56 protein-coding genes and 1 tRNA gene (2 of these 57 only partly in view) are annotated in these 56488 nt (G+C 68.1%); 35 read left to right on the top strand and 22 right to left on the bottom strand.

What is annotated here, in order from left to right:
• A protein-coding gene (locus tag EV379_RS11160; protein ID WP_242616341.1) for an ABC transporter ATP-binding protein crosses the window boundary here: on the bottom strand, positions 1-403 show its start. Its footprint begins 491 nt before the window's first position; only the first 403 of its 894 coding nucleotides appear in the window; its start codon is at positions 401-403; its stop codon lies beyond the left edge, outside the window.
• Positions 404-543: 140 nt separating this feature from the next.
• On the opposite strand from EV379_RS11160, the gene EV379_RS11155 reads away from it, so the two are divergent.
• Positions 544-1077: a ferritin gene (locus tag EV379_RS11155; RefSeq protein ID WP_130506193.1), complete on the top strand. Its 534-nt coding sequence runs from the start codon at positions 544-546 to the stop codon at positions 1075-1077.
• 57 nt (positions 1078-1134) lie between these two features.
• Here the strand turns inward: EV379_RS11155 and EV379_RS17305 are convergent, their stop codons facing one another.
• Positions 1135-3231, bottom strand: coding sequence for a hypothetical protein (locus EV379_RS17305; protein WP_207226243.1), 2097 nt, complete (start codon positions 3229-3231; stop codon positions 1135-1137).
• 184 nt (positions 3232-3415) lie between these two features.
• On the opposite strand from EV379_RS17305, the gene hisS reads away from it, so the two are divergent.
• From hisS to wecB, 13 genes are all read left to right on the top strand, one after another.
• Positions 3416-4678: a histidine--tRNA ligase gene (gene hisS / locus EV379_RS11145; protein WP_130506192.1), complete on the top strand. Its 1263-nt coding sequence runs from the start codon at positions 3416-3418 to the stop codon at positions 4676-4678.
• Between the two features lie 92 nt (positions 4679-4770).
• Positions 4771-6051: a phosphopyruvate hydratase gene (eno, locus tag EV379_RS11140; RefSeq protein ID WP_130506191.1), complete on the top strand. Its 1281-nt coding sequence runs from the start codon at positions 4771-4773 to the stop codon at positions 6049-6051.
• Positions 6052-6178: 127 nt separating this feature from the next.
• Entirely contained in the window at positions 6179-6619 is a 441-nt protein-coding gene (locus tag EV379_RS11135) for an FtsB family cell division protein (protein WP_130507434.1), read from the top strand.
• Positions 6616-7158, top strand: a complete 543-nt coding sequence (locus tag EV379_RS11130; protein WP_130506190.1) for a DUF501 domain-containing protein — start codon at positions 6616-6618, stop codon at positions 7156-7158. Before EV379_RS11135 ends, EV379_RS11130 begins: the two co-directional genes overlap by 4 nt.
• 61 nt (positions 7159-7219) lie before the next feature.
• Positions 7220-8437, top strand: a complete 1218-nt coding sequence (locus tag EV379_RS11125) for a S8 family peptidase (RefSeq protein ID WP_242616340.1) — start codon at positions 7220-7222, stop codon at positions 8435-8437.
• A gap of 43 nt (positions 8438-8480) precedes the next feature.
• Positions 8481-9998, top strand: a complete 1518-nt coding sequence (locus EV379_RS11120; protein ID WP_130506188.1) for an NAD(P)/FAD-dependent oxidoreductase — start codon at positions 8481-8483, stop codon at positions 9996-9998.
• A gap of 85 nt (positions 9999-10083) precedes the next feature.
• Positions 10084-10160 (top strand) — tRNA-Leu (locus EV379_RS11115).
• Positions 10161-10437: 277 nt separating this feature from the next.
• On the top strand, positions 10438-11583 hold the full coding sequence (locus tag EV379_RS17235; RefSeq protein WP_341273534.1) for an Ig-like domain-containing protein: 1146 nt from the start codon (positions 10438-10440) through the stop codon (positions 11581-11583).
• A gap of 176 nt (positions 11584-11759) precedes the next feature.
• A complete protein-coding gene (locus EV379_RS17230; protein ID WP_165397350.1) occupies positions 11760-11936 on the top strand; it encodes a hypothetical protein in 177 nt (58 codons plus the stop codon).
• A 242-nt stretch (positions 11937-12178) separates the two neighbouring features.
• The gene (gene xrtR, locus EV379_RS11105; protein WP_207226241.1) at positions 12179-12790 is read left to right on the top strand and encodes an exosortase R; all 612 of its coding nucleotides are present in this window, start codon (positions 12179-12181) and stop codon (positions 12788-12790) included.
• Positions 12787-14091 carry a glycosyltransferase gene (locus EV379_RS11100; RefSeq protein ID WP_130506185.1) on the top strand — a complete coding sequence of 435 codons (1305 nt, stop codon included), beginning with the start codon at positions 12787-12789 and terminating at the stop codon, positions 14089-14091. The genes xrtR and EV379_RS11100 overlap by 4 nt, the downstream gene beginning before the upstream one ends.
• Complete coding sequence (locus EV379_RS11095; protein ID WP_130506184.1) at positions 14088-16025, top strand: acyltransferase family protein; 1938 nt, start codon at positions 14088-14090, stop codon at positions 16023-16025. Before EV379_RS11100 ends, EV379_RS11095 begins: the two co-directional genes overlap by 4 nt.
• A 191-nt stretch (positions 16026-16216) precedes the next feature.
• On the top strand, positions 16217-17308 hold the full coding sequence (wecB, locus tag EV379_RS11090; RefSeq protein ID WP_242616339.1) for a non-hydrolyzing UDP-N-acetylglucosamine 2-epimerase: 1092 nt from the start codon (positions 16217-16219) through the stop codon (positions 17306-17308).
• Here the strand turns inward: wecB and EV379_RS11085 are convergent.
• Positions 17301-18227: a Ppx/GppA phosphatase family protein gene (locus EV379_RS11085; RefSeq protein ID WP_130506182.1), complete on the bottom strand. Its 927-nt coding sequence runs from the start codon at positions 18225-18227 to the stop codon at positions 17301-17303. The genes wecB and EV379_RS11085 overlap by 8 nt on opposite strands.
• Positions 18228-18398: 171 nt before the next feature.
• Between EV379_RS11085 and EV379_RS11080 the strand changes: the two genes are divergently transcribed.
• From EV379_RS11080 to EV379_RS11065, 4 genes are read left to right on the top strand one after another with little or no spacing between them, the layout of a single operon-like run.
• Positions 18399-18995 (top strand): TetR/AcrR family transcriptional regulator, encoded by a 597-nt coding sequence (locus EV379_RS11080; protein ID WP_130506181.1) that lies wholly within the window; start codon positions 18399-18401, stop codon positions 18993-18995.
• Positions 18992-20275, top strand: a complete 1284-nt coding sequence (locus EV379_RS11075; RefSeq protein ID WP_242616338.1) for an MFS transporter — start codon at positions 18992-18994, stop codon at positions 20273-20275. Before EV379_RS11080 ends, EV379_RS11075 begins: the two co-directional genes overlap by 4 nt.
• Positions 20275-21546, top strand: a complete 1272-nt coding sequence (locus EV379_RS11070; protein WP_130506180.1) for an alanine racemase — start codon at positions 20275-20277, stop codon at positions 21544-21546. The genes EV379_RS11075 and EV379_RS11070 overlap by 1 nt, the downstream gene beginning before the upstream one ends.
• 20 nt (positions 21547-21566) lie before the next feature.
• Entirely contained in the window at positions 21567-22946 is a 1380-nt protein-coding gene (locus EV379_RS11065; RefSeq protein ID WP_130507432.1) for a D-arabinono-1,4-lactone oxidase, read from the top strand.
• A 10-nt stretch (positions 22947-22956) separates the two neighbouring features.
• Here the strand turns inward: EV379_RS11065 and EV379_RS11060 are convergent, their stop codons facing one another.
• Together EV379_RS11060 and EV379_RS11055 are read right to left on the bottom strand one after the other, a co-directional pair.
• Complete coding sequence (locus tag EV379_RS11060) at positions 22957-23691, bottom strand: ABC transporter permease (RefSeq protein WP_130506179.1); 735 nt, start codon at positions 23689-23691, stop codon at positions 22957-22959.
• Positions 23688-24434 carry an ABC transporter ATP-binding protein gene (locus EV379_RS11055; RefSeq protein WP_423203263.1) on the bottom strand — a complete coding sequence of 249 codons (747 nt, stop codon included), beginning with the start codon at positions 24432-24434 and terminating at the stop codon, positions 23688-23690. Before EV379_RS11055 ends, EV379_RS11060 begins: the two co-directional genes overlap by 4 nt.
• 213 nt (positions 24435-24647) lie before the next feature.
• Here EV379_RS11055 and EV379_RS11050 point away from each other — a divergent pair, with 213 nt between their 5' ends.
• Together EV379_RS11050 and EV379_RS11045 are read left to right on the top strand one after the other, a co-directional pair.
• A complete protein-coding gene (locus EV379_RS11050) occupies positions 24648-25214 on the top strand; it encodes a LemA family protein (protein WP_130506177.1) in 567 nt (188 codons plus the stop codon).
• 40 nt (positions 25215-25254) lie between these two features.
• Entirely contained in the window at positions 25255-26130 is an 876-nt protein-coding gene (locus EV379_RS11045; RefSeq protein ID WP_130506176.1) for a M48 family metalloprotease, read from the top strand.
• 138 nt (positions 26131-26268) lie between these two features.
• On the opposite strand, the gene EV379_RS11040 is transcribed toward EV379_RS11045, so the two are convergent.
• Positions 26269-27465: a winged helix-turn-helix domain-containing protein gene (locus EV379_RS11040; RefSeq protein ID WP_130506175.1), complete on the bottom strand. Its 1197-nt coding sequence runs from the start codon at positions 27463-27465 to the stop codon at positions 26269-26271.
• 258 nt (positions 27466-27723) lie between these two features.
• On the opposite strand from EV379_RS11040, the gene EV379_RS11035 reads away from it, so the two are divergent.
• The 6 genes from EV379_RS11035 to ilvA all read left to right on the top strand — a co-directional run bounded on the left by EV379_RS11035 (position 27724) and on the right by ilvA (position 34321).
• Entirely contained in the window at positions 27724-28794 is a 1071-nt protein-coding gene (locus EV379_RS11035) for an ABC transporter substrate-binding protein (RefSeq protein ID WP_130507431.1), read from the top strand.
• 14 nt (positions 28795-28808) lie between these two features.
• Complete coding sequence (locus tag EV379_RS11030; RefSeq protein WP_130506174.1) at positions 28809-29753, top strand: ABC transporter permease; 945 nt, start codon at positions 28809-28811, stop codon at positions 29751-29753.
• A 2-nt stretch (positions 29754-29755) separates the two neighbouring features.
• The gene (locus EV379_RS11025; protein WP_479724753.1) at positions 29756-30583 is read left to right on the top strand and encodes an ABC transporter permease; all 828 of its coding nucleotides are present in this window, start codon (positions 29756-29758) and stop codon (positions 30581-30583) included.
• Complete coding sequence (locus EV379_RS11020) at positions 30580-31641, top strand: ABC transporter ATP-binding protein (protein ID WP_130506173.1); 1062 nt, start codon at positions 30580-30582, stop codon at positions 31639-31641. Before EV379_RS11025 ends, EV379_RS11020 begins: the two co-directional genes overlap by 4 nt.
• 9 nt (positions 31642-31650) lie before the next feature.
• Complete coding sequence (locus EV379_RS11015) at positions 31651-32934, top strand: AI-2E family transporter (RefSeq protein ID WP_242616336.1); 1284 nt, start codon at positions 31651-31653, stop codon at positions 32932-32934.
• Between the two features lie 127 nt (positions 32935-33061).
• The gene (gene ilvA / locus EV379_RS11010; RefSeq protein ID WP_130506172.1) at positions 33062-34321 is read left to right on the top strand and encodes a threonine ammonia-lyase; all 1260 of its coding nucleotides are present in this window, start codon (positions 33062-33064) and stop codon (positions 34319-34321) included.
• A 112-nt stretch (positions 34322-34433) separates the two neighbouring features.
• Here the strand turns inward: ilvA and greA are convergent, their stop codons facing one another.
• Entirely contained in the window at positions 34434-34925 is a 492-nt protein-coding gene (greA, locus tag EV379_RS11005) for a transcription elongation factor GreA (RefSeq protein WP_130506171.1), read from the bottom strand.
• A 106-nt stretch (positions 34926-35031) separates the two neighbouring features.
• The gene (locus tag EV379_RS11000) at positions 35032-35445 is read right to left on the bottom strand and encodes a DUF4307 domain-containing protein (protein WP_130506170.1); all 414 of its coding nucleotides are present in this window, start codon (positions 35443-35445) and stop codon (positions 35032-35034) included.
• 135 nt (positions 35446-35580) lie between these two features.
• Here EV379_RS11000 and EV379_RS17225 point away from each other — a divergent pair, with 135 nt between their 5' ends.
• On the top strand, positions 35581-35913 hold the full coding sequence (locus EV379_RS17225; protein ID WP_165397348.1) for a hypothetical protein: 333 nt from the start codon (positions 35581-35583) through the stop codon (positions 35911-35913).
• Positions 35914-35931: 18 nt separating this feature from the next.
• Here the strand turns inward: EV379_RS17225 and trhA are convergent, their stop codons facing one another.
• A complete protein-coding gene (trhA, locus tag EV379_RS10995; RefSeq protein WP_130506169.1) occupies positions 35932-36612 on the bottom strand; it encodes a PAQR family membrane homeostasis protein TrhA in 681 nt (226 codons plus the stop codon).
• Between the two features lie 71 nt (positions 36613-36683).
• On the opposite strand from trhA, the gene EV379_RS10990 reads away from it, so the two are divergent.
• From EV379_RS10990 to EV379_RS10980, 3 genes are all read left to right on the top strand, one after another.
• Positions 36684-37469, top strand: a complete 786-nt coding sequence (locus EV379_RS10990) for an isoprenyl transferase (protein ID WP_130506168.1) — start codon at positions 36684-36686, stop codon at positions 37467-37469.
• A 45-nt stretch (positions 37470-37514) separates the two neighbouring features.
• Positions 37515-38642: an aminotransferase class V-fold PLP-dependent enzyme gene (locus EV379_RS10985; RefSeq protein WP_130506167.1), complete on the top strand. Its 1128-nt coding sequence runs from the start codon at positions 37515-37517 to the stop codon at positions 38640-38642.
• Positions 38643-38972: 330 nt separating this feature from the next.
• Positions 38973-40253 (top strand): RNA 5'-3' helicase PhoH2, encoded by a 1281-nt coding sequence (locus tag EV379_RS10980; protein ID WP_242616477.1) that lies wholly within the window; start codon positions 38973-38975, stop codon positions 40251-40253.
• Between the two features lie 177 nt (positions 40254-40430).
• On the opposite strand, the gene EV379_RS10975 is transcribed toward EV379_RS10980, so the two are convergent.
• The 5 genes from EV379_RS10975 to xseA form a co-directional block, all read right to left on the bottom strand.
• Positions 40431-41834: a class II fumarate hydratase gene (locus tag EV379_RS10975; RefSeq protein WP_130506165.1), complete on the bottom strand. Its 1404-nt coding sequence runs from the start codon at positions 41832-41834 to the stop codon at positions 40431-40433.
• Positions 41835-41921: 87 nt separating this feature from the next.
• Positions 41922-42590 (bottom strand): carbonic anhydrase, encoded by a 669-nt coding sequence (locus tag EV379_RS10970; RefSeq protein WP_207226239.1) that lies wholly within the window; start codon positions 42588-42590, stop codon positions 41922-41924.
• Positions 42587-43258, bottom strand: coding sequence for a DUF4245 domain-containing protein (locus EV379_RS10965; protein WP_130506164.1), 672 nt, complete (start codon positions 43256-43258; stop codon positions 42587-42589). Before EV379_RS10965 ends, EV379_RS10970 begins: the two co-directional genes overlap by 4 nt.
• The gene (locus EV379_RS10960; protein WP_130506163.1) at positions 43255-43482 is read right to left on the bottom strand and encodes an exodeoxyribonuclease VII small subunit; all 228 of its coding nucleotides are present in this window, start codon (positions 43480-43482) and stop codon (positions 43255-43257) included. Before EV379_RS10960 ends, EV379_RS10965 begins: the two co-directional genes overlap by 4 nt.
• 52 nt (positions 43483-43534) lie before the next feature.
• On the bottom strand, positions 43535-44755 hold the full coding sequence (xseA, locus tag EV379_RS10955; protein WP_341273533.1) for an exodeoxyribonuclease VII large subunit: 1221 nt from the start codon (positions 44753-44755) through the stop codon (positions 43535-43537).
• 123 nt (positions 44756-44878) lie between these two features.
• Here xseA and EV379_RS10950 point away from each other — a divergent pair, with 123 nt between their 5' ends.
• On the top strand, positions 44879-45916 hold the full coding sequence (locus tag EV379_RS10950) for a 4-hydroxy-3-methylbut-2-enyl diphosphate reductase (RefSeq protein WP_130507426.1): 1038 nt from the start codon (positions 44879-44881) through the stop codon (positions 45914-45916).
• Here the strand turns inward: EV379_RS10950 and EV379_RS10945 are convergent.
• From EV379_RS10945 to fbaA, 3 genes are all read right to left on the bottom strand, one after another.
• Positions 45903-46289, bottom strand: a complete 387-nt coding sequence (locus EV379_RS10945) for a YciI family protein (protein ID WP_130506162.1) — start codon at positions 46287-46289, stop codon at positions 45903-45905. The two genes, EV379_RS10950 and EV379_RS10945, sit on opposite strands and share 14 nt — an antisense overlap.
• A 153-nt stretch (positions 46290-46442) precedes the next feature.
• Positions 46443-47063 carry a DUF6264 family protein gene (locus tag EV379_RS10940; protein ID WP_130506161.1) on the bottom strand — a complete coding sequence of 207 codons (621 nt, stop codon included), beginning with the start codon at positions 47061-47063 and terminating at the stop codon, positions 46443-46445.
• 8 nt (positions 47064-47071) lie between these two features.
• Positions 47072-48097 carry a class II fructose-bisphosphate aldolase gene (gene fbaA, locus EV379_RS10935; protein WP_130506160.1) on the bottom strand — a complete coding sequence of 342 codons (1026 nt, stop codon included), beginning with the start codon at positions 48095-48097 and terminating at the stop codon, positions 47072-47074.
• Between the two features lie 274 nt (positions 48098-48371).
• Between fbaA and glpX the strand changes: the two genes are divergently transcribed.
• The gene (glpX, locus tag EV379_RS10930) at positions 48372-49361 is read left to right on the top strand and encodes a class II fructose-bisphosphatase (protein WP_207226238.1); all 990 of its coding nucleotides are present in this window, start codon (positions 48372-48374) and stop codon (positions 49359-49361) included.
• Between the two features lie 170 nt (positions 49362-49531).
• Here glpX and ald read toward each other — a convergent pair whose 3' ends face one another.
• A complete protein-coding gene (gene ald / locus EV379_RS10925; protein WP_130506158.1) occupies positions 49532-50632 on the bottom strand; it encodes an alanine dehydrogenase in 1101 nt (366 codons plus the stop codon).
• A gap of 145 nt (positions 50633-50777) precedes the next feature.
• Here ald and EV379_RS10920 point away from each other — a divergent pair, with 145 nt between their 5' ends.
• Positions 50778-51263, top strand: a complete 486-nt coding sequence (locus tag EV379_RS10920; protein WP_130506157.1) for an Lrp/AsnC family transcriptional regulator — start codon at positions 50778-50780, stop codon at positions 51261-51263.
• Positions 51264-51395: 132 nt separating this feature from the next.
• On the opposite strand, the gene EV379_RS10915 is transcribed toward EV379_RS10920, so the two are convergent.
• Positions 51396-52730, bottom strand: coding sequence for a DNA recombination protein RmuC (locus EV379_RS10915; RefSeq protein WP_207226237.1), 1335 nt, complete (start codon positions 52728-52730; stop codon positions 51396-51398).
• Between the two features lie 74 nt (positions 52731-52804).
• Complete coding sequence (locus tag EV379_RS10910) at positions 52805-53422, bottom strand: exonuclease domain-containing protein (protein WP_130506156.1); 618 nt, start codon at positions 53420-53422, stop codon at positions 52805-52807.
• A gap of 67 nt (positions 53423-53489) precedes the next feature.
• Between EV379_RS10910 and EV379_RS10905 the strand changes: the two genes are divergently transcribed.
• Positions 53490-54401, top strand: coding sequence for a DMT family transporter (locus tag EV379_RS10905; RefSeq protein ID WP_130506155.1), 912 nt, complete (start codon positions 53490-53492; stop codon positions 54399-54401).
• Here EV379_RS10905 and EV379_RS10900 read toward each other — a convergent pair.
• Positions 54398-54760, bottom strand: a complete 363-nt coding sequence (locus EV379_RS10900) for a DUF1801 domain-containing protein (protein WP_130506154.1) — start codon at positions 54758-54760, stop codon at positions 54398-54400. The two genes, EV379_RS10905 and EV379_RS10900, sit on opposite strands and share 4 nt — an antisense overlap.
• 114 nt (positions 54761-54874) lie before the next feature.
• Here EV379_RS10900 and ychF point away from each other — a divergent pair, with 114 nt between their 5' ends.
• Complete coding sequence (gene ychF / locus EV379_RS10895; RefSeq protein WP_130506153.1) at positions 54875-55948, top strand: redox-regulated ATPase YchF; 1074 nt, start codon at positions 54875-54877, stop codon at positions 55946-55948.
• 155 nt (positions 55949-56103) lie between these two features.
• Here the strand turns inward: ychF and EV379_RS10890 are convergent, their stop codons facing one another.
• Positions 56104-56488, bottom strand: partial view of an alkylmercury lyase family protein gene (locus EV379_RS10890; RefSeq protein WP_242616335.1) — the 3' portion only. The gene runs 323 nt beyond the window's last position; 385 of the gene's 708 nt are visible here — the last part of the coding sequence; the start codon falls outside the window, past its right edge; it ends in the stop codon at positions 56104-56106.

The following is a 56488-nucleotide window of genomic DNA, read 5'->3' as shown; positions in this document are numbered from 1 at the left end:
CGAGAGCGCGGGCCAGTGACAGCTTCTGCTTCTGCCCGCGAGAGAGCACCCGCGTCGGCTGCTCGGCCAGGGGCGTGAGGCCGGTGACGGCGAGCAGCTCGACCGTGCGCAGAGCTGCCCGCTCGCGCGGCATCCGGTAGAGCCTGCCCGTGGTCTCGATGGCCTGTCGCACGCTGAGGGTCGACCAGGCGCCGAGGACATCCGGCATCCACCCCATGCGGGCGCGCACGGCGGCGGCATCGGCGATGGGGTCGTATCCGGCGATGCGGATGCTGCCGGCATCCGGCGCCAGTAGGGTGGCGAGCATCAGCAGCAGGGTGGTCTTCCCCGCGCCGTTCGGACCGATCAACCCGGTGACCGACCCTGGGCGAACCTCGAGAGACGCGTTTCGCACCGCGTGCACGGCGCCGAAACTCCGGCCCACCCCCACCACGCTGATTCCTGTCGGCTCGTCCACAGTGCCCCCACTCGCTTCCCGAAAGTGATCTCAGGCTAGCCTGTCCTCCCTAGCCAGCGGGCGCTTGCGGCGCTAGCGTCACAGTTATGAGCGAGAAGACCTTCAACGAACTCCTGACCATCCAGATCGGCAACGAGTTTGCCGCGTCGCAGCAGTACATCGCGATCGCGGTGTGGTTCGACGCCCACGACCTCCCGCAGCTCGCCGCGCACTTCTACCGGCAGTCGGTGGAGGAGCGCAATCACGCTATGATGCTCGTGCAGTACAGCCTCGACCGTGGCCTGCCGATCACGATCCCCGGGATCCCCGCGGTGCAGAACGACTTCGCGAACGTCGTCGAGCCCGTCGCGCTCGCACTCGGCCAGGAGAAGCAGGTGACGACCCAGATCGAGGAGCTGTTCAGGGCCGCTCGCCGTGACGGTGACGCCCTCGGCGAGCAGGCCATGCTCTGGTTCCTCAAGGAGCAGGTCGAGGAGGTGGCGTCGATGAGCACGCTGCTGACCATCGCTGAGCGCGCCAAGGACAACCTCTTCGACCTCGAGAACTTCGTCGCGCGCGAGACCATCGGCGACGGCGGTGTCGACTCCGACGCCCCCGAGGCCGCTGGCGGCGCGCTCTAAGCCGTAGCGAGCACCCGAGCGGTGCCTCCCCGATTCGGGGAGGCACCGCTTCGTCGTTCAGCCGCGCTCGTCGTGTGAGCGCTCATCGGGTGTGTGTTCGTCGGCCGGCGGGGCGCCGTGCTCGGTGATGCGCTGTTCGGCGACCACGAACGGCAGTGCGCCGACATTGGGGGCGATGATGACGCTCAGGGTCACGATCACGAGAATGGCCGCGGCAATCGGCAGCGCGACCGGCACGGCGGCCGCGATCGCGAGTGCAACGGCCAGTGCCGCTGCCGCGGCGTAACTCGCCCGGACGAGCAGCTCCTGCCGGAACCAGCGCTGCGCCGCCAGCGGTGAGAGCCGCTCCCACACGGCCTGACGCTCGGCGCGGCTGGCGTAGAGCGCGTTCAGCCAGATCAGCAGCGCTGCGGCCAGGACGACGCCGAGAATGGCTGGCCAGACGGTGAGACGCTCGCCGGCGTCATCCGTGATCGTCGCGACGTCGAGCCGCAGCTCGAGCTGCAACCACGCCAAGACCGCGTTGGCCACCGCCGCGGCCCATGTGAGCGCGGCGATCACGGCGCTCTGCACCCCGGGGATGAACGGCAGCATCGCGGCGATCACGACGGAACTGATGAGGTTCGCACCGCGGCTGCGCCGGATGAGTACGCTCTGCGCCACGCTCGTGCGGGCGATGGCCTCGTTCTGCACGGGCAGGCCGTCGCCGAGCAGGACCCGTGCCACCGGGTCGATCACCTGGGCCGTGTTGCCGGAGTAGCTCTGGTGGTCGGTCAACGGCATGCTCGTGTTGTGCACGGCGTGCTCGCTGGGCCCCGGCACCTCGTCGCCGGCCCCGAGCACGTAACTGCCCTTCCATCTGGCGGCCCGCGCCGCGGCCGCATCGCCGAGCGGTCCGGCGGCGAAGGGGTCCCAGATCGCCCAGTAGTTGTGCCAGCGCACGAAGCCGTCACCCGGCAGCGCGGAGTTCGCCAGCCACTCGCGCACCCAGTGGCCTTCGCGACTCGAGCCGAAGCCGCCGCTCGACGTGCCGAGCAGTGTGTTCGCGGCACCGACGGTGTGCAGCTGGGTCACGTTGAAGCGCAACGGCGCCATGTCGACGAAGAGCGTCTCCGCGCTGATCGCTGCCCCCTCTGAGTGAGCCAGCACGACGATCTCGCCGCCGGGGGCGAGCATCCCGTTGGCCTCGACGATGCGGTCCTGCACCGCCATCCGCATCGCGGCGGCGCGCAGCGGGCGCTCTCGCCACGTGCCGACATCCCCGACGAACGCCACCAGGGCGTCGACCGCGTTCTGAACGTGCTTTTTGACGAAGGGAATGAGCATGAGGGGACTGAGCAGGGGCAGGATCAGGGTGAGGAGCACGCCAAGCACGGTGAGCAGCACCGCGAGGCCGGCGGAGAGCAGCACGCCGAAGAGCATGAGCAGCCCGGAGAACAGGCGGCGGGGCAGGCCACGCGGCGGATCCACGTGCGCGGCGGGAGACTGCCGGGTCGGCGGCCGCGTCGCCGCGCTGGCCGCCCGCGTGCCGAAGGACGGCACGCGCACCAGCGTGCGGGCGAACTGGCGGAACATGCGCCACAGCACCCGCCAGAGGAACCGTGCACCCCAGCGGAACACCTCGCTGCGCGTCATCGGCACGAACGACTCAGACCAGCGCGCCTCGAGAATCGCGATGCGCCTGCGGCGCGATCTCGGGTGATCCTCGTCGTCGCTCGAATCGAGCCTCCACACCGCGTCGGCGACGACGTGCGGTGTGCCAAGCCCCGACATCACCGATCCGACTACCGTCACTCCGGGTGGCCATCCGTCGTCGACGAGCCGATCGTGCAGGCCGGGCTCGGCGACGGTGGCGTACTTCGCGATCCAGTCCGCACGCCCGAGCAGCGGTTCGGCCCACTCGAGCAGGGTGCTGCCCTGGGTCGCCTGGCCCATGCCGTGCACGACGACGAGTGCGATGTCGGCGTTCACGGCGCGGGGCCCCGCCGGGGTTGTGTCCGGCCCCTGCCGCTCGACCAGCACGCCGTGGTCCTGAGCCGGGGGAACAGGCGCCGGGGGAGCAGGCGCGGGGAGAGCAGGCGCCGGGGGAGCGGCCGGTGGAGCGGCCGGGAGGGCGGGCGCTGCCGGCTCTGTGCTGCGGCGGGAAATTCGCATGGCTGCTCCTGCACTGCTCGGTTCGGGCACTGCGCGGTTCGGGCGCTGCGCGGTTCGGGCGCTGCGCGACCGGTGCATGATGCGTGCACCGGGGGATCCGTGAACGAAAGATATACCCCCGCGGTTGCGTCGGCCAGCGGTCGGCGGTGCTCGGGGAATCGACGGTGCTGGAAGAATAGGGGGCATGGCCCAGACTGTGACCCCGCCGAGAGGCATGCGCGACTTCCTTCCCGCCGACAAAGCCCGCCGCGAGCACGCGCTGGGGATCATCAGGGCGAGCTACGCCGCCCATGGTTTCGACGAGATCGAGACGCCCGTCATGGAGGACTCCGCGCGGCTGCACTCCGGGCTCGGCGGCGACAACGAGAAGCTGGCCTTCGCCGTGATGAAGCGCGGACTCGGCCCCGACGACCTCGCGGCCGCTGCGGCATCCGGCGACACCCTCGCCCTGGCCGACCTCGGCCTGCGTTTTGACCTCACCGTTCCCCTCGCCCGCTTCTACGCCACCCACAGGGCGGCGCTGCCCGGCGTGTTCCGTTCCATCCAGATCGCACCCGTCTGGCGTGCAGAGCGCCCGCAGAAGGGTCGCTACCGCCAGTTCATGCAGTGCGACATCGACATCATCGGCGAGGCCGGCCAACTGGCCGAGATCGAGCTGATCGGCGCGACGGCCGGAACGCTGGATGCCCTCGGCCTGAGCGGCTGCAGCATCCGCATCAACGACCGCCGCATCCTGTCGGCGCTGCTCGCCCACTGGGGCGTCGCCGAGACGCTGTTCGAGCGGGCGCTCATCACCATCGACAAGCTCGACAAGATCGGCGCGGCTGGAGTGGCCACCGAGTTGGCCGGCCTCGGTATCGCCGCCGACGGGATCGCCGACACACTCGACGGCATCGCGAACGCGGGGTGGGAGCTGCTGCACGGCGTCACCCCGCCGCCGGCCTGGCTCGACCAGCAGGCATACGCCGAGCTGCTCGCGCTGCGCGCGGCGCTGCCAGATGTCGAGCTCGTCTTCGACCCGACACTCGTGCGCGGCATGGGCTACTACACCGGCACCATCTTCGAGATCGCCCACCCCGACCTGGGTTACTCGCTCGGCGGCGGCGGCCGCTATGACGGCATGATCGGTCGTTTCCTCGGCAACGACGTGCCAGCTTGCGGCTTCTCGATCGGCTTCGAGCGCATCGTCGACCTGCTGCCTGAGGACGCGGCCAGCACGGCGGACGCCGTGGTGATCGTGCACGAGAAGGATGCCGCGCCGACCGAGTTGATGGCGCTCAAGAGCCAGCTGGTTGCCTCGGGCACCCGGGTGCGGCTCGAGAAGCGCAGCAAGAACCTCAAGGCGCTGCTGGAGCGGGCAGAGGCCGACGGCTTCACGCGCTTCGCCCTGCTCGGGCAGGGCGTGACGGATGCCGGCGCGCTCGAGTTCAAGGCTCTCGGAGGCTGATCAGCGACCGCTGCCACTGCGTGAGTAGACTGGCAGCGGATCACGACGGTGTTTTCCGCATCCCCAAACCCCCCTTACTCAAGGAGATAGTTGTGGCTCTGATCGAGGCTGTTGGCGCTCGCGAAATTTTGGACTCCCGTGGAAACCCGACCATTGAGGTCGAGGTTCTGCTGGAGGATGGCACGGTTGCCCGTGCCGGTGTGCCCTCCGGTGCATCGACCGGTGCCTTCGAGGCATACGAGCTGCGCGATGGCGACCCCGCCCGCTACGGCGGAAAGGGCGTGCTCAAGGCCGTCGACGCCGTGCTCGACGAGATCGGCGACGAGATCGACGGCATCGAGTCCACCGAGCAGCGCGTGCTCGACGCCGCACTGATCGAGCTCGACGGCACCGACAACAAGAGCCGCCTCGGCGCCAACGCGATGCTCGGCGTCAGCCTGGCCGTCGCCAAGGCATCGGCCGACTCGCTCGACCTGCCGCTGTTCCGCTACCTCGGCGGCCCGAACGCGCACACCCTGCCCGTTCCGCTGCTCAACATCATCAACGGTGGTTCGCACGCCGACAACGACGTCGACATCCAGGAATTCATGATTGTGCCTTTGGGCGCCGAGACCTTCAGCGAGGCACTGCGCTGGGGCGTCGAGACCTACCACGCCCTCAAGGGCCTGCTGAAGTCGAAGGGCCTCGCAACCGGCCTCGGCGACGAGGGTGGCTTCGCCCCCAACCTGCCCAGCAACCGTGCGGCCCTCGACCTCATCGTCGAAGCCATCCAGATCGCCGGCTACGTGCCGGGCAAGGACATCGCGCTGGCGCTCGACGTCGCGGCGACCGAGTTCTTCAAGGACGGCAGCTACCACTTCGAGGGCAAGCAGCTCTCGGCCGAGGAGCTCGTCGCCTACTACGCCGAGCTCGTCGAGGCGTACCCGCTGGTCTCGATCGAGGACCCGCTGGAGGAAGAGGACTGGGACGGCTACGTCCACCTCACCGCCCAGCTCGGCGACAAGGTGCAGATCGTCGGTGACGACCTGTTCGTGACCAACCCGAAGCGCCTGGCCAAGGGCCTGCAGCTCCGTGCTGGCAACTCGATCCTGGTGAAGGTCAACCAGATCGGCACCCTGACCGAGACCCTGGATGCCGTTGCCCTCGCGCAGCGTGCCGGCTACACCGCGATCCTCTCGCACCGTTCGGGTGAGACCGAGGACACGACGATCGCCGACCTCGCCGTCGCAACCGACTGCGGCCAGATCAAGACCGGTGCGCCTGCCCGCAGCGAGCGCGTCGCTAAGTACAATCAGCTGTTGAGGATCGAAGAAGAGCTCGGTGAGGCCGCCGTGTACGCCGGCCGCAGCGCGTTCCCGCGCTTCACCGCGTAACTCACCTCACGCGGTTTCTGCCGCGCAGCAAGCACCCGGCCCACCTCGGTGGGCGCGTCTCGAACGGAGGACAAGGGCAATGCCTGACACCTCGACGAAGACGGCGTCTCGGAAGGTTCCGGTGGCCATGGCCACCGGAGACTCCCCGAGCGGGGGCTGGCTGCGCGGCATCCGTTTTTCCGGCTTCTCGCTAATCATGATGGTGATCCTGGTGCTCGGAGTCGTCATTCTGGCTCCGGGGCTGCGCGTGCTCGTTGAGCAGCGCCAGGAGATCGCCGCTCTGAGTGCGGCCGTCGACGCCCAGCAGGATCAGCTCGCCACGCTGCGCGCCGAGCGTGAGCGCTGGAATGACAAGACCTATGTGATCACGCAGGCCCGCGACCGGCTCTACTACGTGATGCCGGGCGAGGTCAGCTTCCTCGTGATCAATGACCTCGCCGCACCGCTCGAGGAGAACGAGCAGGCGCCGATCAGCACCGAAATCCAAAACACCCAGCTTGATTGGTTACAGTCGATGTTCGCCTCCGTGATGACGGCGGGCCTTGCAGAAAGCACAGCAACACCATGACGACACCGCCATTTGACCCGGCATCCGAGCGCGACATCGCCATCGTTTCGGCACAGCTCGGCCGCCCGGCCCGCAACGTGATCGGCATCGCCGCGCGGTGCGTGTGCGGCGCTCCGACCGTGGTCTCCACCGCGCCGCGACTGGCCGACGGGACCCCGTTTCCCACGCTCTACTACCTGAGCCACCCGGCTGCGACGGCCGCGATGTCGTTCCTCGAGGCGACGCAGGTGATGAACGAGTTCACCGAGCTCCTCGCCGCCGATGAGGAGCTGCGCGCAGCGTACGGCCGCGCACACGAGGCGTACCTGGCTGACCGCGCCAGCATCCTCGTCGTGCCGGAGATCGAGAATTTCTCCGCCGGAGGCATGCCGGTGCGTGTGAAGTGCCTGCACGCCCTGGCCGGCCATGCGCTCGCAGCCGGCCCCGGCGTGAACCCCATTGGCGACCTCGCGCTCGAGCGCTCCACCTGGTCGCCGACCGTGTGCGAGTGCATCGCATACGAGGGCATCGACGCCGCAGAGCCCGGCACTGACGCGTGATGGCCTGGGTCTGATGCGGGCGTGGGGGCGCTGGGGCGGAGTGGTCGCCACGGCGGTGATTGTGGGAGTGACGCTCGGCTCGACCGTGCTCGACGCGCCACCGGCGCACGCCGACCAGATCCGCGACATGGAGTACTGGCTCACCGACTACGGATTCGATGAGGCCTGGCTGACGACCAAGGGTGCCGGCGTGACCGTCGCCGTCATCGATACCGGGGTTGACGGCAGCGTCGCCGAGCTGAAGGGCGCGATCGTCGGAGGCATGGACGCGTCCGGGATCGGTTCACCGAACGGGCAGACCCCCGTCGGCGACAACGAGCAGCACGGCACCATGGTGGCCTCGCTGCTGGCCGGACGCGGGCGCGGCCCTGTGCCGGACAGCGGCGTGATCGGCGTCGCCCCCGAGGCGGAGCTGCTCGCGGCATCCGTCGCCTTCGGCACCGACACCGGCTCGACCGTCAGCAACGACGACCAGATCGCGGCCGCGGTGCGCTGGGCAGTCGACAACGGGGCCGATGTCATCAACATGTCGCTGACACGAAACACCCTGGACTGGCCGCAGAGCTGGGATGACGCCTTCCTCTACGCCTTCGAGAACGACGTCGTCGTCGTCGCGGCCGCAGGCAACCGTGGCGCGGGAACGACCTCCGTCGGCGCCCCGGCGACGATTCCGGGCGTGATCACCGTCGCCGGTGTCGACCGCAACGGCGAGGCGAGTTTCGATGCCTCATCGCAGGGCATCACGATCTCCGTCGCTGCACCGAGCGAGGACCTCGTCGGCGTCGTGCCGGGTGGCGGTTACGCGAAGTGGGACGGCACGAGCGGCGCCGCACCGATCGTCTCTGGCCTTGTCGCGCTCGTCCGCTCGGCCTACCCGGAGCTCGATGCCGCCGGTGCGATCAATCGGGTGCTCTCGACGGCCGAGCCGCGTGGACCGGCGCAGATCTACGGAAACGGGCTGATCGACGCGGCCGCCGCGATCAACGATGAGGTGCCGGCCGCAACCACCGATCCGGCCACCCTCCTCAAAGACTGGATCCACCTGCACCGGCGCGCTGCCGTCGCTCCAAGCGAGGAGGAACCCGCGCCGCAGGAGCCGATCACCGTCAAGGCCGACCCGGTGCCGCCGGAGCAGGACAGCTTCGCTGCGCTGATCCCGAACAGCTTCACGATGGCCACCGTTACGGTGCCGCTGCTTGTGCTCGGCGGATTTGTTATCCTTATGGTGCTGATGGGCATAGGGGCCACACGGCATTTCAGGCGAATACTGCGCAGGTAGTAGATTGTTCGCACATCTGTGATCATGTAGGAGACCTTTAACTGTGCCCAAAATTCTCATTGTCGGTGGCGGCTACGCCGGTTTTTACACCGCCTGGAAGCTGGAAAAGTGGCTGCGCAAGGGCGAGGCTGACGTAACCGTCGTCGACCCGCTGCCATACATGACCTACCAGCCCTTCCTTCCGGAGGTGGCCGCCGGCTCCATCGAGCCGCGCCACTCCGTTGTGGCTCTGCGTCGTCACCTCAAGAAGACCACCGTCGTGACCGCCAAGGTCACCGGCATCAACCACGCGGCCAAGCAGGCCACGATCACCCCGCCGGTCGGAGATCCCTACACCTTCGACTACGACGTGATCGTCGTCACGGCCGGTGCCGTCTCGCGCACCTTCCCGATCCCGGGCGTCGCCGATGAGGCCATCGGCCTCAAGACGATCGAAGAGGCGATCGCCATCCGCGACCGCGTGCTGACGAACTTCGACAAGGCCTCCGCCATGCCGGCCGGCCCAGAGCGTGACCGCCTGCTCACCTTCACCGTTGTCGGTGGCGGCTTCGCCGGCATCGAGGTCTTCGCCGAGCTGCGTTCCTTCGCGAGCTCGCTGCTGAGCTCGTACCCGCAGCTCACCTTCGACGACACGCACTTCCACCTCATCGAGGCCATGGGGCGCATCATGCCAGAGGTCTCGCTCGAGACCAGCCACTGGGTGCTCAAGAACCTCGCGCAGCGCGGCGCAGAGGTGCACCTCGACACGCAGCTCAAGTCCGCCGTCGGCGGCGTCGTCGAACTCTCCACCGGTGAGAGCTTCGAGAGTGACCTGATCGTCTGGACCGCCGGCGTGATGGCGAACCCCGCCGTCGTGCGTGGCTCCGACTTCCCCGTCGAAGAGCGTGGCCGCCTGCAGGTGCGCGCCGATCTCCGCATCGGTACCGAAGACGACATCGTCGAGGGTGCATGGGCCGCCGGTGACATCACCGCGGTTCCCGACCTCTCCGGCGGTGGTGTCGGTGGATACTGCGTTCCGAACGCCCAGCACGCCGTTCGCCAGGGCAAGCTGCTCGCGAAGAACATCGTCGCCGTGCTGCGTGGCGAGGGCCCAACGGAGTACCTGCACAAGAACATGGGAGCTGTTGCCGGCCTCGGCATCGGCTACGGCGTGTTCCAGTCCGGCAAGATCGCGATCAAGGGCCTCCCGGCATGGTTCGCGCACCGCGGCTACCATGGCCTGGCCATGCCCAGCTGGGAACGCAAGTTCCGCGTGATCTGGGGCTGGGTGAACAACTTCTTCCTCGGCCGCGACATCGTCTCGCTCGCAGCTGTCGCGACCCCGCGTGCCGCATTCGAGGAGTTCGCGTCGCGCCCGAAGCCGCAGGTCGAGGCCGCACCCGCTGCTGCCGCTCCGAAGGCCGCCGCCCCGAAGGCCAAGACGGCGGCCGCCAAGGTCGCCGCGCCGAAGGCTGCCGCGACGGATGTCGCCCCGAAGGCCGCCAAGGCCCCGGTCAAGCGTGCGCCCAAGAAGGTTGCCGCCGAGACCGTCGAGGTCGCAGAGGCCGTCGCAGCCAAGTAACCCGCGCATCGCGTGACAACAGCCCCGAGGCCTCGCCTCGGGGCTGTTTTGCGATCCCGATAGACTCGGCACCGTTGTAATCAATGCCCCCATAGCCCAATCGGCAGAGGCAGGCGACTTAAAATCGTCGCAGTCTGGGTTCGAGTCCCAGTGGGGGCACCACAGTGTGTTTGGCCGGCTTGGCCAGTTCGGCCAGTTCGGCCAGTTTGGCCCGTTTGCCCGTCCCGGTTCTCCGGTTGAGCGTTGTGTGGCACGCGCATCGGCCGCGTGGGACACGCACGCGGTGCTCGCTGACACGGAGATTTCGTTGCACGCACACGGAGTTCGTTCTCTTCCCGCTCATTCCATCGATGAGTACGCCGATTCTTGGTGAGTACGTCGCGCACCTGGCGACGCCTCTGCCGCTTGCGGCCACACGACTTGAAAGGCACTACATCAGATGAAGAGATCCAATCGGGTGATCACCAGCGCCCTCGCGGCCGGAGCGATAGCGTTCGCCGGGCTCCTCGCCGCGCCGGCCGCACATGCGACGCCGAACCCTTCGCCCACGACTTCGGTGAGCGCCGCGGTGCGCGCTGCCGCGCTGACGTTGCCCACGGCAACCGGGTCCGCTGCCCCCGGTATGGTCGCAGGCTGGATCAACATCTATGACCCCACGCCCGCCAACCAGGTCAGGGGGTACCTCACAGTCACAGCACCCCCCGGAACGACGTTTGATCGAGTTTCAGTCAATATGTCCAGCATCACCATTGATTACAGTGATGACAGGCGCACCGCGACGGTCTCCATCTCGTCTTACGGGGGAGGCGCAGGCACGATTCAAATCAAGCTCCTGATTCCGGGGTCCGCGAAACCGTTGGACGAGTTTCCCGGGGGAACGGTTTCGATCACCTCGGAAGCCGCCGGAGGCAGCCTGCTCGCCTCTGGGGCATTCAGTGCAACGGCATCGTGGCCCCGTGCGTTCAGTACCCCTGAGAACTCAGAACTGAATCAGAGTTCAGCGTTCACCGGTGTCGGCAAACCCGGCGCTGCGGTGCTCATCAAGAACGAGCACGGTGACGTGATTGCCACAACCACCGTGCAAGCTGACGGGACGTGGAGCGCGTCGTTGGCGCACCCCTTCCCCGACGGCACCTTCACCGCCACCGCGGTCGTTGAGAATGTGACCCTCCCAGCAAAACACTTCACCATGAAGAACACCTTCCAGATCCTGACGCCCGTCGCCGGTTCGGTTCTCGAGCCGAACCAGGTCTTCACCGGAGTGGGTGAGCCCGGCTCGACCGTCGCAATCACCGACGGCAAGGGCAACGTCGTCGCAGAGGCCACTGTGTCCCCAGACGGCACCTGGTCGGCGACGCAGACCGGAACGCTGCCGTCCGGCCCGAGCGAGCTCTTCCTCACCTCCACATCCGTCGGCGGTGTGAGCGAGACCACTCCGCAGGGCACCTTCGTGACGACGGACGAGACCCCGGTTGACACCCCGGTGCTCGACACGACCATTGCCGGCGGAATCGCCATGGCGGCGCTGGCCGCTGCTGGCACACTGCTCCTGAGCCGCCGCCGCTCCGCCGCGCTGCGCGGCTAGTCGAGCCGGCTGCACGCGTGGGCCTTGTCTGAGCTGCGAGGCGCCACAGGGCGACGCACACCAACCCCTCGAGTGTGCGTCGCCCACCTTCGAATCCCACTCGGCACCACCTGTCCGGAAAGGACACCATGTACAACGCTGGAGCCCCCCTCGGTGGGGGCGTCATTGGAGTTGGCGTGCTTGCATCCACTGGATTCAACGGCCTCGCGATCACGATGCTCGCGGTGATGTTCCTGCTTGGTGGATTCGTGCTGCTGCGGTGGGCGAAGCTCCGCCACGCCCAGCCCGTTGGCGCGATCGCCGCGGAAGGGCGCAAGCGAGCACGACACGGAGGCACACGGCGCAGACACTGAGATTCGCTCTCCACACACCTACGTTTCAGATGCACGACACTGGCGTTTCTTCGCCGCGCCCAGAATCGGAGCACTGCACAACAGACTGGTTACGCAGCTCAAACGATCAGCGGTCGAACAACCGCACGGGCGCCTCTCTCGGCGTTCAGGTCCGTTTCCGGGGCTGCTGACGCTCTCCCAGTCGGTCGGGGATGAAGAAGAGAAACCGTTCGGCCGACTGTGAGCCTCTGAAGGAGAGTTCGTTGAGCACCTCAGCAGTAACCATCGATTCCGTCTCGGCCGCAGTGCCGCGCCGCAGTGCCGGCCAGCTAGCCGCACGCGTCGCACGAGGCGCGCTGAGTCTTTCGCTCCTCGCGATTGGCGTTTTCATCGTCGTCAACGAGGGGCAGGTCCGCGTTGCGGAGTCCCACCTGCTCGCATTCCTGATGAACCGTGGCATCGCCGATTCCGCCGTCGAGGCATCCAGCGCGGGCAACCCCGCCGTGGCCTTCGAGCTGGGCGGCCAGTGGTTGGCATTGCGCATCACCATCCAATGCGCCATCGCGCTCTATCTCGGCCCTGTTCTGCTTGTTGCGGCTCTGCTCGTGCTGAGCCCCCGTGTCAGCAGCGCGCGAGTGCTCCTCTCCACAGGAATCGGGCTTGCCGCGCTGACCCTCCTCAATCAGCTGCGCCTGTTGCTGATCGCTTTCGGCTATGGCACGTGGGGAACCGAGGCTTTCCACTGGATGCACGGCCCCGTGGGGACTGGCCTGATGCTCGTGGGAATCGCCGCGGTGCTGTTCCTGTTCGTCATCCTCTGCATTCGCAGGGCCCCTCGTTCGAAAGGGCGCCGGGCACAGGAGAGTCAGCGATGATCGGCGTATTCGCCACCGCGGCGACCGTCGTCATCTGTATTTCTTTCGCCTACCTCTGGGTGCTGTACTTTGCGGGCATCCGCACAATCAAACAGAGCGGGGCCACCCTCAGCACGCTCAGCACAATCGGTTACGAGAATCCTTTTCTGGATGAACCAGGGACGTTCCACACCTACTTTCTCGTTCCCTGTCTCAATGAGGAACGCGTCATCGGGGCGACGAGCCGAGCATTGGCCGGATCGCCGCACTCGACCACGATCGTGATCGATGATGCCTCCGACGACGCGACGGAGGCGGTCGCCTACGCACACGGCGGTGACAACGTCATTGTGCTCAAGCGGGTTCTTCCCAATGCCCGAATCGGCAAGGGCGAGGCGCTCAACGATGCCGTGCGGTTGGTCCGTGAACTCGTTGCCGAGCGAGGTCAAGACGTCGACAAGGTTCTCGTCACCGTCATGGATGCCGATGGACGGCTCTCTGACGGCGCGATGGCAGCCGTCCTGCCGCTGTTCGATGATCCGAAGGTCGGCGGGATCCAGCTCGCTGTCCGCATCCGCAACCGTGACCGCTTTCTCACCCGTTTCCAGGACTTTCACTTCTGGTCGATGACGGCGGTCACCCAGCTTGGCCGCAAACAGTCTGGAACGGTGTCGCTCGGGGGTAACGGCCAGTTCAGCCGGCTCGCCGCGTTGAACGATGCCGGAGAGAAACCGTGGAGCGAATCGCTCACGGAGGACCTCGATCTGGCCGTGACCCTCGCGGTAGAAGGCTGGCTGCTGACCACGACCCCGCATGCGGCGGTAGAACAGCAGGGCGTTGACACCATCGCGACGCTGTTCAAGCAGCGGCGGCGTTGGTTTCAGGGGCACATGGTGATGGCCAAGCGCGTTCCAGAGATCTGGCGGGAACCTCGCCTCACGCAGTTGCGTGCACTCGAGCTCACCGCATACATCCTCACCCCGTGGGTGACGATTCTCCCGTGGTCGATTCTGTTCCACTGGGGCCTGATCGGGATGGTCGTCGATGGGGGCGCATTCTTCGCTTTCGTCACCAACTCAGCCACCCTGCTCCTCGGCGCTGCCGTCTGGTACCTGCTCACGCTGGGGCCGGTCTTCCTCAGCGCCTGGGTGTACTACCGGCGCGATGAGCGCAAGGAATTCTGGCAGGCGCTGCTGCACGCGCACTGCTTTCCCATCATGAACTACCTGGCGTTCGCCGCCGTGTGGAGCGCCCTCGCGCGCATCCTCAAGGGCGACAACAGCTGGGAGAAGACACAACGAGTAGAGGAGGTGCTCACATGAACCCAACACGACGAACCGCACGGCAGATCACACTGCCTGGCTCGCACTTTGCCGCCGTCGACGGCCTTCGTGCTGTCGCCATCCTGAGCGTTCTCGTCTTTCACACGGGGCTCTACTCCAACGGCCTCTTCGGCGTTGACATCTTCTTCGTGCTGTCCGGCTTTCTGATCACTCTCACGCTGCTGCGCGAGCACCACCGCGACGGCACCGTGCGTCTCGGTCGGTTCTACCTGCGCCGAGTCAAGCGACTGCTCCCGATGTTGATCGTCGTGCTCGGCCTCACCCTCTGGGCGGTCTCAGCCTTCGGAAGCCCTGCGCAGATCGGCCGCTTCTCCGAGCAGGCCATCGCCTCGCTTGTGTACGTGACCAACTGGGAGCAGATTCTCGCCGGCCAGAGCTACTGGGACGGATTCGGACAGATCAACCCGCTCGGTCACATGTGGTCTCTCGCCATCACCGAACAGTTCTACCTCGTCTGGCCCATCGTGATCGTGCTCATCCTCGTTGCTGGGCGTCGCCGCACGACGGAGCGCGCATTCGCCTGGCAGCGGTCGCTGGGCCGGCCGGTCGCCGTTCTCGTAATTGGGCTGGCTGCGCTCGCACTGGCCGCTGCGCAGCCCATGCTTCGCTTCGATGGGTCGAACAGCGACCGGATGTACCTCGGCACCGACACACACGTTGCCGGTCTCATCGCGGGGTCGGTTGCCGCGTCTGTCGTCTATCTCTGGCTGCGCAGGTCTGCGGTTCGCGCTCAGCGCGGGAAGACATCGAGTCTTTCGCCTGTGACCCTGCGGGTGAAGAACCTGGTGCTCACCGTCACGACCTCTGCTCTCTCGGCTGGTGTCGCGTCAACAATTGTGCTGCTCTCGCTCATGGCACACGACTACAGCCAGGAATGGCTCTACCGCTGGGGCTTTGCTGCGGTCGCCGTGCTTGGCGCAGTGCTTGTCGTGACGCTCACGTCGAAGCACAACGTTGTGGTGCGGGTACTGGCGTTCAAGCCACTCGTGGAGATCGGGAAGGTTTCGTACACGCTGTTTCTGGTGCACTTGCCGATCTACTGGCTGATCCTTGCTGTGCAGCCGTACAGCACTCCTGTCGATCTGCTGATCATCGGCCTTCCTGCATCGCTCCTTCTCGCAAGCGCCCTCCACCACCTGGTGGCCGAACCAATTCGCATGCGGCGCTGGAAGTTCAAGGGCACGACGGCGTTCGTCTCCGCCGTGGCGGCGACGGCGGCCGGGGTACTCCTCGTGCCAAGCCTCGCGGTTGCGAAGCCAATGGGCACCGGCGACACGACGGTGCTGACGCTCGGCGACTCGCTGGCCAATGACTTCGCCGCAGCGCTCGCGCTCGATGAGTCGGCGCGCTTCACTGTGGTCGACGGCGGTCTGCCCGGGTGCGGGATCTCTGGCGGCATCGCTCAGCGCACTGCCGGGGGAGTCACTCAGAAGGCGCCGGCTACCTGCAATCCGTGGGAAGAACGCTGGAAGAAACAGATCGCCGAGACCCGACCCGATGTGATCGTCGTCAACCTGGCGTGGGACGCCGTGACACAGAACATCAACGGGCGGTGGTCTGATCTGCGCGACCCCGAGTTCGCCCAGAACTTCCGCAACCAGCTCGGGCAGCTCGCCTCCATCACCGAGCCGCTCGGCATTCCCGTGCTGATCGCCGACTCCCGGTTGTACAGCGGGGTCATTGAGCCGGAACAGGCGCACGCCTTCAACACCTTGCTCGCGGAGTTCGTTGCCACGCGTTCCACGATTCACGCGCTCAACTTGCAGGAGCAGGTGTGCGGCCCGGACGAGTGCTCCACCGTGTTGCCAGACGGCTCAGCTCGATACATCGACGACCGCGTGCACTTCAGCGCAGCGGGCAAAGCCGCGCTCGCGCCGTGGCTTGCCGAAGCTGCTCTCAGCGTGCGCGCCTGAGAACCCTCCCCAATATCGCTGCCGTCGTGCATGTTGCACCCGCAGCCTCTCTCGCTTCTCTCACCTCGAACGGAATCACCATGCACTTTTCACCCTCGCCAACGTCACCTCATGCAACGTCTACCCCGGTAGCGACTCGACTCGGAGGAGGAACCGCAGGCACGGTAGCCGCGCCGAGCGCAGACGTCGCCGTGATCGTCGGAACCCGCCCCGAGATCATCAAACTCGCCCCGGTGATCGCAGCGCTGGGCAACCGGGCCAGGGTGATCCACACCGGCCAGCACTATGACCGGAATCTCGCCGGCGCGTTCTTCGAGGAGCTGGGTATCGGCGAACCCGATGTAGTGCTCGGCGCGGGGGCGCGTGTCGGTCGAAGCGCGCAGATCGGCATCATGATGATGGAACTCGCTACAGAATTCGAGCGGCGGCGCCCGGCCGCGGTGATTGTCCAGGGAGATACGAACACCGTGTCCGCTGGGGCGCAGGCCGCCAACTACGCAGGAATTCCCGTGATCCACGTTGAGGCCGGGCTCCGCTCGTTCGACCGCGGGATGCCCGAAGAGATCAACAGGCTCGTCGTCGCCGCACTCGCCGACGTGCACTGCGCTGCCACCGAAGACAATGCCGATGCGCTGCGAGCTGAGGGGGTTCGCCCCGCTGCGGTGATCGTCACGGGAAACACGATCGTCGAGGGCACGCAGGCAGCGCTGGAGCGCGCGACGGCCATCGACATTCCCGCCGGAGCATTTGCCTTGGCGACGATCCACAGGCCGGAGAACACAGACTCCGAGCGGGCCCTCCGCCGGGTGCTCAGCGACCTCGGCGCGGTGTCGATTCCCGTTGTTCTCGTGCTCCACCCGCGGACCAGGGCGGCGGTGGTGCGCCACGGTCTCGAATCGCTGCTCGCGCCACTCACCGTGCTTGAGCCCGTTGGCCATCCCGAGATCCTTGCCTTGGCGTCGAGCGCCGAGCTCCTCATTTCAGACTCAGGCGGGTTCCAAGAGGAGTGCACCGTGCTCAAGAAGCCGCTTCTCGTTGTCAGACGAAGCACCGAGCGCCCGGAGTCGATTGCTGCCGGGTTCGCTTCGCTCATCACGCCGGCGATGAATCTCGCTGCCGCAGTGAATGACGCGCTCGACGGGCGGAGGCGACGACATCTGGAGTCCACGGCGTCTCCGTACGGAGACGGCTTGGCCAGTGCGCGTATCGCGCAGATCGCCATCTCCATCGCCGACGGCGTCAGCGTCACCGACGCGATCTCCGGCGCAGCAAGGATCAGCTGAGGTGGTCGAGGTAGCGCAGCAGCACGCCCTCACGCAGCGCCCACGGTGAGACCTCAAGCTCCTTGACCTTGAACGCCGCCATCGCCTCCGAGAGCACGATGCCCCCTGCGACGATCTGGAAGGTGCGGTCGGCGGTGATACCGGGCAGAGCCGGGCGGGCGTCGGCCGGGATCCGGGCCAGGCGCGGAATCCAGTCGTCCAGCTGCGAGCGGCGCAGCAGGGAACGGTCGAGAGTGCCGACCCCGTCGACGACCGATCCGGCCAGGCGCGCCAGCGAACGGATCGTCTTGGACGAGCCCACCACATGGGCGGGGTCCGGCAGGTCGGCGAAGGCCGGCAGCGCCTCCTCAAGCACGGCGCGGGCGTGCTCGCGCAGCGCATTCATCTGGGCGGATGTCGGCGGGTCATCGTGCAGGAAGCCGATCGTGCTGCGGCCGGCGCCGAGCGGCAGCGACAGCGAGACTGCCGGATACTCGTCGGCTCCGGCCGCGATCTCGAGCGAACCGCCCCCGATGTCGAAGAGCAGTGTGTCTGCCGCCGACCAGCCGTACCAGCGGCGCACGGCGAAGAAGGTCAGCCTGGCCTCGTCCTCGCCGGAGAGCACCTGCAGCTCGATCCCGGTCTCGGCCGCGATCAGATCCAGCACCTCCTGGCCGTTGCGGGCCTCCCGGAGAGCCGAGGTCGCCATCGGCAGCAGCTCGTCGATGTTGTTCTGACGGGCGACGACGCTGGCGGAGCGCACCGATTCCACGATGGCGCTCACACCCTCCTCGCTGATCGAGCCGTCGGCCTCGAGATAGCGCATGAGGCGCAGCACCGACTTGTGCGAGGCCATCGGAACGGGTGCGGCGCCCACGTGGGCATCGACGATCAACAGGTGGACGGTGTTCGAACCGACATCGAGAACTCCAAGACGCATGCTGGAACGATAGCGCCTCGACCGCGGGGCAGATACGCGCATAGCGCGAATTGCCCCGACATGGTGCATACTGTTTCACACTCGGTAAGTGGGTCATTCGACCCACTTCGGAGGACGCCGCCGAGAGTGCGGCGGAAGTGGACTTGCTCAGCGTTGTGTAAGGAGGCCGTCATGCCACGCATCCCCGCGGCAGAACGTCGCACCGCCCTCGTCGAGGCCGCACTGCGCGTCGTCGCGACCCAGGGCGTCGGCGCCGCAACGACCAGGGCCATCGTCGCGGAGGCCGGCATGTCGCTGGCCAGCTTCCACTACGCCTTCGCGTCCCGCGATGAGTTGATGCACGAGCTCATCGCCTTCGTCGTCGCCCACGAACAGGCCGCCGTGCTGCCCGCCCCGGACGGCGACGCCTCGCTGCGGGACATCATCCGGGCCGGACTGCAGCGCTACGCTGACCTGCTGCGCGCCGACCCGCTGCGCGAGCAGGCGATGCTCGAACTCACCCAACAGGCGCTGCGCTCGAGCGGGCTGGCGCACCTGGCCAAGCTGCAGTACGACAACTACTTCGCGCTCGCGGCGGCTGCGCTCGCCACGGCGGCGGAACAGACGGGGTCCACCTGGACGCGCCCCGTCGACGAGGTCGCACGACTGCTCGTCGTGCTGACCGACGGTCTCACCATCACGTGGCTCGTCGAACGCGACGATGCCGCTGCGGCATCCATCATGGACTTTGCGGCGGACGCGCTCGCAGGATTGGGCAGGCAATTGTGAGCGGCACAACCACGACCTCGGACACGAGCGGGGCCGAGCTGCCCGCGGTCTTCGCCGAACCGACGCGCCGCGTCTCCGGAGGCTGGATCGCCGCATTCGGCAGCGCCTGGCTCGGAATCTGGATGGCGCAGCTCACGCCGGTGCAGATGCTGTTGCCCCTGCAGATCGATGCGCAGCTCAAACCGGAACACTGGGTCGACAGCGTCGTCGCCTTCGGCGTGATCTCCGGCATCGCCGGGCTGATCGCGATGCTCGCCTTCCCGCTGACCGGGGCCCTGAGCGACCGCACCACGTCGCGCTTCGGGCGGCGGCGCCCGTGGATCGCCACGGGCACGCTGCTCTTCGCCGCGTCGCTCGTCGCGCTCGGCTTCCAGACCGAGCTGTTCGGCATCGCCCTCTGCTGGATCATCGCGAGCACCGGCTTCTGCGTGCTCACCGCCGCGCTCACCGCGACGATCTCCGACCAGGTGCCCGTCGGCCAGCGTGGCTATGTCTCCGGCTGGATGTCGGCGCCGCAAGCCGTCGGCACCATCCTCGGACTCGTGCTGGTGCTCACCGTCTTCACCGGCCAGCTGCTCGGCTACGTGTCGATGGCGGCGCTGCTCGTGCTGCTGATGATCCCCTTCCTGCTCCGCCCCGACGCCGTGCTGTTGCCGGAACAGCGCGAGCCACTCAGCACCCGTGGGATCCTCGCGAGTCTCTGGATCAGCCCACGCCGCTACCCCGACTTCGGCTGGACCCTGCTCAGCCGGATTCTCGTGAACTTCGGCAACGCCTTCGGAACGAGCCTGCTGCTCTACTTCCTGATGTTCCAGCTGAATGACAAGAACGCCGAAGAGAACCTGATCCTGTTGACGCTGATCTACATGGTCTTCGTCGTGCTCTCCTCGCTGATCCTCGGCCGCCTCTCCGACCGTCTGGGGCGGCGCAAGGCGTTCGTCTTCATGTCATCGAGCGCCCAGGCCTTCGCCGCCCTGCTGCTCGCCTTCTTCCCCAGCCTGCCGATGGCGATGGTCGCCGCTGGGCTGCTCGGTCTCGGCTACGGCTGCTTCCTCTCGGTCGACCAGGCGCTCGCCACCCAGGTGCTCCCCGACCCAGCCACCCGTGGCAAGGACCTCGGCATCATGAACATCGCCACGACGGTGCCGCAGGCGGTCGCCCCGATGCTCGGCGCGGCGACGGTCGCGCTGCTCGGCGGCTTCCAGGGCCTGTTCCTGATGTCGGCGGTCTTCGCCTTCGCCGGCGCGCTCGCCGTCGCCCGCGTGAAGTCGGTGCGCTGATGGGCGCGCCACTGGGCCTCCGCTCCGGCTTCGAGCTCACGGACACCGGCGTCTCGGCGTCCGCCCTGCCCGCGCGCTTCCGCGGCGCGGAGTACTGGTGTGCGCTCGACGCGGCCTGCAGCGAGCTCGACCCGCCCTTCGCCGTGCTGCAGCTGGATGCCCTGCGGCACAACGCCAGCGACATGCTGCGGCGTGCAGGCGGCATGCCGATCCGGGTGGCGAGCAAGTCGCTGCGCGTGCGCGGCGTGATCGAGGCGCTGCTCGAGCTGCCCGGCTACCACGGTGTGCTCGCCTACACGCTGGCCGAGGCGCTCTGGCTGGCCGAGACGGTCGACGACGTCGTCGTCGGCTACCCGAGCGTCGACCGTGCCGCCATCCGCCGTCTGGCGACCGATCCCGTGCTCGCCTCGCGCGTGACGCTGATGGTGGATTCGCCCGAGCAGCTCGATGCCGTCGACGCTGTACTGCGGCCGGGGGAGCGGGAGACCATTCGCGTCTGCCTCGAACTCGATGCCTCCTGGAACGCTCCCGTGCTCGGCCACCTGGGGGTCTGGCGCTCGCCCGTGCACAGCGCGGCGGATGCCGGGGCGCTCGCCGCCTACATCGCATCGCGCCCCGGCTTCACCCTGGTCGGCATGATGGCCTATGAGGCGCAGATCGCCGGCGTCGGCAACCAGCCCATCGGCAAGCCGGTGGATGGGGCGATCAACCGCTGGATGCAGCGGCAGTCCGTCGCCGAGCTGCACGAGCGGCGTGGGGCTGCGGTGGCCGCCGTGCGCGCCGTCGCACCGCTCGAGTTCGTCAACGGCGGCGGAACGGGCTCGCTGGAGAGCACGGCGAGCGACGCCTCTGTCACCGAGATCGCGGCGGGCAGCGGGGTGTTCGGCGGGCACCTCTTCGACAACTACGGGCACTTCACCCCGGCCCCGGCCGCCGCCTTCGCCCTGCCGATCGTGCGCAAGGCGACGGAGGACACGGCGACGATGCTCGGCGGCGGTTGGGTCGCCTCGGGGCCGCCCGCGGCCGATCGGCTGCCCCAGCTGGCCTGGCCGGAGGGTCTCTCCTTCGTTGCGCGGGAGATGGCCGGCGAGGTGCAGAGTCCGCTCACGGGCGCGGCAGCAGCGCGTCTGCGACCGGGGGACCGGGTCTGGCTCCGGCACACGAAGTCCGGCGAACTCAGCGAACACGTCAACGAGTTCGCCCTGATTGATGACAACGCGGTCGTCGGCATGCTGCCGAGCTACCGCGGCGAGGGAAAGGCATTCTTGTGAGCGGCGCATCAAAGACGGTGCTGGGAGAAGGCACGGGGAACAGCGCGGGCCGCCGCGCCGGGAGGGGCGCGACGAACGCGACCGGCGCGGTCTGGCGCAACTGGGGTCGGAGCGAAGCGGTGCGCCCGGTGCGGGTGGAGCGCCCGGCCAGCGTCGGCGCCGTGCAGCGCGCCGTGCAGGCCGCCGCGCGGAGCGGACTGCCTGTGAAGGCGATCGGCGCCGGCCACAGCTTCACCGGCATCGCACTGGCGCCCGGCGTGCAGCTCGAACTCTCCGGCCTGCGCGGCGTGCTCGACCACGACGTGGAACGGCACCGCGTCACCTTGGCCGCCGGCACGAACCTGCACCAGCTTCCCGGTCTGCTGGCGCCGCTCGGCCTTGCACTGCCGAACATGGGCGACATCGACAGGCAGACGATCGCAGGGGCGACCTCGACCGGCACGCACGGCACCGGCGGTTCCTTCGGCGGACTCGCCACGCAGATCATCGGCCTCAGCCTGGTGACCGCGAACGGCGAACTGCTGCACATCGGAACGAACAGCGCTGGCGTCACCGCGAACGCCGAGCTGCTGCCGGCCGCGCGCCTCGGCCTCGGCGCCCTCGGCGTGATCGTCGATGTGACGCTGCAACTCGTGCCGACCTTCGTGCTGCAGGCGGTCGAACGCCCCGAGCCGCTCTACGGCGTGCTCGCGAATTACCTCGAGCGCTCGGCGTCCGAGGACCACTACGAGTTCTACTGGTTCCCGCACACCGAGTCTGCGCTCACCAAGACCAATACGCGGTTGCCGGCGGATGCCGCGCTCTCCCCGATCCCGCCGGTCAAGCGCTGGGTCGACGACGAGCTCGTCGCCAACGGCCTCTACCGGGTGATGTGCAACCTCGGGAAGGCGGTTCCGTCTGTGATCCCGCGGCTCAGCCAACTGGCCGACAAGGTGACGGGCACGCGCGACTTCACCGACCTCTCCCCGAACGTCTTCGTCACCAACCGCACCGTGCGCTTCCGCGAGATGGAGTACGCGCTGCCGCGGGAGGCCGTGCCTGCGGCGCTCGCCGAGGTCAAGGCCCTGATCGAGAAGAAGGGCTGGCTCATCTCCTTCCCGCTCGAGGTGCGCTCGGCCGCCGCCGACGACAACTGGCTCTCCACCGCCTACGGTCGCGACACCGGCTACATCGCTGTGCACCGCTTCTTCCGGGAGGATCCGGAGGAGTACTTCCGCGCCGTCGAGCAGATCATGATCGCGCACGCCGGGCGACCACACTGGGGCAAGATGCACTACCGCGACGCCGAATCGCTCCGCACCGTGTACCCGCGCTTCGACGACTTCCTCGCCGTGCGCGACCGGCTCGACCCCGACCGGGTGTTCGGCAACGCCTACCTGCGGCGGGTGCTCGGCGACTGAGGCGCCGGCGCTACGGCGTGCGGCGGCGCAGGGTCAGCGAACCGAGCACGACGGCGCCGACGGCGTATGCGGCGATGATGCCGATGTCGATCCAGATCGCCGCCGTGTCGTCTGAGCCGCTCGCCACCGCGTTCAGTGCGTCGATCGCGTGCGAGAGCGGCAGCCAATCGCCGATCGTCTGCAGCACCTCCGGCAGCTGATCGCGCGGCAGAAAGATGCCGCCGAGGAGGATCTGCGGGAACACCAGCACGGGCATGAACTGCACCACCTGGAACTCGGTGCGGGCGAATGCGCTCGCGAGCAGGCCCAGGGTCGTGCCGAGCACGGCATCCATCACAGCCACGAGCAGCAGCAGCCCGATGGAGCCGTCGATCTCGAGGCCGCAGACCCAGACCGCGAAGGCCACGGCGATGCTGGCCTGCGCGACCGCGAGAAGCCCGAAGGCGATCGTGTAGCCGAGGAGGAAGTCGCCGCGGCCGAGCGGCATCGCCAGCAGGCGCTCCAGGGTGCCGGTTCGGCGCTCGCGCAGGGTCGCGATGCTCGTGACGAGGAACATGACGATGAACGGGAACAGCGCGATCATCGCCGGCCCGATCGAGGCGAACACGGGAGTGTCGGAGAAGATCCAGGCGACGAGGCCGATCAGCAGGGTCGGCACGAGCAGCAGCAGGGCGACCGTGCGGTGGTCGTGCCGGATCTGGGTGAGCACGCGCCCGGTCGTGGCGAGGGTGCGCCCGGGGTTCATGCCGCACCCCCCGCGCTCTGCTCCTCGGCCCTGCGGGTGATGACCTCGAGGAACGCGCTCTCGGCGTCGGCGGCGCCCGTGCTGGCGAGGAGCCCCGCCGGGGTGTCGTCGAAGAGGATCTCGCCGTCCCGCATCAGCAGCAGCCGGTCGCAGCGGGTGGCCTCGTCCATCACGTGGCTGGAGACGAGCAGGCTGACACCGGATGCCGCGAGCCGGTGGAACAGCTCCCACAGCTCGACCCGCAGCACCGGGTCCAGCCCGACCGTCGGCTCGTCGAGCACGAGCAGCTCGGGGGAGCCGAGCAGGGCGGCTGCCAGGGACACCCGGCTGCGCTGCCCGCCCGAGAGCTCGCCGACGAGCTGCCCGGCCTGATCGCCGAGCGATGTGGCATCCAGCACCCGGTCGACATCCGTCGCCGGGGCGCCGAGGACGCGACGGAAGTAGTCGATGTTCTGACGCACCGTGAGGTCGTCGTAGACGCTCGCGGCCTGGGTGACATAGCCGACGCGATGCCGCAGGGCGGCGCTCCCACCCGGCAGGCCGAGCACGGTCACGGTGCCGGACTGGATGACCTGCACGCCGACGATTGCACGCATCAGCGTGGTCTTGCCGCAGCCGCTCGGGCCGAGCAGGCCCACCACCTGGCCCCGCGGCACATCGAGGCTCAGGCCGTGCAGGACGGGGCTTCGCCCCCTCCGTACCCGCAGATCCTCGATACGGACCGCAACAGCCGCGCTGTTCATCATGAGATGCATTATTCGCTACTTCCGGCCCCCGTGATAGTCCCGAAAACGCGGTCAAACGGAGGGGGGACACCGGGCGATGCAGTGAGTCGCCGCCATGATGGCTTGGAGTCTGGTGGGAACGCCATGAATGCGCGAAGCCGCCACCTAGGATGGAGGAGCACCCAGGCTGTACCTGCCACACAATCACGCGTTCTTCAAGGAGCATCTGCCATGGAATGGCTCATCCCGATTCTTATCGTCGTCGTCCTCGCCGCCATCATCGGCATCTACCTCTGGGCGACGTACAACGCGCTGGTCACCCTGAATGTGCGCGTCGATGAGGCCTGGAGCGACATCACGGTGCAACTGAAGCGTCGCGCCGACCTGATCCCGAACCTGATCGAGACGGTCAAGGGCTACGCCGCCCACGAGAAGAGCGTGTTCGAGAACGTGACCAAGGCCCGCGCCGAGAGCCTGTCCGTGCAGACCCCTGCCGACGCATCTGCCGCCGAGAACCACATGCAGAGCGCGCTGAAGAGCATCTTCGCCGTCGCCGAGGCGTACCCCCAGCTGCAGGCCAGCCAGAACTACCTGCAGCTGCAGGGCGAGCTGGTCGACACCGAAGACAAGATCCAGGCCGCGCGCCGCTTCTACAACGGTGGCGTGCGCGAGCTGAACACCAAGATCCAGGTGTTCCCGAACAACGTCTTCGCCAAGAAGCTCGGCTTCAACGGGCGTCAGTTCTTCGAGGTTGCGGATGCCGCAGCGATCGCAGAGCCGCCCCGCGTGCAGTTCTAGCCCGAACCGTTCTCACGCCCGCCCACACTGACCAGGAACCATGTATAGCGCGATAGCCCGCAACAAGCGCAACACCGTCTTCATCATCATCTTCTTCCTGCTGATCATCGGCGCGTTGGGTTGGTTGGCCGGCTACATCTACCAGAGCCCGTCGATGGTCGTGACGACGCTCGTCATCGCGACCCTCTACGCCGTGTTCCAGTACTTCATGGCCGGGCGGCAGGCCGTCGCCATGAGCGGCGGCGTCGAGATCACCTCGGTGACCGACCACCCGCGGCTCTGGCGCGTCGTCGAGAACCTCTCGATCACCACCGGAACGCCGATGCCGAAGATCTACGTGATCAGCGACCCGGCACCGAACGCCTTCGCGACCGGCCGCGATCCTGAGCACGCCATCGTCGCCGCAACGACGGGCCTGCTCGAGATCATGGACGACGCCGAACTCGAGGGCGTCATGGCGCACGAGCTCGGCCACGTGCGCAACTACGACATCCGGGTGTCGATGATCGTCTTCGGACTCGTCGTCGCCGTCGGCTTCATCGCAGACATGTTCATGCGGATGGCGTTCTTCGGCCGGAACAACAACAACGGTAACCCGCTCGTGATGGTGTTCGGGCTCATCGCGATGCTCGTTGCACCGCTCGTGGCCGGCATGGTGCAGATGGCCGTCTCTCGGCAGCGTGAGTACCTCGCGGACGCCACGGGGGCGCTCACGACGCGCCACCCGGAGGCGCTGGCCAGCGCGCTGCTGAAGCTCGAGGCCTACTCCCGCCCGATGAAGCGGCAGAACACGTCGATGGCGCACCTCTGGATCGCCGACCCGCTGAAGCCCGGCGTCATGGACCGCCTGTTCAGCACCCACCCGCCGATCGCCGACCGTGTCGAGCGGCTGCGCACCATGGGCGGCACCTTCTAGCTCTCACTCCGTCGTCGCGCAGTAAGGACAAAGTGCGGTTGCAAGGACATTCTCGACCGGAGCGTCCTTGCAACCGCACTAAGTCCTTATAAGCGGATGCCGCTGGCAAGAGCGGTGGCCGCTGGGGGCCCTAGCTGGCTAGGCGCGGGCGAGCTCGGCGGCGAGCGGGGCGGCCAGCGTGCCCCAGTCGTTCACCGTGATGTCGTCGAGCCCCTGCCAGGCGGCGGCCGAGCGCACCAGCGGGGCGACGCGCTCCGCGATCTCCGGCCCGACACCGGCCTCGTGCCAGGCCGACTGCACCCGCAGAACGCCGGCCTTGCGGTCATTCTTCAAGTCGATGCGGCCGACGACGCTGTCGTCGATGAGGATCGGCAGCGAGTAGTAGCCGAAGACGCGCTTCGGCGCCGGGGTGTAGATCTCGATGCGATAGTGGAAGTCGAACAGCCGCTCCGCCCGCTTCCTGTCCCAGACCACCGGGTCGAAGGGGGAGAGCAGGGCGCCGGTCTCGATGCGCCGCGGCTTCTGGGCGTCCCGGTGCAGCCAGGCCTGCTGCTTCCAGCCGGGCACGGTGACGGGCAGCAGCACGCCCTCCTCGGCGAGCGCGTGCACCGCCGCGAGCGTATCGGCTCGGCCCATCCGGAAGTAGTCGGCGAAGTCGCCGGCCGTGCCGATGCCGTGGGCCTCGGCCGCGTGCCGCACGAGCTCGCGCTGCGCGTCGTCTCTGGAGACGTGGCTGTGGATGACGGCATCCGGAAGCACCTGCTCAGGCAGCGCGTAGCTGCGCTCGAAGCGGGTGCGCCCGGCCGAGACGAGCTCGCCCCAGCGGAACAGCACCTCGAGGCCGATCTTCACGTCCGACCAGCCCCACCACGGTCCGGAGCGCTTGTTGGCGTCGTGCTCGATCGCGCTCGCCGGCATCGGCCCCTTCTCGGCGAGCTCGGCCTTGAGCCAGTCGATCATCGAGCGGTTGCCGTGCGCCCAGGCGCCGAGGTCACCCGCGTGCTTCTGCCGGTACGCCTCCATGCGCCAGCGGAGCAGCGGCCACGTCTCCACGGGGATCACCGCCGCCTCGTGCGCCCAATACTCGACGTAGCGGCCGCGGCGGGCGAAGGTCAGGGCGTCGAGCGACGCCTTGTCGTAGTGGCCGAGCCTGGCGAAGACGGGCAGGTAGTGAGAGCGTTCGAAGACGTTCACCGAGTCGAGCTGCAGCAGTCCGACCCGCTCGATCAGGGCGTTCAGCTGCCGGGTGCCGACGGTGGCCGGGCGCGGGCGGGCGAAGCCCTGGGCGGCCAGAGCGATGCGGCGAGCGGATGCCGCTGAGACTGTATCTACCATCGACACGACGATACAGCCGTCCACCGACAGCCGCGCTGATCGGCTCCAGGCGCGCGCCGAACCAAATCGCACACCGCAGCTTCACCGCCCATTCACCAACGCGGCGGTCGGCGGACACGCGCGTTCCCTACTGTCGCAGAGGCTCGTGAAGGTTCCAGACGCCCCGCACAGCAGGGGCGGCCGACACGGCCCAACGGAGGATACGTGTTTACCAAGCGCACTCTGGTCGCGGGCATCGCAACCGCTGCCGCACTGACCATGGCCCTCACCGCGTGTGCGGGCGAGAGCAGCACACCGGCCGCAGGCGGAGCGGACGCCGCCACGGCGACCAGCCTTGCCGCCTTCGGCACGCTCGCGGAGCTCGAGGCCGCGGCGAAGGCGGAGGGCGCCCTCAACGTCATCGCCCTTCCGCGGGACTGGGCCAACTACGGTGCGGTGCTCGACGCCTTCAGCGCCAAGTACCCCGAGATCACGATCACCGAGCAGTCGCCGGACGTCTCGAGCGCCGAGGAGATCCAGGCGGCCAAGACCAACGCCGGACTCGACACGGCCCCCGACGTCTTCGACCTCGGCCTCACCGTCGCCCTGCAGAACACCGAGCAGTTCGCGCCCTACCAGGTCGCCACCTGGGACGACATCCCCGACGCGCTCAAGGAGGCGTCCGGCCTGTTCGTCGGTGACTACGGCGGATACATGTCAATCGGCTACGACTCCTCGAAGTACGAGGCCCCCGCCGCCATCGAGGACCTGCTCGGCGCCGACTACAAGGGCGCGGTCGCCATCAACGGTGACCCGACGCAGGCCGGTGCGGCCTTCGCGGCGGTCGGACTCGCCACCGTGCAGAACGACGGAACGCTCGATGACTTCCAGCCCGGCATCGACTTCTTCGGCGAACTCAACGCCGCGGGCAACATGCTGAAGCTCGACGTGACCACCGCGACCGTGGCATCCGGTGAGACGCCCGTCGTCTTCGACTGGGACTACCTCAACGCCGCGCACCAGGCCGACAACAAGAACTGGAAGGTGACGATCCTTCCCGGAACCGGATACGCCGGCTACTACAACCAGGCGATCAACAAGGACGCGCCGAACCCGGCCGCCGCCCGTCTGTGGCAGGAGTTCCTCTACAGCGACGAGGGTCAGAACCTCTGGCTCGCCGGCGGAGCGCGCCCGGTGCGCGCCGAGGCGATGGCCGAGGCCGGAACGATCGACGAGAAGCTCTTCGCTGCTCTGCCCGACGCCCCGGAAGACACCGTCGTTCCGAGCGAGGAGCAGAGCACGGCCGCAGGCGAGCTGCTCGGCGAGAAGTGGGCGGCAGCCGTCAACTGACGCGCTGGCACCCCATGGCACTACTCACAACGGCGCCCGCCGGGGCGGACCACAGCGGTCCGGCCCGGCGGCGCGCCGCGCCTCCGTCGGAGCCCGGCGCTCGCGCGCCGCGCCGGCTCCGGCTCGACGTCCTGGGCCTGACGCCGTTCGCCGCCTACGTGCTGGTGTTCCTCGCGGTCCCGACGCTGCTCGCCGTCGGCAGTGGTTTCGTCGGGGCTGACGGCGGCTTCACCCTCGACAACGTCGCGGCGCTGGCCGACCCGGTCATCGTCGCCACCTTCGTCAACTCGATCGGACTCTCGCTGCTCACCGCGGTCATCGGGGCGATCGTCGGCGCCGTGCTCTGCTACGCGTTGCTCGCGTTCCGAGCCGAGGGTGCCGTGCGTGCGACGGTCGCGGCCATCAGCGGGGTGCTCGCCCAGTTCGGCGGCGTGATGCTCGCCTTCGCCTTCATCGCGACGATCGGCCTGCAAGGCGTCGTCACCGTCTGGCTGCGCGACGTCTGGGGCATCGACATCTTCGCGGATGGCGCATGGATCTATGGGCTGCCGGGGCTCGTGCTGCCATACATCTACTTTCAGGTGCCGCTGATGGTCATCACCTTCCTGCCCGCCCTCACCGCGCTCAAGGCGCACTGGCTGGAGGCCACCCTGACCCTCGGCGGCACGCGCGGTGCATTCTGGCGCCGGGTGGCGATGCCCGTGCTCGCCCCCTCGTTCCTGGCCAGCTTCCTGCTGCTCTTCGCCAACGGCTTCTCGTCCTATGCCACGGCGGCCGCACTGGCAAGCCAGGGCTCCCAGATCGTGCCGTTGCAGATCCGCACCGCGCTCACGAGCGAGACGCTGCTCGGCCGCGAGAATCTGGCCGGGGCGCTCGCCCTCGGCATGATCGTGGTGATGGCGCTCGTGATGTGGGGCTACGCCGTCGTGCAGGGCACAGCAGCCAGGTGGCAGAAGTGAGCCTGCCCGTGCGCCAGCGCGCCGCGACGCTCGCGCCCAGCCCGCTCGGCGGCCGCGTCATCCTCGCAGTGATCGGCCTCATCTTCGCGATCCCGATCATCTCCATGCTCGAATTCACGCTGCGCGCCGCTGACGGTGGACACAGCGTGGAACACTGGCTCGCGCTGTTCGACCCGCAGAACGCGAGGAGCTACGCGCCTATCTGGGTCGGCCTCGGCAATTCGCTCGTGCTCAGCGTCGGCACGGTCGCGATCGTGCTGCTGCTGTTGACGCCGACCATGGTGCTCATTGCCCTGCGCTTTCCGAAGCTCCGCCGGCCATTCGAATTCCTCTGCCTGCTGCCGCTGTCGATCCCGGCGATCGTTCTCGTGGTCGGCCTGGCGCCGGTGTATCTCGTCATCGGCCGCACCATCGGCACCGGCATCTGGCCGCTCTCTCTGGCATACGGGGTCACCGTGCTGCCCTACGCCTACCGGGCGATCCAGGCCAGCATCGACGCCGTCGACGTCGGCACGCTCGCCGAGGCCGCCCGGTCGCTCGGTGCCGGCTGGGGCACCGTGCTGCTGCGCGTGCTCGGCCCCAACCTCCGCACCGGCATCCTCGCGGCCTGCCTGCTCTCGGTGGCCGTCGTGCTCGGCGAGTTCACGATCGCTTCGCTGCTGAACCGGCAGAACCTGCAGACGGCGCTCGTCGTCGTGAACAAGCAAGACCCGTACGTGGCGGTGATCCTCTCCCTGCTCGCCCTGGCCTTCGCATTCGTGCTCCTGCTCGTGATCGATCGCGGCGCGGTCGCTCGGCGCGGCATCCGTTCAAGAAGAGGACATCAATGACACTCCGACAGAGCAGCACCGTCGAATTCGCGGAGGTCGTGAAGGACTACGGGGCACAGCGGGTGCTGCACGGCCTGAACCTCGACATCGGCGCGGGCGAGTTCGTCTCGCTGCTCGGCCCATCCGGTTGCGGCAAGACGACGGCGCTGCGGGTGCTGGCCGGGCTCGAGGATGCCAGCGGAGGCGCCGTCCTGATCAACGGCAGCGACGTCTCGCGCGTGCCGACGAACAAGCGCGACATCGGCATGGTGTTCCAGTCGTACTCGTTGTTCCCCCACCTGAGCGCGGTGAACAACGTGATGTTCGGGCTCTCGATGCGGAGGGTGCCGGGCCGTGAGTCCGAGAGCCGCGCGCGGGAGATGCTCGATCTCGTGGGACTCGGAGCACTGGCCGACCGTTACCCGCACCAGCTCTCGGGCGGGCAGCAGCAGCGCGTCGCCCTGGCGAGAGCTCTCGTGACCGAGCCGCGGGTGCTGTTGCTGGACGAACCGCTCTCGGCGCTGGATGCGAAGGTGCGCGAGCAGTTGCGCGAGGAGATCCGTCGGATCCAGCTGCGCCTCGGCATCACCACGGTGTTCGTCACGCACGACCAGGAAGAGGCGCTCGCCATCTCCGACCGTATCGCCGTGATGAACGCGGGCGACATCGAGCAGATCGGCACACCGGAGCAGCTCTACACGAGGCCGAGCACCGCGTTCGTCGCCGGCTTCGTCGGCCAGAGCAACCGGGTGCCTGGTATCGCCGGCCACGGCTTCGTCGAGGTCTACGGGCGGTCGCTGCCGCTCCTCGACCCCGGCGAGCACGACGGCGCCATCGAGGTCTTGCTGCGCCCAGAGGACATCCGCTTCGCTGTGGAGGGGATCCCGGCCGAGGTGGTGGCCTCCAGCTTCCTGGGTTCAATCCGACGCACCAGCGTGCGCCTCGCGGACGGTGCCGTGCTGAGTGTGCAGCATCCGGTGGGACAGAGCCCGCAGCCGGGGGAGCGGCTGTTCCTGGAGTGGTCAGGGCAGCCGGTCGCGAGTGCCTCTACTACCGCGACGGCATATACGCGGCCATAGACTGGGCGGGTGACCGAATCAACGGGTAAGCGCAAGGGTGGACGTTGGTTTCCGTGGCGTGCCGCGGAACGGGCAACGACGCCGAGGAGCACGTTGGGGAGTGATGTGCGGCTGACGCAGAGCGAGCAAGAGCTCGCGGAGTCGCTGCCGCACGGGATTCGTCTCGGGGCGGCCTGGTCGTGGCGCCTGCTTCTGATCGGCGCGCTCATCGCGGTTGCCATCTTCCTCGTCGTCCAGCTGCGGCTGATCGTGATCCCCGTGCTCGTCGCGGTGTTGCTCTCCGCGCTGCTGGTCCCGCTCGTCTCATTCCTGGTGAAGCACAAGTGGCCGCGTGGCCTCTCCATCGCCGTGGCGATGCTCGGCATGTTGGCCGTCGTCTCTGGGCTCCTGGTGCTCGTCATCACGCAGATCGCCCGCAACTCGAGTGCGCTCAGCGAGCGCGCCGTCGAATCGTTCGAATCGATCAAAGAGGCCCTGCTCAACTCGCCACTCCAGCTCACCGAGACGCAGATCAACGGATACCTGCAGCAGCTGCTTGATGCGATCCAGCAGGACAGCCAGATCTTCATCAGCGGCGCACTGAGCTTCGGCTCCTCCCTCGGCCACTTTCTCGCCGGGATGCTGATCACCCTCTTTGCAACGCTCTTCATGCTGATCGATGGCAAGGGCATCTGGGGCTGGGTGGTGCGCATCTTCCCGCGTCGTGCACGTGCGGCCGTCGACGGCGCAGGCAAGGTCGGATGGGCCACCCTCGGCAACTTCGTCAAGGTACAGATCCTCGTCGCCTCGATCGATGCCGTGGGCATCGGCCTCGGCGCGGCCCTGTTGCAGGTGCCTCTGGCGATCCCGATCGCCGTGCTCGTCTTTCTCGGTTCCTTCATCCCGATCGTCGGTGCCGTGGCAACCGGAGCGGTCGCGGTGGCGATCGCGCTCGTCTACAACGGGTGGCCCATCGCGCTCGCCATGCTCGGCGTCGTCCTACTGGTGCAGCAGATCGAGGGTCATGTGCTGCAGCCGCTCATCATGGGTACCGCCGTCAAGGTGCACCCGCTCGCCGTTGTGCTCGTCGTTGCCGCCGGCTCCATGTTGGCCGGAATCCCCGGCGCACTCTTTGCCGTTCCCGTCGCCGCAGTGCTCAACGTCATGGTCCACTACATCTCCAGTGGCGTGTGGAAGCACACACCGGCGCCGCCGCTGCCGCCGCAGGGTTCGCCGCTGTGGAGCACCGTCCCCCAGGCACGACCCGGCTACCGGACGGATGCCGCGGTCGCGCCGTCCCCGAGCAGCCCCTGATCGCATTCGACACCGCGGGAACCGCCACAGCGGCATCCGTCATCGCCGACTCAGCGGGCCACCACCACAGGCCCGCCGCAGGTCAGGCACAACTCACTTCCGCATCGCACGTTAGAGAATCGACGCCATGACTGACACGCCATCCACCCCCACCCTGATCGGGCCGAAGCTGGCCGAGATGCAGGCGGCGCGAACGACGGTCGCCGCCGTCGCGCAGATTACGCCGATCGAGACCTCCCGGTTCCTCTCGGACATCATCGGCTCGCCGGTGCTGCTCAAGTGCGAGAACCTGCAGCGCACGGGCTCGTACAAGATCCGCGGGGCGTTCAACCGCCTGTCGGCGTTGAGCGCCGAGGAGCGCAGCCACGGCGTCGTCGCGGCATCCGCCGGCAACCACGCGCAGGGTGTCGCGTTGGGCGCACGGGAGCTCGGCATCGCGGCAACGATCTTCATGCCGACGAACGTTCCGCTGCCCAAGCTCGAGGCCACGCGTGACTACGGCGCCGACGTCGTGCTCTCCGGGGCGATCATCAGCGAGACCCTCGCCGCCGCCGCCGCGTTCGCGGAGGAGACCGGGGCGATCTTCATCCCGCCGTTCGACCACCCCGATGTCGTCGCCGGGCAGGGCACGATCGCCCTCGAGCTGCTCGAACAGGTTCCGGATATCGACACCGTCATCGTGCCGATCGGCGGCGGCGGGCTCATCTCCGGTGTGGCCAGCGCCTTCAAGCAGCACGCGGCGGCCGGTGGACGGTCGGTGCGGGTCATCGGCGTCCAGGCCGAGAACGCCGCCTCCTACATCGCCTCACTCGATGCCGGGGCCCCGATCAACATTCCGGTGAAGCCCACGATCGCCGACGGCATCGCCGTGTACCGGCCGGGCGAGCTCAACTACGCCATGATCCGGGATGCCGTCGACGAGATCGTCACGGTGAGCGAGGACGACGCCGCCCGCGCACTCCTCGTGCTGATGGAACGCGCGAAGCTCGTTGTCGAGCCGGCCGGTGCCGTCTCGGTCGCGGCGATCCTCGCCGGCAAGGTCCAGGGCACGGGCACGACGGTCGCGATCCTCTCCGGTGGCAACATCGACCCGCTGCTCATGCAGCGCGTGATCAGCCACGGCCTCGCGGCATCCGACCGCTACCTCACCATGCGCGTGATGCTGATGGACCGGCCGGGCGAGCTCGCCCGTGTCGCCGCCATCCTCGCGGACGTGAAGGCGAATGTGATCGAGGTGCTGCACACCCAGCACGGCCCCGATCTGCAGATCACCGAGGTCGAGCTCGACATCACCGTGGAGACCCGCGGGCCCACCCACGTCGAAGAGGTCATCGCGGCGCTGCGTGCCCAAGGCTACGAGCCCAAGCTCGACAAGCGCCGCAACTAGGCGCCGGCCGCGGCCGCCGCTTGCTGCGGCATCCGGAACATGCCGCGAACGGCATGCAGAAACAGAACGGGCGGCATCCGCAAGGATGCCGCCCGTATGCTGTGCGTGGAGCCTACTGGCCTGCCCACGTCTCGACGTTGCTGATGGACACGCTGATCTGCTTGCCGTTCGGGGCCGTGTAGCTGCCGCTCTCGCCGATCTTCATGCCGAGGATCGCCTCGCCGAGCGGGCTCTGCGGGCTGTACACGTCGAGCTCGCTGTCGCCGGCGATCTCGCGGTCGCCGATCAGGAAGACGGTCTCGTCGCCGGCGATCACAGCGGTGATGACGGTTCCGGTCTCGACGACGCCCTGGCTCTCCGGGGCGTGGCCGACCTCGGCGCGCTTGAGCAGATCCTTGAGCTGACGGATGCGGGCCTCCTGCTTGCCCTGCTCGTCCTTGGCGGCGTGGTATCCGCTGTTCTCCTTGAGGTCGCCCTCTTCGCGAGCTGACTCAATCTTGGAGGCGATCTCCACACGGCCGGTGGTCGAGAGAGCCTCGAGCTCGGCGCTGAGCCGGTCGAATGCCTCTTGTGTCAGCCAGGTGACGCTCGTGTCCTGTGCCATCGCTTCTCCTTGGATTGCGCGATGCGGACTGGGTCACATCATCGCCGTGGATACTGCTCGTGATAAAGCCGACGCCCCGACTGTCAGCCGGGGCGAAACCCCCATATTAGGTGAGCCAGCAGCGGAAAATCAAGCCTGTGTTGGCGGGCAGCGAGGTGCGCAGGGTCTCCGTGAAGGCCCGGGTGTAGCGATCGGATGCCGGGATGTCGACGATCTTCCAACCGACGACGGTGAAGTCCTCATTCAGCGCCTGCACGGCGCAGCTGGCCTGCTCACCGGCGGGCATCGAGACCTCGTAGTCCACCCGGACGGTCTGGTCGTCGAGGATGGTGTGCGCGACATCCCGGGCCTCGACCATCGGCTTGCTGCCGTCCAGCCCGGCCCAGACTACCCACGCCACCAGGACCACCGCGAAGACCGCCGCCGAGATGATCAGGATCAGCCGCTCGTTCCGTCCGCGCGTGCGCGTTCGGCCGTAGCGCTGATCGAGATCGGTCGGCTGGGCGGGATCGGTGCTCATGGTGCGGGGGCTCCTGCTCGGCGTGATGGGGTACCGCTTCGCCGCCAGCGCGAGCGCAGGGCGGCACGGTGGTCGAAGCTGAGTGGCTTAAGCTTGTAGGACAAGGCTATCCGGCAATCCTGAGGAGTTCCGCACGTGCACACGACCATTCTCGAGCTCGTGACGCGCTTCGCCCAGGCGAGCACCGACAAAGAGTTCGACCCCGACACGGTCACGCCCGGCATCTGGGGTTTCGTGGCGACGGCGCTCGTCGCCGTCGCGGTCGTCTTCCTCGGGTTCGACATGGTGCGCCGTATCCGTCGCACCAACTACAAGGCCGAGATCAGCGAGCGGCTCGAGGCCGAGCTGGCCGCGCGCAACGCGGGCGAGCAGCCTGCCGCGCCGGACGCGCCCGCGACGCCCGGCGCTGCGTCGGCACGCCCCGCGGAGCCGGACGCCCCGGCATCCGGCCCCGACACCAAGCCCTAGCCGCCTCCGCAGTCGGAGTCAGCCGGCGTGGTAGGCGGGGTTGATTGCGATGATCAGCATCGCCGTCCAGTGGCAGAAGAACGCCAGCACCGTGCACGCGTGGAAGATCTCGTGGAAGCCGAAGACGCCGGGGATCGGGTTGGGCTTCTTCAGCGCGTATACAACGGCGCCGCCGCTGTAGAGCAGTCCGCCGACGATGACCAGCACCATCATGGCCACGCTCACGGCGAGCAGATCGGGGATGTACATCACCGCGGCCCAGCCGAGGGCCAGGTAGAAGAAGACGTACAGCCAGCGTGGCGCCGTGATCCAGAACACACGGAAGGCGATACCGAGCAGCGTGACGCCCCAGACGATCGCCAGCAGCAGGAAGCCCTTCTCCGGCGGCAGCGCGAGCACGGCCATCGGCGTGTAGGTGCCCGCGATCAGCAGGAAGATGTTGGCGTGGTCGATGCGCTTCAGCAGCAGCTTCGTTCGCGGCTTCCAGTCGAAGCGGTGGTACAGCGCCGAGGTGCCGAAGAGCAGCATCGAGGTGAGCATGAAGACCGCGCTCGACCACTTGGCTGCCGGCCCCTGCGCCGCGACGATCAGCACGATTCCGGCCACGATCGTCAGCGGGAACGTGCCGGCGTGAAGCCAGCCACGCCACGTCGGCTTCACATCGACGGGACTGTCCACGGATGGATCGTGCAGTGTCATGCGCTCAGGATACGACACGCATCCCCATCTGAAATGTGGGCGAGCGCAGGCAAGTGCACTAACGTGAATCTGTGCACGACCGCGATGAATCACTGGGCAGGGGCATTCTCTACCGCCTCTACCAAAACCGGCTGCGCCGGGGACTGACTGCGGAGACCCTTCCGCGCCACGTCGCCATGATCATCGACGGCAACCGCCGCTGGGCGAAGCAGCTCGGCTACGACACCGCAGCGCACGGCCACCGCGCCGGTGCAGCCAAGATGCGCGAGTTCGTGGAATGGTGCGACGATCTCGGCATCTCCACGGTCACCCTCTACCTGCTCTCCAGCGACAATCTCACGAACCGTTCGGGGGAGGAGCTCTCGGCGCTGATCGAGATCATCGCCGACCTCGCCGACGACCTCTCCCGCTACCGCGACTGGCGTGTGCAACACGTCGGTTCCACGGCCGGCCTGCCGCAGCCGCTGGTCTCCGCGCTGGATGCCGCGCAGGCCCGCACCGCGGGCAAGACGGGTCTGCACGTGAACCTCGCCGTCGGCTACGGTGGCCGCAAGGAGATCACCGACGCCATGCGGAGCATCGTCGCCGATCACCACGCCGGCGGCGGCAGCCTCGAGGACCTCGCGGAACGACTCACGCCCGACCTCATCGGTGAGCACCTCTACACCGGCGGCCAGCCGGACCCCGACCTCGTCATCCGCACCTCGGGTGAGCAGCGCCTGAGTGACTTCATGTTGTGGCAGAGCGCCCACAGCGAGTTCTACTTCGTTGAGGCGCTCGGCCCCGACCTGCGCAAGGTCGACTTCCTGCGCGCCCTCCGCGACTACGCCACGCGCAATCGCCGCTTCGGCGGCTGAACCAGCACTCGATCCCGCGCCCCCGCGCAGATCCGAGAGGAACCCATGACAACCTGGCAGCAGTACGTTTCCGGCTTCACCGAGGAGCCCGGCTACCTCGACTACGGGCGGGTCGGGCCGCTGTCGGCCGCGGCATCCGCAGAAACGCTCGGCTTCACCGAGATCCTGAGCCGGGCTCGCTTCGGCAGCCTGCAGGCCATCCAGGACCAGGACCAGCGCCTGCGTGAGGCGGCCGGAACGCTGCTCGGCCAGCCCGCCGAGCAGGTCGTGGCGGTCCCGAACACGACGACCGGCCTGCTGCACGCCATGTTCGGCCTCACCGGCGATGTGCTGCTCTCTCCCGGCGAGTTCCCCAGCCTGCCCATCGCGGCCTCGCGCGCCCACGAAGCGCTGCACGTGACGCGCCCGCTCTGGCTCGAGACCGACCACGGCACCGTGACGCCGGGCCAGATCAAGGCGCAGCTCGGCTCGAACACGGCCGCAGTGGCGGTCAGCCTCGTCGACTCGCGGACCGGCTACCTCGCCGACCTCGAGGGCATCCGCCAGGTCATCGGCGACCGCCTGCTCATCGTCGACGCCATCCAGGGTTTCGGCGTCGTCGATGCGCCGTATGAACTCGCGGATGTCGTCGTCGCCGGCGGCCAGAAGTGGTGCCGCGCCGGCTGGGGCAGCGGCGTCATGGCGCTCAGCGAACGCGCGCTCGGGCGCCTCACGCCCGTGTTCTCCGGCTACACCGGCACCGATGGCGACGAGGTCTGGGACCAGATCCCGACGCCGCCGCCCAGCACGGGTGCTCGGGCGTTCCGCACGTCCAACCCCGACGGCATCGCGCAGGCCCGCCTGGCCGCCGCCCTCGAGGAGATCATCGACGTCGGCGTCGCCGAGATCCAGTCCGCGATGGCCACAAACGTGAGCCGCATGATCGACCTCGCCGACGAGTTCGCGATCCCGGTCGCCTCCTCGCGGCACGAACGTGAGCGGGCGGGCATCATCGTGTTGCAGCCGCCTGCCGAGCACCTCACCGTGCTCACCGCGTCGCTGTTCAACCACGGCATCACGGCGACCTCGCGCGAGGGGGGCGTGCGCCTGTGCGTGCACGCCGTGCTCGACGAGTCAACGGTCGACATGGTGCGCGGAGCGTTCACCTCCTACGCAAGCGCGGCGGCGTTCTAGGGAGTTTCGCACCCGAGCGCCGCGGTCGCCGGCCCGGCTGCCGCGGCATCCGCCCGGCAACCCAAGATTTCACTTTGGTAGATCGGCGTGTCGTTCGCTCTTTCGGCGCAACGGTCGTAGCGTCACTCTCATCAGGCATCGCGCTTGATCGAGACGGCCACATAAGTTCGACTCGGGACCACATGGCCGACTCGCAGCAAACTGGGCAGGAATGCCGGGGCGGGAGTGGTTGTGACTTCAGTTCGTCAGAATTCAACAGAACAACAGGGGCCGGGAGCAGCGGCCAGAGCGGGCGAAGGCCACTCAGATCAGCGCGAACAAGCCGAGCGTATCTATGTTTTGGATACCTCGGTTTTGTTGTCTGACCCCTCGTCCATGTTCCGCTTTGCCGAGCACGCCGTCGTCCTGCCGGTGATCGTGGTCGCCGAGCTTGAGGCCAAACGGAATGACCCCGAGATCGGCTTCTTCGCCAGGCAAGCGCTCCGCAACCTCGATGAGCTGCGCATCAAGCACGAGCGGCTCGACTTCCCCATTCCCGTCGGCGACGGCGGAACGCTGCGGGTCGAGCTCAACCACTCGAGCATGGGGGTGTTGCCCAGCGGGCTCCAGCTGAATGACAACGATTCGCGCATCCTCGCCGTGGCGATGAACCTCGCCGCAGAGGGACTCGCCGTGACCGTGGTCTCGAAAGACCTGCCATTGCGCGTGAAGGCGGCCTCCATCGGGCTCGCGGCCGAGGAGTACAAGCACGAACTCGCCGTCGACTCCGGCTGGACCGGGATGGACGAGATCACGCTGAGCGGCGAGCAGATGGCCGCGCTCTACGACAACGAGCGGATGTCGACGCGACTGGTCGGCGACATGCCAGTGAACACCGGGCTCGTCGTGCACTCCGAACGCGGCAGCGCGCTCGGCCGCGTCACAGCGCGCGGCGAGTTCAAGCTCGTCCGCGGTGACCGGGACGTGTTCGGTCTGCACGGCCGTTCGGCGGAGCAACGGCTGGCGATCGACCTGCTGCTCGACCCGGAGATCGGGATCCTGTCTTTGGGAGGGCGAGCCGGGACGGGGAAGTCCGCGCTCGCTCTCTGCGCCGGCCTCGAAGCCGTGCTGGAGCGGCAGCAACACAAGAAGATCATGGTGTTCCGCCCGCTCTACGCCGTCGGTGGCCAGGAGCTCGGTTACCTGCCTGGTGACGCGGCCGAGAAGATGAACCCGTGGGGACAGGCGGTGTTCGACACCCTCGGCGCGCTCGTCTCCGACAACGTGCTCGAGGAGGTGCTGGACCGCGGCATCCTCGAGGTGCTGCCGCTCACGCACATCCGCGGCCGCAGCCTGCACGACGCCTTCGTGATCGTCGACGAGGCGCAGTCGCTGGAGCGCAATGTGCTGCTGACCGTGCTCAGCCGTATCGGGCAGAACTCGCGGGTCGTGCTCACCCACGACGTCGCCCAGCGTGACAACCTGCGGGTCGGCCGCCACGACGGCGTCGCCAGCGTGATCGAGACGCTCAAGGGGCACCCGCTGTTCGCCCACATGACGCTGACACGATCCGAGCGCTCGGCGATCGCCGCCCTCGTCACCGAGATGCTGGAGGGCAACGAGCTGGCATAGTGAACAACAGCGTCATCGACGTGCGAGGCCTGTCGTTCGGACCATCTGAACGACAGGCCTCGCCGTCTGTTGCCGAGCGCAACGTCCAGCGCTGTCACTCGCTGGCACCCGCCGCAACGCGAGCGCGCCGCCCACGAGATCGTGGACGGCGCGCCGGATGCTGCGTTCTGCCTCGGCTTAGCCGGGGGTCGTCATGCTCAGCAGGTCGAGCGAGCTGTCCAGCTGCTCGAGCGTGATGGCACCGCGCTCGACGTAGCCGAGCTCGATCACGGCCTCGCGCACGGTGACGCCCTGCTTCACGGAGTGCTTGGCGATCTTCGCCGCCTCCTCGTAGCCGATGATCTTGTTCAGCGGCGTGACGATCGACGGGGACATGCCGGCGAGGGCCGCAGCGCGCTCGAGGTTGGCCTCGAGGCCGTCGACGGTCTTGTCGGCGAGCACGCGGGCGGCGTTGCCGAGCAGGCGGATCGACTCGAGCAGCGCGGTGCCCATCACGGGGATCTGCACGTTGAGCTCGAAGGAGCCGGACGCGCCGCCCCAGGCGATCGCCGCGTCGTTGCCGATGACGCGCGAGCAGACCATGAGCACGGCCTCTGGGATGACGGGGTTGACCTTGCCGGGCATGATCGAGGAGCCGGGCTGCAGGTCGGGGATGTTCAGCTCGCCGAAGCCGGTGTTCGGGCCGGAACCCATCCACCGGATGTCGTTGCAGATCTTGGTGAGGCTGACGGCGATGGTGCGGAGGGCACCGGATGCGTCGACGAGGCCGTCGCGGTTGGCCTGGGCCTCGAAGTGGTCCTTCGCCTCGGTGATCGGCAGCTCGGTCTCGGCGGTGAGCAGCTCGAGCACGAGCTGCGGGAAGCCCAGCGGGGTGTTGATGCCGGTGCCGACGGCGGTGCCGCCGAGCGGAACCTCGGCGACGCGGGGGAGCGCGGACCGCACGCGCTCGATGCCGAGGCGCATCTGGCGGGCGTAGCCGCCGAACTCCTGGCCGAGGGTGACGGGGGTGGCGTCCATCAGGTGGGTGCGGCCGGCCTTGACGGCGGTCGCCCACAGCTCGGCCTTCGCCTCGAGGGAGACGGCGAGGTGGTCGAGCGCCGGGATGAGCTCGTCGATGAGCGCGCCGGTGACGGCGATGTGCACCGAGGTGGGGAACACGTCGTTGGAGGACTGCGAGGCGTTGACGTGGTCGTTCGGGTGGACCGGGCTGCCGAGGCGCGCGGTGGCCAGGCTCGCCAGCACCTCGTTCATGTTCATGTTCGAGGAGGTGCCGGAGCCGGTCTGGTAGACGTCGATCGGGAACTGCTCGTGGTGCCCACCGGCGATGATCTCGTCCGCGGCCGAGGCGATGGCGTCGGCGATGCCCTGGTCGAGGCGGCCGAGCTGTGCGTTGGCGAGTGCCGCCGACTTCTTGATGCGCGCCAGTGCGACGATCTGAGCCGACTCCAATGTCGACCCCGAGATCGGGAAGTTCTCAACGGCACGCTGCGTCTGTGCGCTGTAGAGCGCGTTCGCGGGAACGCGCACCTCGCCCATGGTGTCGTGTTCGATGCGGAATTCCGCGTCAGCTGAGTTGCTCACGGTTGCCCTTTCGGTGTGGTGGTGTGAGGCGGTGGTTGCCGCCGGTAATGGGAAAGCTGGAGTGCAGACGTGACGAGCGGATGCCGCTCAGACGACGCCGACGATGACGTCGGTCTCTGCGCGCCCCTCGAGGAGGCGGTAGTTGGCGCCGACGACGGCCAAGGTGCCGGCCGCGATGGCATCGCTGATCATCTCGGAGGAGGCGATCAGCTCGGCGACGGTGTCGCGGAGGTGTTCGCGCCCGACGAAGCCGGCGTCGACCTGCTTCGCATTGGTGATCTCGCGGTTCCCGGTGACGCGCTGCACCGCAGGGACGATCTTCTGCACGAGCCCGTCGATGTAGTGCGGCAGCGGCGCGGCATCCGGCAGACGCGACTCGATCGCCGCCTGCACGGCACCGCAGGAGTCGTGGCCGAGCACGACGATGAGCGGCACGTGCAGAACACCGACGGCGTACTCGAGGGAACCGATGATGGAGTCGCCGATGACCTGTCCGGCGTTGCGGACGACGAAGAGGTCGCCGAGGCCGACGTCGAAGATGATCTCGGCGGCGAGACGGGAGTCCGCGCAACCGAACAGCGCGGCACGGGGGCCCTGCGCCTTCGCGAGGGAGCGTCGGCTGGCGACGTCCTGGTGCGGGTGCACGGGGGCACCGGCCACGAAACGGTCATTGCCCGCGCGCATCTCCGCCCATGCCTCTGCGGGAGTCAGCCGCGATGCGGCGGCGTGGGTGGCGGTTGTGCTGGCAACGGTCATCGAGCATCCTCCTGGGCGGCCCGGACATCAGGGGCCAGTTCTTGGGCAATAGCGTTAAACACCTCGGGGGAGGGCTCGCCCAGCACCACGATGGTGCTCGGTCCGGCCTCGGTCACAAGGGCGTTGTGGAAGAGTCCGCGGTCCTCAACGGGCTTCGGGTTCGAGTAGACATCCCACTCGATGCCGTCCACCGTGACGCTGGACACGGGCTCGGTGCCGTCGAGCAGGCCGGAGAGCCAGCTGGCGTCGGCGTCGATCGCCTGGTGGATGCCGAGGTACTGCTTCTCGGGACTGATCAGGCCGATGTACCAGCTGGTGATGTCGGCCTTGTCGGTGCTGAGTGTCGCCGAATTCGAGGTCCAACCGGCGGGGAGCTCCGGGTCGACGAGCGTCACATCGACGGAGGGCTGCACCGCGGCGGCCGCGGCCGACCAGTCGATGTCTCGTTCGATCGGCTTGTCGCTGCGCGGCACGATCAGCACGATCACGACGACGATGGCGAGGGTCGCGAGCAGCGACAGCACGAGGTTGTTGATCGTCTGCTTCGCACGGTGCTTGCGCGAGTTCTCGGCCTTGCGCGCCGCGGTCTCCTCCGGGGTCTCCGGGCGTCCGAGCTCGGCGACGACACGGGGCGCCTTGCCCGGCTGCTTCATGGTTGGCACGCTCATTCGGCGGATGCCGCGGCTTCCGCCCCGGCCCTGGCAGCCTCGAGGCGTTCCTTGGCCCCGATCAGCCACTGCTCGCAGCGGCGCGCCAGCGCTTCACCACGCTCCCAGAGGGCGAGGGACTGCTCCAGCGTCGAGGAACCCTGTTCGAGTTCGCTGACGACACGGATCAGTTCATCGCGCGCCTGCTCATAGCTCAGTTCTGCGAGGTCATCGTTCACGGGCATGTCTCGATTCTACGCGGCAACACTGTGCACACCGTCCGCTGCGCCGATGCGCTCAGCGGCTCGCCGTCTGGCCGGTCGACCGCGCCGTCACGGCGCCGCTCGAGAGGGTCAGGCGTAACTCGGTGCCGTCTGGCGCCTGCGCCGCCTCGCGCAGCACGCCGCCATCCGGAAGCTGCACGATCGCGTAGCCGCGGTCGAGGGTGGCCTGCGGCGAGAGCGCGCGCAGCTGGGCGCGCAGTTCGGCGGTCTGGTCTCCCGCTCGTTCGAGGCGGCGTTCGACCAGCTCCACCCCGCGCGCGACGTAGCGGGTGAGGTCCTGGGTGCGGGAGTCGAAGATCCACGCCGTGTCCGCCAGCACGGGGCGGCTGCGCAGCTGCGAGATTCGGTCGATCTCGGCCGCGAGAATGCCGGTGAGGCGGGTGCCGATGCGGGCGCGGGCCTGCTGCACCCTGGCCAGCTCCTCCGCGACATCCGGAACGACGCGCTTGGCGGCATCGGTCGGCGTCGACGCCCGGAGGTCGGCGACCTCGTCGAGCAGCGGGCGGTCGGCCTCGTGCCCGATGGCGCTGACGATCGGGGTCTGCGCGGCGGCGGCGGCGCGCACGACGCGCTCGTCGCTGAAGCCGAGCAGGTTCTGGAAGTCGCCGCCACCGCGCGCGACGATGATGACGTCAACCTCCGGATCGGCGTCGAGCTTCTCGATCGCCGCGGCCACCTCGCCAACGGAACGATCGCCCTGCACCGCCGCGTGCACGACGCGGAAGTTCACCGCGGGCCAGCGCAGCTGGGCATTACGGATGACGTCTTTCTCGGCATCCGAGTCCTTGCCGGTGACCAGGCCGATGCAGTGCGGCAGGAACGGCAGCGGCCGCTTGCGCGAGGCGTCGAAGAGTCCCTCGGCGGCGAGCTGCTTGCGGAGGCGTTCCAGGCGCTCCAGCAGGTCGCCGAGGCCGACGTGGCGCAGCTCGAACACCTGCATGGTGAGCGTGCCGCCCTTGACCCAGTAGTTCGGCTTGACGAGGGCGATGACGCGGTCACCCTGCTTGAAGTCGCCATCGAGCTTGGCGCGCACCGAGGACCAGACGTTGAAGCTGACCGTCGCGTCCTCGTTGAGGTCCTTGAGTTTGCCGTAGACGTTGCCTCCGGAGACGCCCCACTGCGTGATCTCGCCCTCGACCCACGCGGTGCCGAGCCGCTCGATGTAGCCGCGGATCTTCTGCGAGAGCACGGCAACCGGCCAGGGGGCCTCGAGGGTGGGTGTTGCATCGCTCACGCGCGGATCCTCCAGAAACGTCGACGGCGCGCGCACCACCGGGGTGCGCCGCTTCTTCACAGGCTCCCAGCCTAGACTTGGGCTGTGACGAATCAGACGGATGCCCCCACCATCGGCCTCGGGATGCCCCGCATTCCCAGCCGCCGCGGGCACTTGAAAAACAACCCTGTGTCCGGTGAGAAGAAGGTCCTGCTCGCCGCCCCGCGCGGGTACTGCGCCGGCGTCGACCGGGCCGTGATCGCCGTCGAGAAGGCGCTCGAGCACTACGGCGCCCCCGTCTACGTGCGCAAGCAGATCGTGCACAACATCCACGTCGTGACCGAACTCGAGGCCCTCGGCGCCATCTTCGTTGAAGAGGTCGACGAGGTTCCGGAGGGGTCACACCTCGTCTTCAGCGCGCACGGCGTTTCGCCTGCCGTCGTCAACGCCGCCGCCGACCGCGGCCTGCAGGCCATCGACGCCACCTGCCCGCTGGTCACCAAGGTGCACCGCGAGGCCGTGCGTTTCGCCCGCGACGACTACGAGATCTTGTTGATCGGGCACGAAGGCCACGAGGAGGTCGAGGGCACGGCCGGCGAGGCGCCGGATCACGTGACCATCGTGAACAGCCCGGACGACGTCGAGAACATCGAGGTCAAGGATCCCGACAAGGTCGTCTGGCTCTCGCAGACCACGCTCAGTGTCGACGAGACGATGGAGACGGTTCGCCGACTCCGGGAGAAGTTCCCCAAGCTCCAGGATCCGCCCAGCGACGACATCTGCTACGCCACGCAGAACCGCCAGGTGGCCATCAAGAAGGTCGCCCGCGACGCCGAGCTCGTGATCGTCGTCGGCTCGGCCAACAGCTCCAACAGCGTGCGCCTGGTCGAGGTCGCCCTCGAGTACGGCGCCTCGGCCGCGTACCGGGTCGACTACGCCAGCGAGGTCAAGCAGGAATGGCTCGACGGTGTCGCGACGGTCGGCGTCACGAGTGGCGCCTCGGTTCCGGACGAGCTCGTGCAGGAGCTGCTGCGTGATCTGGCGGATGCCGGCTACGGCACGGTGCAGGAAGTCAAGACCGCTGAGGAAGACCTGATTTTCAGCCTGCCGAAGGAGCTCCGCAAGGGGCTCTCCGGTAAGCAGGACGAGCGGGCGCTCGGCGGTCGGACTACGAAGCCGTAGGCTCGTGCCAGCCTTCCCCGTGTGACCAGCTGACGGCGGTGGGGCGGATCTCGATCGTGCCCCACTGCGCTGCCGGGCACTTCTCCGCCCAGCCGAGTGCGGCCGCCGGATCGTGCGCGTCGATCACGAAGAATCCGCCGAGTTTCTCCGGGTCATCGCTCAGCACCCCGACGAGGTCTTCGCGCTGGCCGTCGCGTACCCGGTAGATGGCCGACTCGGATGACGCCTGCAGCACCTCGGCCGCGATCAGGATTCCGGCGTCATCCAGTTCTCTGCCGTAGCGGTCGAAGGCGTCGCGCCATGGCGCCATCTCCTCCTCGCTGAGACCGGTGTCGCCTTGCTCCGCGTAGTACATCAACAGCGTGAATCGCATGTGGATCGCCTCCGTGCCCCGATTGTCCCACCGTGCAGAGGCGATTGCCAGCGCTCGGAGCGCGAGGGTGACGAGCTCGTAGAAATGGTCCCCTCTCCGGCGGAGAGGGGACCATTTCTACGAGTTCGCGCCGCGGTGAGCGGAGTTGACGCGCTAGACGGCGCCGGGCAGCTGCATCAGAAGCGGGTCGTTGGCCGCCACCATCGAGACGACGGCGAACAGCAGGATGACGGACAGCACGCCGCCGACCAGCGGCACCCAGAAGGCCCGCCGGGCGTGCTGCATCCGGAGCACAGCCCAGATGGCCGTGGCGACCCAGAGCACTCCCTGCACGACATTGCCGATCAGGATCGTGCGCATGTCGCCCTCGCTGGCGACGTAGTCGGCCAGCCCCTGCTGGCTGTGCAGGAGCTGCAGCGCCTCGGGGATGGAGGACAGCGTGTTGATCGCCATCCACAGCCCGAACAGGCCGAAGACCAGCAGCGCGATCGTGATGCGCCGGTCCGCGCGCAGAGCCTCAGCGGGCGTGCGCGGCGCGGTCGGTGCGGCAAGCCCGGCCGACGCGGGGCCGGTCGGGGCCGGGGGCCAGGGCGCGGTCGGTGCGGCGGGCGGCGCCGCGGGAGCCGGCGGCTCGCTCGCGGCCGGCGGGGCGGGTGGCTTCCACTCCCAGCCCTCCGGCGCGAGCTCGCCGTAACGAGGACGAGGCCGCTCGTCGGCCCTCGAAGTCTCTGGCTTCGATCCTTCAGGGCTGGCGGCGGCCTCGTTCTCAGTCATGGCGGTGACTAGCTGTTCGAGTGACCGAAGGAGCCGAGCTGCTTCGTCGACTCGACCACGCGGGCGGCCATGGCGGTCTCGGCGACCTTGCCCCAGGCGCGGGGGTCGTAGAGCTTCTTGTTTCCAACCTCGCCGTCGACCTTGAGCACGCCGTCGTAGTTCTTCAGCATGTAGTCGGCGATCGCACGTGTGAACGCGTACTGGGTGTCGGTGTCGATGTTCATCTTGATGACACCGTTGGCGACGGCCTCGGCGATCTCGGCATCGGTCGAACCGGAACCGCCGTGGAAGACGAGGTCGAGGGGCAGCGCGCCGGTGCCATACTTCGCCTGGATGCCGTCCTGGATCTCCTTGAGCAGGGCCGGGCGCAGCTGCACGTTGCCCGGCTTGTAGACGCCGTGCACGTTGCCGAAGGTGAGGGCCGACATGTAGCGGCCGTTCTCGCCGAGGCCCAGGGCCTCGACCGTCGCGATGGCGTCGTCGAGGGTCGTGTAGAGGCTGTCGTTGATGTCGTGGCTGACACCGTCTTCTTCGCCGCCGACGACGCCGATCTCGACCTCGAGGATCGCGTTGATGGCCTTGAGGCGGGGGAGGATCTGCTGGGCGATCTCGAGGTTCTCGGTCAGCGGCACGGCCGAGCCGTCCCACATGTGGGACTGGAAGATCGGGTTGCCGCCAGCCGCAACGGCCTCTTCGGACGCGGCGATGAGCGGCATCACGAAGTCGTCCAGTGCGTTCTTCGGGCAGTGGTCGGTGTGCAGTGCAACCGTGATCGGGTAGTTGTCGGCGACGGCGTGCACGTACTTGGCGAAGGCCAGCGCGCCGGACGCGCGGTTCTTGACGGTGTGGCCGGCGAAGTAGTCGGCGCCGCCGGTGGTGACCTGGATGATGCCGTCGGAGCCGGCCTCGGTGAGTCCCTGCAGCACGGAGTTGATCGTCTGCGAGGAGGAGACGTTGAAGGCCGGGTAGGCGAAGCCCTTGTCCTTGGCCTTGTCCAGCATTGCGGCGTACTGCTCGGGGGTTGCGATGGGCATGGAAGCTCCTTGGCGTTGATCTTGGGTGTGAGCAAAGTCTATCCAGCAGAGGCCCCCGTGCACATTTGCCCAGCGCTGAGCGCGATCGCCGCACGAAGGTGCAGCGGTTTCTTGGCTGATCCGTTAAGGAATGCGATTCTTTCGCGATATTTCCTTCTGTTTCTTGCGACGTGCACGGGCACGCTGCCTACGCTGAAACTGGCGGCCCGTTCGGGCCGCCGTGCGCGCAGGACTGCGCCGACGGCCATTCAACCCGCGTCCGGGAGGACCCACCATGATGAGCACCGACACCTCCAGCCTCTACCACCACCCCGACCGCAACTTCGCGATGGAGCTGGTGCGGGCCACGGAGGCGGCCGCGATCCGCGCCGTGCCGTGGATCGGCCGCGGCGACAAGCTCGGTGCCGACGGGGCAGCCGTCGACGCGATGCGCGCATTCCTCGGAACGGTCAGCTTTGACGGCCTCGTCGTCATCGGCGAGGGCGAGAAGGATGCCGCCCCCATGCTCTACAACGGGGAACGCGTCGGCAATGGCCGCGGCCCGGCCTGCGATATCGCGGTCGACCCCATCGACGGCACGAGCCTCACCGCCGCGGGTCGGCAGAACGCGCTCTCCGTGATCGCCGTCTCCGACCGTGGCACCATGCTCGACGCCTCGAGCGTGTTCTACATGGACAAGATCGTGACGGGCCCGGAGGGAATCGGTGTCATCGATATCCGTCGCCCGATCGCTGACAACATCCACGCCCTGGCCAAGGCCAAGAACATCGACGTCGGTGACATGCGGGTCGCCGTGCTCGACCGCCCGCGGCACGAACAGCTCATCGCCGAGATCCGCGAGGCCGGAGCCGGCACCCGCTTGATGAGCGACGGAGACGTCGCCGGCGGCATCAACGCCGCCCGCTACGACTCCCGCATCGACATGTGCGTCGGCATCGGCGGCAGCCCTGAGGGCATCACCACCGCCTGCGCGATCAAGGCGATCGGTGGATTCATGCAGACCCGAATGGCGCCGAAGGATGCCGCGGAGCGCGCCCGCGGCGAGGCTGCCGGCCTCGACTGCGACCGGATCTACGAGGTCGACGACCTCGTGAAGGGCGGCAACACCTTCTTCGTCGCCACCGGCGTCACCGACGGCGGGCTGCTCGCCGGGCCGCGCAAGATCGGCCGCACCCACATCCGCACGGAGAGCATCATCCTGCGCGCGAAGTCGGGCACGATCCGTCGCGTGACCGCCGACCACCTCGTCTCGAAGTGGCAGTAGTCCCGCCTGCCACTTGAGGCCACCCCGCCGGTTGAGTGGCCAACCACGTTAGTTGAGTGGCCACCCCGTTGGTTGAGCTTGTCGAAACCGTGCACAGCAGCCGCACCAGCATCGCTTGCGGTTGTTGAGGATGTCTGGGTGTGGGCTGCCGCCTTTCGTGACGCTTCGCGTCACGCCCCGACGAGCTCCAGCCCGTGTGCTGCGGCGACGGCCGCGTTCACGACCTGGCCGCCCTGCACGTTGACACCGAGTGCGAGGGCGGAGTCGGCGGCGACCGCCTGCTCCCAGCCGCGGTCGGCGATGGCGATGGCGTAGGGGAGCGTCACGTTGGTCAGGGCGATCGTCGAGGTCTGCGGCACGGCACCCGGCATGTTCGCGACGCAGTAGTAGGTCGAGTTGTGCACGCGGTAGACGGGCTCGTCGTGCGTCGTCGCCCGGGATCCCTCGAAGCATCCGCCCTGGTCGATGGCGATGTCCACGAGCACCGAGCCCGGCTTCATCGACGCGACCATCGCATCGGTCACGAGCTTGGGAGCCGCGGCTCCCGGAATGAGCACGGAACCGATCACGAGGTCGGCCTCGGCCAGCAGCGCGGCGATCTCGAAGGCGCTCGAGCGACGGGTGTCGACCCGACCGCCGAAGCGGGCGTCGAGCTGGCGGAGGCGGGGCACCGAGATGTCGACGACGGTCACGTGGGCCTGGAGCCCGACGGCCATGGCGGCCGCGTGTTCACCCGCGACACCGCCGCCGATCACGACGACGTTGCCGCGCGGGGTTCCCGGCACGCCGCCGAGCAGCAGGCCGCGTCCGCCGGCTGGGCGGAGCAGTTCCTGTGCGCCGGCCTGCACAGACAGGCGCCCGGCGATCTCGCTCATGGGGGAGAGCAGCGGCAGGGATCGGTCGGGGAGCTGCACGGTCTCGTACGCGATGGCGGTGGCCCCGGATGCGATGAGCGCCTCGGTGAGTGGCCGGTCGGCCGCGAGGTGCAGGTAGGTGAACAGGATCTGACTGTCTCTGATCAGTGGATACTCGCTCTCGACGGGTTCCTTGACCTTGAGGATGAGTTCGGCGGCGGCCCAGACGTCGGCCGCGGCCTGCACGATCTCGGCGCCGGCGAGGGTGTACTCCTCGTCGCTGAACGAGGAGCCGACTCCTGCCCCGCTCTGCACGAGCACGCGGTGCCCGCGGCTGACGAGCTCGTGCACGCCGGAGGGCGTCGCCGCGACCCGGAATTCGTTGTTCTTGATCTCGGTGGGAACTCCGACGAGCATCCGTGTCTCCTTCGACGTGTGTGGTCGCATAATGGGGAAAGTGCGTTGACTATTTCCGCACGAATGCGCACGGCACACAAGAAATCCGCATTATCGGGCAGGAACTCATAATCCTCTATGCGAAAATTCGGTAGGAGGTGCCCAGATGGCCCGTGTGCAGAATGATTCCCCCGAGTTCGTCACGCTCGACGACACCGATCGGGTGCTGATCGCCGCGCTGCGCGAGAACAGCCGTATCCCCAACAACCGCCTGGCCGAGATCGCCGGGATCTCTCCGTCGACCTGCCTGCAGCGCGTGCGCACGCTGGTCGACACGGGCGTGCTCCGGCGCTTCACCGTGGACGTCGACGCCGATGCGCTGGGCTTCGGGATGCAGGCGCTGGTGTCGGTGCGCATCCGCCCCGGCGCGCGCGACCGGCTCGACACCTTCGCCGATCAGCTGCGGGAACTGCCGCAGGTGGCGCAGTACTTCTACCTCGCCGGCGCGGAGGACTTCGTGATCCACTTCCGCGGCCGCAACACCCAGGACCTCCGCGACTTCGTGACGGACCACCTCTCGACGCAGCCGATCGTCGCGTCGACGAACACGAGCGTCATCTTCGACCACGAGTACGGGCCGTTGCGCGGCTGACGCCGTGCGGTGAATCCCCGGTGGTTGAGCCTGTCGAAACCTTGATTTCGACAAGCTCAATCAGCGGGCCGCGGGGAAGCTCACCCAGCGGGGGAGGCTCACCCAGCGGGGGAGGCTCAGTCAGCGAGGGGCCTAGCTCGCGTGCTCCTCGCGCTCCACGGCGGATGCCGGCAGCTCCAGCTCGACAGCGGTGAGCTTGCGCGGCACCTCATGGATCGGTGCCGGCTCGATCAGCAGGTCGAGCTTGGTCTCGTCGATGCCGGGGAACTGCCTGGCCGTCACGAGCACACGTGTCTCGAGCGAGTTCGCGAACTTGTTGTAGCTGTCGACGGTGCGCTCGATCGCCTTGCGCAGCCCGTCGGCGTGGGCGCTGAGCGTGCCGAGCCGGGCGTAGAGCGCCTTACCGAGCTCGAATAGCTTCTTGGCGTCATCCGTCAGCGCCTGCTCCTGCCAGGTGTAGGCGACCGTCTTCAGCACCGCCCAGAGATTCACGGGAGAGGCGAGCGCGACCCGCTTGCCGAAGGAGTACTCGAGGATCGCCGGGTCGGCCTCGAGCGCGGAGGAGAGCAGCGACTCGCTGGGGATGAAGGCGACGACGAACTCGGGGCTGGCGTCCAGTCCCTCCCAGTAGGTCTTCTTGGCGAGGGCGTCGATGTGTGCGCGCACGGCCTTGACGTGGCGGTCGACCAGCGCCTTGCGCCGCGCGCCCTCCTCGCCGTTCGCCGTGACGGGAATCTGGCTTGCCTCGATGTAGTGCTCGAGCGGCACCTTCGCGTCGACCGCGATGGACTTGCCGCCTGGCAGGCGGATCACCATGTCGGGGCGGCCCGCGCCGGCATCGGTCGTGATCGACTGCTGGGTGTCGAAGTCGACGTACTGGGCCAGGCCGGCGGCCTCGACGACGCGGCGCAGCTGCGTCTCGCCCCACACGCCGCGCGTGCTGTTGGAGCGCAGCGCGCTGGCCAGCGACTCGGTGGCGCCGCGCAGCTGCTCGTCGGAGAGCTGGGCCTGCTTGAGCTGTTCGGAGAGCGAGCCGAACTGCTCGCTGCGCTGCTTCTCAAGCTCGGCGACGGTGCTCTGCATCGTGGTCAGCGTCTCGCGCACCGGCCCGAGCGCCTGCAACACCGCGCTCTCGCGCTTCTCCCGCTCCGATTGCTCGATCCGGTCGGCCCGGTGCCGCTCGGCCAGCTCGGAGAACTGCAGCTTCTGGGCCTCGATCTGGGCCAGCAGGCTGTCGACGGTGGCGTCGGCCGCGGCCAGCTCCGCCCGCAGCTCGGCGTGGGCGGATGCCGCGCTCGCCCGCGTCTCCGCCAGCTGCAGCGCGTGCTGCGCGGCCAGCACCTCCGGCGACAGGGCGGCCGCTCCGGCGCCGGCAGCGGCGGTGCGCCGCGCGAACAGCCAGGTGCCGATCACGCCGAGGGCGGCACCGAGCAGCAGTCCGAGCACGAGCATCAGAAGTGGTTCCATGCTGCAAGTGAATCAGCTGCCACCGACACGGCCCGTTGCCGCACCGGAGAGTCGGGTTGCGGGCGGATGGGCGCTTACTGCAGCGCCATCGGGCCGTGCGTGCTCGCGTGTTCGGCGGTGGCGACGGGGCCGATCACGCCGACCTTGACCCGGGTGATGTGGGCGAGGCGCTCGAGGTCTTCCGCCTCGTGCCTGGCCGCGGCGTGCACAATGATCGCGGCGCATGCCTCCGCGTCGGCGAGGGCGTCGTGGTGGCGGAAGTCTTCGAAGCCGGCGGCCATCGCGGCGACGGGCAGACGGTAGGAGTCGAGGTGGTAGGTGCGGCGGGCCACCTGCAGGCTGCAGACGTAGCGGAGGTCGGGCACGATGAGCCCGCTGGCGGTGGTGGCCGCCTTGATGACGCCGAGGTCGAAGCCGGCGTTGTGGGCGACCAGGTGGTCGCCGTCGACGAAGTCGAGCAGATCGGGCAGCTGTTCCGCCCAGTCCGCGGCGTTCGCGACATCCGCCGCGACGATGCCGTGGATGCGCGTGTTCCATTCCACGAACTCGTCGTGCGGGGGAGCGGGCCGGATGAACCAGCTCGCCTCGTCGACGACGCGGCCGTCGCGCACCTTCACCAGGCCGACCGAACAGGCCGATGCGCTGGAGGAGTTGGCGGTTTCGAAGTCGATCGCGGTGAAGTCCAATGGCACATTTCCATGCTCTCACGCCGGGGTGACAGTGGGCCGCGAACGCCCCGGAGCGCCCTAAGCTGGCACGGTGAAGCACGCCAAGGTCTACCTCTTCCTCGTGCTCGCCAACCTCTTCTGGGCCGGCAACTTCGTCTTCGGCGCCATGGTCGTCACACAGATGTCGCCGGTGTCGCTCACCTTCAGTCGTTGGCTCTGCGCCTCGTTCCTGCTCGTGCCGCTGGCCTGGCTGATCGAGCGCGTCTCCTGGCGGCGGGCGCTCGCCGAGTGGCGACTGCACGCCCTGCAGTCCGCGCTCGGCCTCGTCGGCTACACGCTGTTCCTCTACTGGGCGCTCGGCTTCACGACCCCGGTCAGCGCCGCCGTCATCAGCGCGACGAACCCGGCCATGATCGCCCTGGCTGCCGCGCTGTTCCTCGGTGACCGCCTTGCCGGCAGCCGCATCGTCGGCCTCGTGCTCTCCTTCGCCGGTGTGCTCGTCGTGCTGAGCGGCGGCAGCGTCGCCCGCATCCTCGAGAGCGGCTTCAACCCGGGCGATCTGCTGATCGTCGCGGCCGTCCTCGTCTGGACCGCGTACTCGCTCATCGGGCGCCGGGTGACGACGCCGCCGGTGACGGCCACCGCCGTGCAGGCCGTGTTCGCGATCGTGCTGATGGTGCCGTTCGTCCTGGCGTTCGGCGTGCAGTTGCCGACGGATGCCGCCGGCTTCACCGGTCTGGCGTACATCATCCTGTTCCCATCCGTCGCGTCCTACGCGCTCTGGAACATCGGCGCCGGGCGCATCGGGCCCGCCCGCGCCGGCATCTTCCTCAACCTGCTCCCTGTGTTCACCGTGCTCATCTCGGTGCTGCTCGGCGGCGAGCTCAGCCCGGCGCACATCGTCGGGGGCGTGCTCGTGCTCGCCGGCGTCTACCTGACGAGCAGGAGGAAGCATCCGCCTGCCGCATCCCCGGCGGCGGGGGTGGCGCAGTCGGCTCCCTAGCCGCGGACCGGCGGATTGTCGAGCGTGGCGGCCTGCGTGAGGTAGTCCCGGATGGCGTCTTCCTGCACGTCATCCGCGGAGCTGAGCTTGAGGTGCCTCGTGTTGAACCCGGTGCCTTCGAGCAGCCAGTGCTCGTCCGTGAAGGAGGCGCCGCGCTCGAACAGCACGGTCAGGTGGCTGGCATTCGCGCTGACGACCGCGAGGATGCGGTGGCCCTGCCAGGCGGGGGAACCGCCGCTCATCACCTCGTGCGCGGTCGGGACCGTATCCTCGACGATCCGCCGCAGCGTCTCGAAGATCTCGCGCTGCTCCGGCGTGAGTCGGGCTTCGGCGTAGACGTCGACGTCTCTGTTGCGCATGGGTGCCTCTCCTGCTGTCTGCTGGCGCGGGTTGTGTGAGGCTACTGCGCGGCATCCGAGGCGTCAATGCCCGCCAGCCGGGAAGTGCCGCCGCAAAAGGTAGACTGTTCCACCGTGGCTCTTACAATTGGAATCGTTGGTCTGCCCAACGTCGGCAAGTCAACCCTTTTCAACGCTCTGACGAAGAACCAGGTTCTCGCGGCGAACTACCCGTTCGCCACGATCGAGCCCAACATCGGCGTCGTGAACCTGCCGGATGCCCGGCTCGACAAACTCGCCGAGATCTTCGGCAGCGAGCGCATCCTGCCCGCAGCGGTGTCGTTCGTCGACATCGCCGGCATCGTGCGCGGTGCCAGCGAAGGTGAGGGCCTCGGCAACAAGTTCCTCGCGAACATCCGCGAGGCCGACGCCATCGCCCAGGTCGTGCGCGGCTTCGCCGACTCCGACGTCGTGCACGTCGACGGCAAGGTCAACCCGGCCGGCGACATGGAGACCATCAACACTGAGCTGATCCTCGCCGACCTGGAGACCCTCGAGAAGGCGATCCCGCGCTTCGAGAAGGAGATCAAGGGCAAGAAGCTCGGCCCGGAGGCCCTCGTGGCCGCCACCGAGGCGCGCGACGTGCTGAACACCGGAACGCCGCTGTCGGCGGCATCCGTCGACCTCGAGCCCATTAAGGAGCTCGGTCTGCTCACCGCCAAGCCCTTCATCTACGTCTTCAACGTCGATGAGGCCGTGCTGCAGGATGACGCCAAGCTGGCCGAGCTGGCCGCGCTCGTCGCCCCGGCCCAGGCGATCTTCCTCGACGCCAAGCTCGAGTCCGAGCTCATCGACCTCGACGACGAGGATGCCGCCGAGATGCTTGCATCGACCGGCCAGACCGAGTCCGGCCTGAACCAGCTCGCCCGTATCGGTTTCGACACGCTCGGCCTGCAGACCTACCTCACGGCCGGCCCCAAAGAGACCCGCGCGTGGACGATCCCCAAGGGCGCCAAGGCCCCGCAGGCGGCCGGCGTCATCCACACCGACTTCGAGCGCGGCTTCATCAAGGCCGAGGTCATCTCCTTCGACGACCTCGTCGAGACCGGCTCCGTCGCAGAGGCCCGCTCCAAGGGCAAGGCCCGTATGGAGGGCAAGGAGTACGTCATGCAGGACGGCGACGTCGTGGAGTTCCGCTTCAACGTGTAGCCGCCCGTCGCGCGCCCAAAGCGCCCGTCCTCTGCTCGAGGGCGGGCGTTTGCGGTGTCCCGGCATCCGCTCGCAAGAAAATGTTCCACGATCTGATTCTTAGAACGTTTTCTGGAGAGTGGATGGCGGGAATGGCGCGTGGTGGGGCGGGGCCATCACGGCAGCCGCCAGAACTCACCGCTGAGGCCGCGCTCCTCCAACAGCGCTTGGTTGTGCTCGCGCGAGTGTGGCTCGAAGGCCGGGTCGAGCCGGTCGCCGTACCAGGCCTGGGCGAGATCCCAGACGGTGCCGGCGTCGGCGACGTAGCCGGTGCCGGGAGCGTGCTCGGCGGTCCACTGCTCGGCGTGGTCGCGGGAGCAGAAGAGTCGGATCATCGTGCACGTGGCCACGACGTCCTCCCACCACTCGGCCGCTGGCCGCGGGAACCGGACGGCGAGCTCTCCCTGCGGGGCCGTGTCCGGGCCGGCGACGAGGGAGAGGCTCCGGCCGCACTGCGGGCAGGCGGTGTCGATGCGCACGTCGAGATTGATGGCCGCGCTG

It is taken from the genome of Microterricola gilva (assembly GCF_004217495.1).
GTDB classification, from domain to species: domain Bacteria; phylum Actinomycetota; class Actinomycetes; order Actinomycetales; family Microbacteriaceae; genus Microterricola; species Microterricola gilva.
This window is presented reverse-complemented; position numbering and strand designations above follow the sequence as displayed.

Bases quoted from the DNA above. Each gene is read 5' to 3' on its own strand.
- EV379_RS10915 (WP_207226237.1), bottom strand. From the start codon at position 52,730: ATGGAACCACTTCTGATGCTCGTGCTCGGACTGCTGCTCGGTGCCGCC.
- EV379_RS11095 (WP_130506184.1), top strand. From the start codon at position 14,088: ATGAACCCAACACGACGAACCGCACGGCAGATCACACTGCCTGGCTCG.
- EV379_RS10945 (WP_130506162.1), bottom strand. From the start codon at position 46,289: ATGCGATTCACGCTGTTGATGTACTACGCGGAGCAAGGCGACACCGGT.
- EV379_RS17305 (WP_207226243.1), bottom strand. From the start codon at position 3,231: ATGCGAATTTCCCGCCGCAGCACAGAGCCGGCAGCGCCCGCCCTCCCG.
- EV379_RS11000 (WP_130506170.1), bottom strand. From the start codon at position 35,445: ATGAGCACCGATCCCGCCCAGCCGACCGATCTCGATCAGCGCTACGGC.
- trhA (WP_130506169.1), bottom strand. From the start codon at position 36,612: ATGACACTGCACGATCCATCCGTGGACAGTCCCGTCGATGTGAAGCCG.
- greA (WP_130506171.1), bottom strand. From the start codon at position 34,925: ATGGCACAGGACACGAGCGTCACCTGGCTGACACAAGAGGCATTCGAC.
- EV379_RS10900 (WP_130506154.1), bottom strand. From the start codon at position 54,760: ATGCGCAACAGAGACGTCGACGTCTACGCCGAAGCCCGACTCACGCCG.
- EV379_RS11060 (WP_130506179.1), bottom strand. From the start codon at position 23,691: ATGAACCCCGGGCGCACCCTCGCCACGACCGGGCGCGTGCTCACCCAG.
- EV379_RS10960 (WP_130506163.1), bottom strand. From the start codon at position 43,482: ATGCCCGTGAACGATGACCTCGCAGAACTGAGCTATGAGCAGGCGCGC.
- EV379_RS11070 (WP_130506180.1), top strand. From the start codon at position 20,275: ATGGGCGCGCCACTGGGCCTCCGCTCCGGCTTCGAGCTCACGGACACC.
- glpX (WP_207226238.1), top strand. From the start codon at position 48,372: ATGATGAGCACCGACACCTCCAGCCTCTACCACCACCCCGACCGCAAC.
- EV379_RS11040 (WP_130506175.1), bottom strand. From the start codon at position 27,465: ATGGTAGATACAGTCTCAGCGGCATCCGCTCGCCGCATCGCTCTGGCC.
- EV379_RS11055 (WP_423203263.1), bottom strand. From the start codon at position 24,434: ATGAACAGCGCGGCTGTTGCGGTCCGTATCGAGGATCTGCGGGTACGG.
- hisS (WP_130506192.1), top strand. From the start codon at position 3,416: ATGGCCCAGACTGTGACCCCGCCGAGAGGCATGCGCGACTTCCTTCCC.
- EV379_RS10970 (WP_207226239.1), bottom strand. From the start codon at position 42,590: ATGACCGTTGCCAGCACAACCGCCACCCACGCCGCCGCATCGCGGCTG.
- ald (WP_130506158.1), bottom strand. From the start codon at position 50,632: ATGCTCGTCGGAGTTCCCACCGAGATCAAGAACAACGAATTCCGGGTC.
- EV379_RS11100 (WP_130506185.1), top strand. From the start codon at position 12,787: ATGATCGGCGTATTCGCCACCGCGGCGACCGTCGTCATCTGTATTTCT.
- EV379_RS11035 (WP_130507431.1), top strand. From the start codon at position 27,724: ATGGCCCTCACCGCGTGTGCGGGCGAGAGCAGCACACCGGCCGCAGGC.
- EV379_RS10920 (WP_130506157.1), top strand. From the start codon at position 50,778: ATGGCCCGTGTGCAGAATGATTCCCCCGAGTTCGTCACGCTCGACGAC.
- EV379_RS11050 (WP_130506177.1), top strand. From the start codon at position 24,648: ATGGAATGGCTCATCCCGATTCTTATCGTCGTCGTCCTCGCCGCCATC.
- EV379_RS11045 (WP_130506176.1), top strand. From the start codon at position 25,255: ATGTATAGCGCGATAGCCCGCAACAAGCGCAACACCGTCTTCATCATC.
- EV379_RS10965 (WP_130506164.1), bottom strand. From the start codon at position 43,258: ATGAGCGTGCCAACCATGAAGCAGCCGGGCAAGGCGCCCCGTGTCGTC.
- EV379_RS11085 (WP_130506182.1), bottom strand. From the start codon at position 18,227: ATGCGTCTTGGAGTTCTCGATGTCGGTTCGAACACCGTCCACCTGTTG.
- EV379_RS11155 (WP_130506193.1), top strand. From the start codon at position 544: ATGAGCGAGAAGACCTTCAACGAACTCCTGACCATCCAGATCGGCAAC.
- EV379_RS11020 (WP_130506173.1), top strand. From the start codon at position 30,580: ATGACACTCCGACAGAGCAGCACCGTCGAATTCGCGGAGGTCGTGAAG.
- EV379_RS10985 (WP_130506167.1), top strand. From the start codon at position 37,515: ATGACAACCTGGCAGCAGTACGTTTCCGGCTTCACCGAGGAGCCCGGC.
- EV379_RS11130 (WP_130506190.1), top strand. From the start codon at position 6,616: ATGACGACACCGCCATTTGACCCGGCATCCGAGCGCGACATCGCCATC.
- EV379_RS10940 (WP_130506161.1), bottom strand. From the start codon at position 47,063: ATGACTGAGAACGAGGCCGCCGCCAGCCCTGAAGGATCGAAGCCAGAG.
- ilvA (WP_130506172.1), top strand. From the start codon at position 33,062: ATGACTGACACGCCATCCACCCCCACCCTGATCGGGCCGAAGCTGGCC.
- EV379_RS11030 (WP_130506174.1), top strand. From the start codon at position 28,809: ATGGCACTACTCACAACGGCGCCCGCCGGGGCGGACCACAGCGGTCCG.
- fbaA (WP_130506160.1), bottom strand. From the start codon at position 48,097: ATGCCCATCGCAACCCCCGAGCAGTACGCCGCAATGCTGGACAAGGCC.
- EV379_RS10950 (WP_130507426.1), top strand. From the start codon at position 44,879: ATGCCCCGCATTCCCAGCCGCCGCGGGCACTTGAAAAACAACCCTGTG.
- EV379_RS11135 (WP_130507434.1), top strand. From the start codon at position 6,179: ATGGCCACCGGAGACTCCCCGAGCGGGGGCTGGCTGCGCGGCATCCGT.
- EV379_RS17235 (WP_341273534.1), top strand. From the start codon at position 10,438: ATGAAGAGATCCAATCGGGTGATCACCAGCGCCCTCGCGGCCGGAGCG.
- EV379_RS11080 (WP_130506181.1), top strand. From the start codon at position 18,399: ATGCCACGCATCCCCGCGGCAGAACGTCGCACCGCCCTCGTCGAGGCC.